This window comes from Gemmatimonadota bacterium, from assembly GCA_026706845.1.
Lineage (GTDB): Bacteria > Latescibacterota > UBA2968 > UBA2968 > UBA2968 > VXRD01.
On the sequence record JAPOXY010000085.1, the window covers coordinates 1 to 44,329 of the forward strand.

The 44,329-nt window shown below is 50.1% G+C and carries 32 protein-coding genes and 2 pseudogenes; 3 read left to right on the plus strand and 31 right to left on the minus strand.

Features of this window, described 5'->3' with window-relative positions:
* The 4 genes from OXG87_08585 to OXG87_08600 all read right to left on the minus strand — a co-directional run.
* The coding region (locus OXG87_08585) for an ABC transporter ATP-binding protein (protein ID MCY3869602.1) at positions 1 to 555 on the minus strand (555 nt) is incomplete at its 3' end.
* A gap of 3 nt (positions 556 to 558) precedes the next feature.
* Positions 559 to 1,701, minus strand: a complete 1,143-nt coding sequence (locus OXG87_08590; protein MCY3869603.1) for an ABC transporter permease — start codon at positions 1,699 to 1,701, stop codon at positions 559 to 561.
* On the minus strand, positions 1,694 to 2,692 hold the full coding sequence (locus OXG87_08595) for an ABC transporter permease (GenBank protein MCY3869604.1): 999 nt from the start codon (positions 2,690 to 2,692) through the stop codon (positions 1,694 to 1,696). Before OXG87_08595 ends, OXG87_08590 begins: the two co-directional genes overlap by 8 nt.
* A gap of 3 nt (positions 2,693 to 2,695) precedes the next feature.
* A complete protein-coding gene (locus OXG87_08600) occupies positions 2,696 to 4,603 on the minus strand; it encodes an ABC transporter substrate-binding protein (GenBank protein MCY3869605.1) in 1,908 nt (635 codons plus the stop codon).
* A gap of 106 nt (positions 4,604 to 4,709) precedes the next feature.
* Here OXG87_08600 and OXG87_08605 point away from each other — a divergent pair, with 106 nt between their 5' ends.
* Complete coding sequence (locus tag OXG87_08605) at positions 4,710 to 5,621, plus strand: ribonuclease H-like domain-containing protein (GenBank protein MCY3869606.1); 912 nt, start codon at positions 4,710 to 4,712, stop codon at positions 5,619 to 5,621.
* 86 nt (positions 5,622 to 5,707) lie between these two features.
* On the opposite strand, the gene OXG87_08610 is transcribed toward OXG87_08605, so the two are convergent.
* Positions 5,708 to 7,924: an NADP-dependent isocitrate dehydrogenase gene (locus OXG87_08610; GenBank protein MCY3869607.1), complete on the minus strand. Its 2,217-nt coding sequence runs from the start codon at positions 7,922 to 7,924 to the stop codon at positions 5,708 to 5,710.
* Between the two features lie 160 nt (positions 7,925 to 8,084).
* Here OXG87_08610 and OXG87_08615 point away from each other — a divergent pair, with 160 nt between their 5' ends.
* Positions 8,085 to 8,786, plus strand: coding sequence for a YceI family protein (locus tag OXG87_08615; GenBank protein ID MCY3869608.1), 702 nt, complete (start codon positions 8,085 to 8,087; stop codon positions 8,784 to 8,786).
* Between the two features lie 158 nt (positions 8,787 to 8,944).
* Here OXG87_08615 and OXG87_08620 read toward each other — a convergent pair whose 3' ends face one another.
* The 19 genes and pseudogenes from OXG87_08620 to OXG87_08710 all read right to left on the minus strand — a co-directional run bounded on the left by OXG87_08620 (position 8,945) and on the right by OXG87_08710 (position 30,360).
* Complete coding sequence (locus tag OXG87_08620; protein MCY3869609.1) at positions 8,945 to 9,421, minus strand: GNAT family N-acetyltransferase; 477 nt, start codon at positions 9,419 to 9,421, stop codon at positions 8,945 to 8,947.
* Between the two features lie 123 nt (positions 9,422 to 9,544).
* A complete protein-coding gene (locus OXG87_08625; protein ID MCY3869610.1) occupies positions 9,545 to 9,847 on the minus strand; it encodes a DUF2442 domain-containing protein in 303 nt (100 codons plus the stop codon).
* An 11-nt stretch (positions 9,848 to 9,858) separates the two neighbouring features.
* Complete coding sequence (locus tag OXG87_08630) at positions 9,859 to 10,128, minus strand: DUF4160 domain-containing protein (GenBank protein ID MCY3869611.1); 270 nt, start codon at positions 10,126 to 10,128, stop codon at positions 9,859 to 9,861.
* Between the two features lie 164 nt (positions 10,129 to 10,292).
* A complete protein-coding gene (locus tag OXG87_08635) occupies positions 10,293 to 11,453 on the minus strand; it encodes an ankyrin repeat domain-containing protein (protein ID MCY3869612.1) in 1,161 nt (386 codons plus the stop codon).
* A gap of 103 nt (positions 11,454 to 11,556) precedes the next feature.
* Positions 11,557 to 11,646 (minus strand): annotated as a pseudogene (locus OXG87_08640) (antibiotic biosynthesis monooxygenase).
* A gap of 76 nt (positions 11,647 to 11,722) precedes the next feature.
* Positions 11,723 to 12,343: a 2-phosphoglycerate kinase gene (locus tag OXG87_08645; protein MCY3869613.1), complete on the minus strand. Its 621-nt coding sequence runs from the start codon at positions 12,341 to 12,343 to the stop codon at positions 11,723 to 11,725.
* A 629-nt stretch (positions 12,344 to 12,972) separates the two neighbouring features.
* A pseudogene (locus OXG87_08650) lies at positions 12,973 to 13,335 on the minus strand (HNH endonuclease signature motif containing protein).
* Positions 13,335 to 13,682: a hypothetical protein gene (locus OXG87_08655; protein MCY3869614.1), complete on the minus strand. Its 348-nt coding sequence runs from the start codon at positions 13,680 to 13,682 to the stop codon at positions 13,335 to 13,337. The pseudogene OXG87_08650 and the gene OXG87_08655 overlap by 1 nt, the downstream one beginning before the upstream one ends.
* A gap of 298 nt (positions 13,683 to 13,980) precedes the next feature.
* Positions 13,981 to 14,730, minus strand: a complete 750-nt coding sequence (locus tag OXG87_08660; protein MCY3869615.1) for a metallophosphoesterase family protein — start codon at positions 14,728 to 14,730, stop codon at positions 13,981 to 13,983.
* Between the two features lie 15 nt (positions 14,731 to 14,745).
* Complete coding sequence (locus tag OXG87_08665) at positions 14,746 to 15,309, minus strand: NUDIX domain-containing protein (protein MCY3869616.1); 564 nt, start codon at positions 15,307 to 15,309, stop codon at positions 14,746 to 14,748.
* A gap of 343 nt (positions 15,310 to 15,652) precedes the next feature.
* Entirely contained in the window at positions 15,653 to 16,744 is a 1,092-nt protein-coding gene (locus OXG87_08670; GenBank protein ID MCY3869617.1) for a hypothetical protein, read from the minus strand.
* 267 nt (positions 16,745 to 17,011) lie between these two features.
* The gene (locus OXG87_08675; GenBank protein MCY3869618.1) at positions 17,012 to 19,399 is read right to left on the minus strand and encodes an ABC transporter permease; all 2,388 of its coding nucleotides are present in this window, start codon (positions 19,397 to 19,399) and stop codon (positions 17,012 to 17,014) included.
* Positions 19,400 to 19,413: 14 nt separating this feature from the next.
* On the minus strand, positions 19,414 to 21,891 hold the full coding sequence (locus OXG87_08680; protein MCY3869619.1) for an ABC transporter permease: 2,478 nt from the start codon (positions 21,889 to 21,891) through the stop codon (positions 19,414 to 19,416).
* A gap of 94 nt (positions 21,892 to 21,985) precedes the next feature.
* The gene (locus OXG87_08685) at positions 21,986 to 24,397 is read right to left on the minus strand and encodes an ABC transporter permease (protein ID MCY3869620.1); all 2,412 of its coding nucleotides are present in this window, start codon (positions 24,395 to 24,397) and stop codon (positions 21,986 to 21,988) included.
* A gap of 58 nt (positions 24,398 to 24,455) precedes the next feature.
* A complete protein-coding gene (locus OXG87_08690) occupies positions 24,456 to 25,079 on the minus strand; it encodes a class I SAM-dependent methyltransferase (protein ID MCY3869621.1) in 624 nt (207 codons plus the stop codon).
* 30 nt (positions 25,080 to 25,109) lie between these two features.
* Entirely contained in the window at positions 25,110 to 25,913 is an 804-nt protein-coding gene (locus OXG87_08695) for a methyltransferase (protein MCY3869622.1), read from the minus strand.
* Positions 25,914 to 26,025: 112 nt separating this feature from the next.
* On the minus strand, positions 26,026 to 26,787 hold the full coding sequence (locus OXG87_08700) for a redoxin domain-containing protein (protein ID MCY3869623.1): 762 nt from the start codon (positions 26,785 to 26,787) through the stop codon (positions 26,026 to 26,028).
* A gap of 63 nt (positions 26,788 to 26,850) precedes the next feature.
* A complete protein-coding gene (locus tag OXG87_08705; GenBank protein MCY3869624.1) occupies positions 26,851 to 27,870 on the minus strand; it encodes a tetratricopeptide repeat protein in 1,020 nt (339 codons plus the stop codon).
* 51 nt (positions 27,871 to 27,921) lie between these two features.
* Positions 27,922 to 30,360 carry an ABC transporter permease gene (locus OXG87_08710; GenBank protein MCY3869625.1) on the minus strand — a complete coding sequence of 813 codons (2,439 nt, stop codon included), beginning with the start codon at positions 30,358 to 30,360 and terminating at the stop codon, positions 27,922 to 27,924.
* Between the two features lie 263 nt (positions 30,361 to 30,623).
* Between OXG87_08710 and OXG87_08715 the strand changes: the two genes are divergently transcribed.
* Positions 30,624 to 31,781 (plus strand): sigma-70 family RNA polymerase sigma factor, encoded by a 1,158-nt coding sequence (locus OXG87_08715; protein ID MCY3869626.1) that lies wholly within the window; start codon positions 30,624 to 30,626, stop codon positions 31,779 to 31,781.
* A 301-nt stretch (positions 31,782 to 32,082) separates the two neighbouring features.
* Here OXG87_08715 and OXG87_08720 read toward each other — a convergent pair whose 3' ends face one another.
* The 7 genes from OXG87_08720 to OXG87_08750 all read right to left on the minus strand — a co-directional run bounded on the left by OXG87_08720 (position 32,083) and on the right by OXG87_08750 (position 44,142).
* On the minus strand, positions 32,083 to 34,074 hold the full coding sequence (locus OXG87_08720; protein MCY3869627.1) for a hypothetical protein: 1,992 nt from the start codon (positions 34,072 to 34,074) through the stop codon (positions 32,083 to 32,085).
* A gap of 14 nt (positions 34,075 to 34,088) precedes the next feature.
* Positions 34,089 to 36,053 (minus strand): hypothetical protein, encoded by a 1,965-nt coding sequence (locus OXG87_08725; GenBank protein MCY3869628.1) that lies wholly within the window; start codon positions 36,051 to 36,053, stop codon positions 34,089 to 34,091.
* A 100-nt stretch (positions 36,054 to 36,153) separates the two neighbouring features.
* Complete coding sequence (locus OXG87_08730) at positions 36,154 to 37,227, minus strand: PorV/PorQ family protein (protein ID MCY3869629.1); 1,074 nt, start codon at positions 37,225 to 37,227, stop codon at positions 36,154 to 36,156.
* A 12-nt stretch (positions 37,228 to 37,239) separates the two neighbouring features.
* Positions 37,240 to 39,309 (minus strand): hypothetical protein, encoded by a 2,070-nt coding sequence (locus tag OXG87_08735; GenBank protein ID MCY3869630.1) that lies wholly within the window; start codon positions 39,307 to 39,309, stop codon positions 37,240 to 37,242.
* Between the two features lie 77 nt (positions 39,310 to 39,386).
* Positions 39,387 to 42,485: a carboxypeptidase-like regulatory domain-containing protein gene (locus OXG87_08740; GenBank protein ID MCY3869631.1), complete on the minus strand. Its 3,099-nt coding sequence runs from the start codon at positions 42,483 to 42,485 to the stop codon at positions 39,387 to 39,389.
* Between the two features lie 104 nt (positions 42,486 to 42,589).
* Complete coding sequence (locus OXG87_08745; GenBank protein ID MCY3869632.1) at positions 42,590 to 43,393, minus strand: phytanoyl-CoA dioxygenase family protein; 804 nt, start codon at positions 43,391 to 43,393, stop codon at positions 42,590 to 42,592.
* 29 nt (positions 43,394 to 43,422) lie between these two features.
* Positions 43,423 to 44,142 (minus strand): SDR family NAD(P)-dependent oxidoreductase, encoded by a 720-nt coding sequence (locus tag OXG87_08750; GenBank protein ID MCY3869633.1) that lies wholly within the window; start codon positions 44,140 to 44,142, stop codon positions 43,423 to 43,425.
* Between the last annotated feature and the right edge of the window lie 187 nt (positions 44,143 to 44,329).

Consider the following 44,329-nt stretch of genomic DNA (forward strand, 5'->3'; position numbering starts at 1 on the left):
CAAGCTGGGATTGCACGAGAGGGCCATTGCGATCATGGCGCGCTGACGCATGCCGCCTGAGAGTTCATGGGGATACGCATCGACCTGACGGTCGGGACGCGGTAGGCGCACTTTGTTGAGGGCATCGATAGCGCGTTCACGAGCTTCTTTTTTGTCTGCGTTCTGATGCAGCATGATCGCCTCGGCAATTTGGTTGCCCACGGTGTGTACAGGGCTGAGAGAGGTCATAGGCTCCTGAAAGATCATGGCGATGTCATTCCCGCGAATGTCGCGCATTTGCGTGCCTTTGGGATTGAGCTGTGTCAGGTCAATGGGATCGCTTTCGGGATCTTTGTGAAAGAGGATCTGTCCGTGTTCGATTTTGCCCGGGGGACTCGGGATGAGGCGCATGGTTGAAAAGGCGGTGATGCTTTTTCCGCAGCCCGATTCGCCGACCAGGCCGAGGGTTTTTTCGGGTGCTATGGATAGGGATACGCCATCGACCGCGCGCACGACGCCATCGTCGGTGTGGAAATAGGTCTTGAGGTCGCGTATGTCTAAGAGCGGTTGGGTCATATCTTATCTGCTCGAATACGGGTCAGCTGCATCGCGCAGGCCATCGCCGAGGAAGTTGAAGGCGAGGACGGCGATGATGATGCAGACACCCGGGATGAGAAGCCAGGGATAGAGACTGAGTGAGTGAATGTTCATGGCGTCGGATAAGAGCAATCCCCAGGAGGTCATGGGGGGCTTGATGCCCAGGCCGAGAAAACTCAACGTGCTTTCGCCGAGGATGAATCCGGGAATTGCGAGGGTTGCAATGACGATGATGTGGCTGAACATGGACGGGAGCAGGTGCCGAAAAATGATGCGCCGATCTTTGGCGCCGGCCACGCGGGCGGCCAGTACAAAGTCCGCTTCGCGGATGGACAGGGTTTTACCGCGTATTTCACGGGCGAGTCCGCCCCAGCCCACGAGCGCGAGTACGGTGACAATACCCATAAAGACCAGGTGCGAGGGCCATTCGGGAGGCAGTATTGCGCTGAGAGCCATGAGGATGGGGATAGATGGAAATGCAAAGATGAGTTCGATGATGCGCTGGATGATGTTGTCGATATTGCCGCCGTAATAGCCAGAGATCACACCGAGTGTAGAGCCGAGGGTGAGGCTGATGAATACGGCGAGGAGACCAATGGTGAGGGAGATGCGTCCCCCTGCGATGATGCGCGAGAGCATGTCGCGCCCAAAGCGATCGGTGCCGAGGAGGAACATCGGATTGCCTTTGCCGGTGCCAAACAGGTGGATGTCGGTGGTAAAGAGGCCGTAGAATGTGTATTGGGCACCTCGCGCAAAGGGGTACACGGGATAGCGCACAGAGGCGTCTTCTGTATAGGCCTTGACGCCGGTTTGGAGGTCAAAAGATTTTTTGATGCCATAGACAAAGGGCCAGTGGATGCCGTCTTGAGAGAATATGTGGATGCGCTGGGCGGGCAGGTGTACGTAGTTATAGTAGCGATGCGCCGGATCGTGTGGGCATAGAAATTCGCCCAGAAAGACGCAGACGTAGAGAAAGATAACCACGCATCCACCGATGACGCCGGCGCGGTGTTTTTTAAAACGCCGCCAAATGAGCTGGTGCTGTGAATAGGTGGCGGTGGTTGTATTTTCTTCGACGAGGGTTTCTTCGCGCTCGTCGGGAGGTGTTTCGACGACACTACTCATAGCGAATCCTCGGGTCGAGCCAGGCCAGGAGAATATCGGCTAATAAATTGCCGATGAGCAAGAAAGTGGCGGCCAGGAGCAGGAATGCACCTGCCAGGTACATGTCTTGAGATGTGAGTGCTGTGAGAAAAATGGGACCGGCGGTTGGCAGGCCGAGTACGATGCCGGTGACAACGGCGCCAGAGAGCAGGTTGGGCAGTTCGAGGCCCAGGCGACTGACGAGGGGGTTGATGGCAATGCGCACGCCGTATTTGACGATGACTTTGCCTTCTTTGAGGCCCTTGGCGCGGCCGGTTTGAATGTGTTGTTGGCCGAGTATGTCGAGCAGGTTGCCGCGCATGATGCGGATGATACCCGCTGTGCTGCCCGTGCCGATGACGATGATGGGTACCCATATATGTTTGAGGAGATCGACAAATTTTGCCCACGTCCAGGCAGCGCCGATGTATTCGGGGGAGAGGAGCCCGCCTACGGATTCGGCTTCGAAGACGGCGACCTGAATGAACATGATGACCAGAGCCAGCAAAAAGTTTGGGGTGGCCAGGCCGATGAATCCGAGAAAGGTAAAGCCGTAATCGCCTATCGAATACTGCCGGGTGGCAGAGTAGATGCCAATGGGTATGGCGACGATCCAGGTGAAGATCAATGTGGAGAGTGTGAGTGTGAGTGTGAGGCCCAGTCGTTCGGCCAGGAGTTCCATCACGTCCATTTCGTAAGTGAAGGATTGCCCGAAGTCGCCTTTGCTGACGATTTTCCAGATCCAGTGGATGTATTGCACATAGATCGGGTCGTTGAGGCCATAGCGTTCGCGCAGGGCGTCGATTTGCGCCATCGCGCTTTCAGATCCGAGTTCGCCCTGTTCGGCCAATTCGGCGAGGCGAGAGGTGAGCATATCGCCCGGCGGCGCTTGTATGACCACAAAGCTGACCATTGAGATCAGGATCAACGTGGGGATCATGTGCAATAGACGACGGATGATGTAGTTGGTCATAGGCTATTGCTTTATAAATATCTGTTCGTGAAACACGGGGCGACCCCAGCCGCGGTGTACGTCGGCAGCGCTGCCCTGCATGGGGACATTGCCCAGTCGTGTGCTGGCGCCCCATATAGAGTAGGCGGATCCGACGACAATAACGGGTACGTTGTCGGTGTGGAGGTCGCGCACTTTTGTCATGTGTTCATGAACGGCTATGGGATCTACGGTTGTCAATACTTTTTTGATGCGCATTGTGGCTTCGTGCAACCACGCGGGACCTTCTTTGGAGGCGTTGCGGTGCCAAAAGGGGACGGTGGGTGCCATGATTGCCCAGTCATTGAGGCGGCCGAGAGGGTCGGCGGGTCCTTCGAGGCCCCAGTGGTGTATGTCGTATTCGCCGTTGAGGCGGCGGGGCCATACAATGTCGCGCAGGGAAATGTTCAGGTTGGCTTTGATGCCTATGTCGCGCCAGTGTTCGGAGACGAGTTCAGAGACATCGACGCCGACGCCGGGGACGACGTCGATGTTGAGTTCAAAACGCGAGCCGTCTTTGAGTTCGCGCCAACCATCGCCGTCTGTGTCGCGGTGTCCGGCTTTGTCGAGGAGGTCGCGGGATTTGTCGGGGTCGAATTTGGCGTATTTGCGATAGGCGGCTTCTGAATAGTGCGGATTAGAGGGCGCAAAGGAGTAGCCCGCGGGGTCGAGGAGGCCGTGATAGACGATCTGGTTGATTTCTTCGCGGTTGATCGCGTATGACAGGGCTATGCGTACGTCGCGGTTGCGAAAGGCTTCTCGCAGGGCGGGTTTTGGGGTGTCCCAGTTGAGGTAATATGCCGGACCGCGGTCTGGGCCGGTGATCCGCAATTTGAATTTGCCCTTTTTTTCTTCGGTGCGCAGGGTGGGAAACATGTTGATGCGAGAGTAGCGTCCAAACAGGTCGAGTTCGCCATTGACAAATTTGAGCAGGATAACCTGGGGGTCCTGGATGACGGTGAATTCGATGCGGTCTGCATAGGGCAGTTGGTTGCCCGCTGTGTCGATTTTCCAATAATAGGGGTTGCGCGCATAGACGATGCGCTGACCGCGAATCCATTCGACGGGGACCCAGGCGGATAAGCGCGGCATGCCGGGTTTCATGATGACCATGGCATTGGTGGCTTGTTCTCGAAATTCTTCATAGGTCGCTTCGGGGTTGTAGCGGGGGTGCAGGTGTGACAGGTGGTGTTTGGGCTGTGCGATGACGTCTGAACACAGGGCGTGTAATACGCGGCCGAGGGGTTTGGACGATGAGACTTCAAGGGTGTGGTCGTCGATTTTTTTCAGGTCAATGGGTTTGCCATCGACGACCCACACAGAGGGGGGTACGGGCTGGTTGTGGGGGCGGGCATTGTCGTCAAAGGTCATGTCGTAGTACCAGAACAATATGTCGTCAACTGTAAATGGTACGCCGTCAGACCATTTGATGCCTTTGCGGATTTTGAAGATTGCGGTCCGGCCTTCGTCGCGAAATTCAAAACTTTCCGCGAGGTTGTGTACGATGCTGTCGGGCATGGGACGCGCAAATCCCATGAGGTTTTCGCTCAGTGTTTTATTGACGCCCGCTGTTTGGATGATGTCGCCCGTGAGTGCGCGCCGCAAGACGCCACCGTATTGTCCGATGGTGTCCATGGGGACGACGATGAGAGGATTTTCGGGCAGGCGTTCAGATACGGGGGGGAGTTCCCCCTTTTTTACTTTTTCGGCGAGGATGGGGGCTTCATTAAAGGTGCGGTTGATGAGGATTTCCGGGTCGATTTGTACGGGTGCGCGCGTTTCGCGAATCGCCGCGTTGGATTGTGCGGCTTTACCTGTTTTTGCAAGATGCCCTGGGTCGGGTGCGAGACAACCACAGAAGATTAGGGGGATGAGAAAATAGGTTCGTTTCATAGGGGTTCTAAATTAAACAAACTGTTTCTTTTATGCGAGTTTTTTTTCTATCACCTTGACGGATTGGCTGTTGTGCGAGTATATTGTTTTTATGATTTCTGATGAGATGAGAAGACGCATCGCCGCGCTCAATCGCCGCGATTTGAAACACGCAGATGAGGTTTCGGAAGCCGAGGGGCAAGTAGAGCCTGAAGTTCGGTCTGCCCGTGGAGAGAGGCGCGCGCCCGATCCCGGCGAGTTGCGCGTGATGGCTGCTGCGTCCGATGCGCGATTGCATCTCTCGCTGGACGAGGTGGCACAGGGCGAGGAGATTCATACGCCCGCAGGCACATTTTTGCTGATTGATCAGACTGTTCAAGAGGTTCTGCGCGGTGGTGGGCGCGCGTTTGGCGCGCGATACGAACGCGCGATTGGTGCGTTACATGAGGGCAATGTGCCGCATGATCCGTATGATACATTTCATTCTTTGATTGATGTATGCGCCGAAGATGTGATTTACGTCGATATTGAGACGACGGGGTTGACGGCTGGTACGCCGCTGTTTTTGATTGGTGTGTTGGGGCATTTTGATGGCGATTTGCGCATCGTGCAGTTGCTGGCGCGGGATTATACGGAGGAGGCCGCGTTGTTGTCGCACTTCGTCACCATGTTGGATGCGTCAACGGTGGTTGTGAGCTTTAATGGCAAGTCGTATGATTTGCCCTATATCCGCGACCGGTGTTTGTTTCTGGGTGTGCCGTTTCAGATGCGACAAGCACATATCGATATGTTGCATGCGGGACGTCGCATTTGGGGCAAGCAGTTGCCCAATTGCAAGTTGCAGACTCTGGAGCAATATATTTGCCGCCGCACCCGGCAAGGCGATATTCCAGGCGCGGAGATTCCCAATGCGTATCACCGGTTTGTCAAGTCGGGAAATGCCGTGCAAATGCGCGATATTTTGTACCACAATGCGCTGGATCTGCTGACGACGACAGAGGTGTTATTGCGTGTGCTGGAGGGGAAGAGGGAAGTGTAGGGGCGACCCCCCCGTATAAAAGCATTACGGGGCAGGCTCTGTGGTCGCCCACAGGTAATCATGAGGGACGGCACAGGGATCGTCCTCTACGCCTTGTCCAATATGGCGTTGAATGTTGCGCTCGGGCGCATGGCTGCTGTTATTTTTTCGGTGTCTGGGAGGTAATAGCCGCCCATGTCAACGGGTGGACCCTGTGCTGCATTGAGTTCGTCGATGATGGTTGTTTCATTTGCTTCGAGTTGTTGTGCCAATTTTGCAAATCGCGTTTGAAGTGCCGCGTCTTCGCTTTGTTGGGCCAGTGCTTGTGCCCAGTATAGCGCGAGGTAAAAATGGCTTCCGCGGTTGTCCAATTCGTGTACTATGCGCGAAGGCGATTTTCTGTTGTTTAAAAATACGCGGGTTGCCTCGTTTAGTGTTTCGGATAGGATGCTGGCTGTTTTGTTGTTGGTTTTATGTCCCAGGTCTTCGAGGGATGCGGCAAGGGCCAATATTTCTCCCATTGAATCCCACCTCAAATGCCCTTCTTCTACAAATTGCTGTACGTGCTTGGGGGCAGAGCCTCCGGCACCGGTTTCGAAGAGGCTTCCGCCTGCGAGAAGGGGTACAATTGAGAGCATTTTTGCACTGGTTCCCAGTTCGAGTATTGGGAACAAATCTGTGAGGTAGTCGCGCAAGACATTGCCGGTGACGGAGATGGTGTCTTTGCCCTCTTTTGCGCGTTGCAGGGTTGCGCGCATGGCTTTTGTTGGGGACAGTATCTGGATGTCTAAACCGCTTGTGTCACAGTCTTTCAAATAGGTATCGACTTTGTCGATCAGATTTCTGTCGTGCGCTCTGTTTTCGTCCAACCAGAATATGGCCGCTGATCCGGTTATTCTCGCGCGGTTGACGGCGAGGTTGACCCAGTCCCGTATTGGAAGGTCCCTGGTCTGACACGCGCGCCAGATGTCCCCTTTTTCCACTTCGTGCTCGAGCAAGACCTGTTCCGAAGTATCGATGACGCGAACGCGGCCGTTTGCAGGTATTTCATAAGTTTTGTCGTGCGATCCGTATTCTTCTGCTTTTTGTGCCATTAATCCCACGTTGGATACATTGCCCATTGTGGTGACATCAAATGTTCCGTGTTCTTTGTGAAAGTCGATGATTTCGCGATAGATGCGCGCATAAGAGCGGTCAGGAATGGTGTATATGGTGTCGCGGAGTTCACCGTCGGGTCCCCACATTTGTCCGGATTCGCGGATTGCTGCGGGCATGGATGCGTCGATGATTACGTCGCTGGGTACGTGTAGATTTGTGATGCCGCGATCTGAGTTGACCATCGCGAGGGCCGGGCGATGGGTATAACAGGCGGCAATGTCGGATTCGATTTCTGCGCGTTGCGTTTCTGGCAGGCGCGCAATTTTTGTATATACTTCTCCAATGCCGTTGTCTGGGTCGATGCCGAGTTCATCAAATACAGCGGCGTGTTTTTCAAATACGTCTTTGTAATAGACAGAGACCGCGTGACCAAAGAGGATCGGGTCTGATACTTTCATCATGGTGGCTTTGAGGTGGAGTGAGAATAATACGCCTTTGTTTTTTGCATTTTCGAGTTGGGTTTCGTAAAATGCGCGCAGTGCGCGACAGTTCATGGCCATTGCATCGACGACTTCACCGGTCTGGACGGATATGTCGTCTTTGAGAACCGTTGTGTTTCCATTGCTGTCGATAAACTCGATTTTAAGCGTTCCGTCTTCTGCTGCTACGATGGATTGTTCACTGCCGTAGAAGTCTCCATCGCGCATGTATGCCACATGTGATTGGGATTCTGAGGTCCATTCGCCCATGGGATGCGGGTTGTTTTTGGCGTATTCTTTTACGGCAGAGGCCACCCTGCGATCCGAGTTTCCCTCTCGTAAGACGGGGTTTACGGCACTTCCCAGAACTTTTGCATATCGGTCTTTAATTTCTCGCTCTGCTTCGGTTTGTGGTTCTTCTGGATAGTCCGGGATATCATATCCCTTTTCTTGCAGTTCGCGGATTGCTGCGGTCAACTGGGGTATGGAGGCGCTGATGTTGGGCAGTTTGATGATGTTGGCTTCGGGTGTTTTTGCCAGTTCACCCAATTCCATCAGCGCATCGGATTGTTTCTGGCTTTCGGTCAAGTTTTCCGGAAAATTCGCAATGATTCTGCCGGCAAGAGAAATATCTTCTATTGTTATTTCAATGCCTGCGGGCTCTGTGAAGGTTTTGATGATTGGGAGCAGAGAGCACGTTGCCAATGCGGGTGCTTCATCGGTTTTTGTATAGACGATTGAGGCCATGATATTCCCTGAGTTTTGTTGTGGCGGATTTTGAAGTGCGTATTATACGAGTATGGGAAGGCGTACGTCAAGTAGATATTTGCAGGATTTCGGGAACGCGGATGTTGTTTGTGAATCTAAAATGGGGATTGGGTGTTACCACAAGAGAAGGAGAAAAAGCATGAATATGCGGTGGATCATTGGTTTATTTTTTTTCGGGTGTGTTGCAGCGCAGCAGGTCTGGGCGGAGACTTCATTGGGGTTGCCGGTTGAAGGTGTTCAGACGATTGTGTTGCGCAATGAGGTGGGTAAGAACCAGATTCAGTTTGTGAGTTCGGCACCGCTGGAGGAGATTCACGGTACAGCGTCGGAGATTTCGGGTGCGTTGAAGCTGGATCCGGCGAATGTGGAGGGTATGACGGGGAAGATTGAGGTGCAGGTTGCGAGTATGGAAACGGGTATTGAGAAGCGCGACGCGCATTTGCATAGCGCGGATTGGTTGGATGAAAAACAGTTTCCGGTGATTGTGTTTGAGATTGCGGGGTTGAAGGATGTGTCTGTGGAGACAGGGGAAGATAGGGCGTTTATTAAGGGTTTGGCTATGGGGACGTTTTCACTGCACGGGATGGATAAGGAGATGGAGATTCCTTTTGAGGCGACGTATTTGCTGGCGTCGGAGCAGACAAAGAAGCGAGCACCGGGGGATTTTTTTGTGGTTAAGGGCGAGTTTGAGATTGCGTTGAAGGATTTTGATATTGCAGGCGCGCGCGGGCTGGTGGGCAACCGGGTTGGGAAGAAGATCGATTTGCAGACAAACTTTTTTGGTTCGACGCACCCAAAAAGGGCATACGAGATGGACGTTGATACCCCGTCTCCTCCTTGACTTCGCGTACTGTAGCTTGCGTTGTCGATTCACCTGAATCAATCTCATTTATATTTGCGCCTCGCCAAAAGCTGCTTCAAATAAAAGTGTTCAGCACCTGCCTTGAACTGTCTATGAAACAAGAAGTCATCCCCTCATCTATTTCGTAGCAATCGCTACTATTTTATCCCCAAATCGATTTCGTAAGCCATTATCACTCTGCGCTTGCCCAGGTACGCGATTTCTTCCATGCGAGACCATCCGAGTTTCTCGTAATAATTCGGTAGTGTTCCGGATGTGTACAGATAGAGTATCGGCCTGTTCAGCTTTCGGGTCTCTGCAATCGCACCCGCAATTAGCAATGCGCCTGCACCCCGGCGTCGAAAATTCGGAAATACGAATAATTGTGCTAACCAGGGTGCAATATCAGGACGGAGTGGCAGATCGTTTTCGATTACGTTTACGGAGCCGAGAACGGTTGCTTTTTCTACGGCTACGAGCGTGGTCGGCAGGCTCTCGGATTCGGCTGCGAAGTGGAGTAACTCGCGATATTCTTTTAGTGTGTTTCGACCTGTAAGAGGTCCCCACAGTTCAAATTGCGCCTCTGATAATGTGTCAATGGCATCGAGGTGATGTTTGATATTCTCGATTTGCATGGCTTATTAAGACAGGCTATTCCACATTCGTTTTTACGGTACCACAATAGAATTTGTAGTACCTGTGCTGTCGCAATCCAAATTCCTCATTTTTTCTCATAAGCACATTGGAGTTCCTCTGCGTTAGCCCTCCGTCTCGACGAGAGACCAGCGCTCGCTCAGGCGCTTAAGTTCAGGAAGATGCTCAGGCCAATCGTGTAAAGTAGCTGGGTCAAAATCAGCCCCATTCGGCCATACCAGAGTATGGACCTCTGGATCAATCCGCACTTGGTTGAATAAGGATAAATCCCGAAGAGGCCCAAATAATTCACCTTCCAATATGGTCTGGAAATCAATCATCTGTTCCGTATCATCGTCAAAACAAACGCGAAGCGTATAGGGTGCGTGTATTTCAAAAAATATTACGCGATATATGGGATGATGCATGTCGATCTCCTTTATTGAAGAGGATCTATTTTGAAAGGTGCTCGACCTGATTGTAATCGTTCCCAATCTGCCAGTAATTCTTCATGGTGTAACTCTATCCAGGCCTCAATTAGACGCTGCTGGCGCCGTGGAAGTTGACCCGCAATCAACTCAATGGTATCAATGGCATATACCCCAACGTCTCCTTGATAATAAGCGTGAAAATGAGGTCGGTGATGAGGTGCATTAGGCTCAGCATACATACGTATTATGATGCCGAAAAATCGGGCAATCTCTGGCATTACACTCCTTTTCCATCCTATCAAAGTGTACTATTACGAATCAAAATCATCAAGAGAAATTCTGAGTCAACAGATTTTTGTGTATGCTCGTTTAACGGGTCACCGATGGAATGAGCTACCTGTTTGATTATTCAACTGAACCAATTGCACATATTTGGACAAGTTCACCTATCTAATCCTTTACCCTCCATAAAAGATTTGAGCAGTTTTATACACTTATCCTGATTCTGCCTGTTAATATTACCAAATGTTACGTATTCTAAAGTACTAAAACCCTGTTTATCGTGTGCGAATATACTTGCTCCTGCATGCAGAAGGAGTTTCAGACCTTCGATATTTCTTCGTTCTGCAGCCACCATTAATGGGGTTTTGCCCTGTTCATCGTTAAGCGCAAAGTCTGCACCGTGACCCAATAGCATTTTAGTAGCTTGCGTGCGGTCATATAATAGAGCAAATAGCAAGGGCGTTCTCCCCAATGGATCTCTCTGATTAACATTTATTTTGTTGTTTAACAATGTCTTTAACAATGTTGTGTCGCCCGCGCCAGCAGCCAGATGCAAGATATATCTCTCATCTACGCCCTGTCTCAAGATTTTTCGCACGAGTTCTACATCATTTGATTCAATAATTTTCTGAAGAACGGTCTTTCCTCTTTCATCTATAGTGTTGATTTCGACAAGCGAAAGGTCTGCGCCATGATCCAATAGCATTTCAGCACATTGCGTGCGATCATATAATAGAGCAAATAGCAGTGGCGTTCTCCCCAATGGATCCTTTTGATTGATATTTATTTTATTTTTTAAGAATGTCTTTAACAATGTTGTGTCGCCTACACTGGCAGCCAGATGTACGATATATCTTTCATCCACACCACGTCTTAAAACTGTTCGCACGAGTTCTACATCATTTGATTCAATAATTCTCTGAAGAACGGTCCTACCTTTTTTGTCTATAGTGTTAATTTTGATTCCGTACTTTAATAATAAATCTACCATTTCGAAGTCTTCCCGTTCAAAGGCTATAAATACAGGAAGCTCGTCTTCACTATTGGGAGCCGATGGATTAGCCCCATTTTTTAGCAAAATTTTAGCACTGTTCACATGTCCTTTATTGACTGCTGCAATCAATGCCGTTTGGTCGAAATGATCTTTGGCATGAATCTCAGCATGAGATTCGAGCAGCATGTTTATGATGTGCTCATGACCATTCAGAGCTGCGTAAATGAGAGGTGTTCTTCCAAATCTATCCCGCTCATTTATATTTACGCCTTTCTTTAGTAAGTTTTTTACTTTGGTGGTATCTCCGATCTCTGCCGCGATATTCAACTCATTCCCCATTATATTTTGTGTATTACAAAAAAAGAGAATTGAAAAACTTCCCAGAGTTCTCAGGATAAATCTTGAATACATGGTCTTTCTCCTTACGACGCGATATAATTTTTTGCGCCTCGCCAAAAGCTGCTTCAAATTCCTTTTCACGCTCTGGCTTAACGTCCCATATTGCAACTTCTAAAATCATTTTCTGTTCCTTTTGTTTGTTGAGATGTCAGCCGACAAATTTCTCAAAAATAAAAGATTCCCGCTAAATAGCCTATTCAGCGGGAACTCCTGAGTATTGATAAGCACCTTTGGGTTAGCTCTGCTAAATTAGATTGTTGAACATCTACGAGAATGAAACCATGTTGGTTGACGATTTCAATCATCTGTGCGTTATAGACGAGCGTGCGTTCCAGAAACTTATCAATCATTCTTCGTTCCCGAAGCGACTTCGAATGATACAGGCTTTCATCGCGAATCCTCTGCCGAAAAACCTCCTCACTCCCTGTAAGCCATAATGCAGAAATATTTGCGAAGTTCAGGGTTGCTACAAGTTCGGGCCATAGCGCTGATCCTTCTATGATTAATCCCCCTCGGGAAGGATCATTGATGTGAGACGCGACAATTTCCTCAACTTTTGGCCATACATTGACCCTGTAGTGGTGGAGTACATCTTTGATTAGTTCGTCAACTGATAGGGAGAGATAGTGTTCCGCCACATGGTCGGGTACCTTTTCTGGTGCGGGTCGCCATGGTCGGCCAGGATGACGGGCAAGTGTGTCTGTGGAGATTCGGTTCCACCCCAGATTTTCGGCTATCGACTCGGATAGGGCCGACTTTCCTGAGTGGGATGAGCCGCCGATGAGAATTACTCTTAAGTGGGTAGGTACATCACGCATAATTTTTATTGTTCGAGCATGTGAAAAAAGTGTCCTTGAAGTCTTTATCGCTCTGTTCACTCGTAACGCAGCGCGTCAACCGGATTTCTGCGCGCATTCTTTAAGATGAGAAATCCTACGGTGGTCCCGGTAATGAACAGGGTTAATAATCCCGTGCCCGCAAATAGGGTGATTTCCGCCTGTGTTCGATAGGCAAATGATTCTAACCATTGGCGAATGCTCCAGTAGGCGATGGGGAGAGCAATCGCATTTGATATAACGACCAGGAACAAAAATTCTTTTAAGAATAATCGCAAGATATTGTACTCTGAGGCACCTAATACCTTTCGGATTCCAATTTCTTTTGTGCGTCGCTCAACCATGAATGAGACCAGGCCAAGTAGTCCCAAACAAGAGATGAGAATGGCCAATGCAGAGAATGCGCTGAAAACATGACTCAACTGAATTTCTTTCGCATAGTTTGTGTGGTCCAGTTTTTCGTCTAAAAATGCATAGGTAAAAGGTCGTTCGGGTAGTAGTTCCTTCCACATTTGTCCAATAAATTGAAGGGTTTCACGCATATTTTGAGGGGCAATTTTGAGATACAGAAATTTCATCGAACCCTGTCGGAAGACCAGGGTGCGAAAGGATTGATTAAATTGGAGCAGGCGAGCTGTTGCGCGACCTTTTGGCGATAGTGGATGAATATTTCCAGATACCTGCAATGCGAAATGATCATCCCAAATATCCTGGCGAGGATTGAACAGCGAGGTGATACTCCCTGTTTGTGGATCAATAGATGCTATGTCGCTTCCCTTATGCTTATTGCATAATGAACATGAAAGCGCGAGATTTTCAGAGATTGTTTGCCCACCGTGTTTTTGGGCAATGATGTGATCAATTTGGTGTGTAGAAAATGAAAATGATTGTGGAATAAGACAGTATTCGCATAGTTCATTAGCACGTTCAATAACCTGACTACGCAGATTGGTGGGAATATATGATGAACTCATTAGGTCTTGAGCTTTAAGGCAGCGTTTGCTTTGGCTAACCGAATCAGATGTTCAAGATATTCATAGTGTGCCCATTCTTTTTCTTCTTCGGGCTGCAATCCCTCAGTGCGATTCTTTTTTAGCAAAGCGTCAATTCGTTTTTGTAATCTATCTGATGGTCGAAGTTCTATAATTTCTTCGGCAGAAGGAAGGGCGATCAGCTTTTCTAATATCTCCGAAGCATCTTCAAAGGTCGAATGCGCATTTGCATCAATTTTGCGAAGTCCAAGTTCTATAATTTCGGCGTGATCTTCTCTATCGCGCAACCGCGCGGCCAGATCGTCGGGAATATCCATCGTGATTTTCATGATAGACCTCTTGATGTTTGCGGCGCAATACGGCTATTTCCCTATAAAATAATCAATAATAACCGTTTTTCAAGGCTGAACTTTTTTCAGAGTGAACAAAGTCAGGCGCATTGCCTGTTATTTTGTAAAAATGCTTGTACGCTCACATCAGTAAAGAAAAAGTATTTTAATGTGCCACAGAGCTTTCAGCCTGCGGTAGAGGGACTCGATCTTCAAAGAAGTCTTAGCCTTTCCGTTCACTTATAACGTAACGTAGCGTGTCAACTTAAAAATTGCTGATTCTCACACTTAGAGTTAGCTACTCCCGAAAGTGTTTGATTATCCATTCGCTCGCCGGATGTCTGATCTGGATCAGTTGATCAATAACCGCTGCCTGGTCGTAGTCCACACGCCGAAAATGGATCTGGTAACCTGATTCATCTGATTCCAAAATCACATAGCTTGCACGAAGGTCTGGGGGATGTGGATTACTCACAGAGCCGATGTTAATTGCTCGACGGCCATTGACCATTACATCTAAGGTGCGGTGGTGATGGCCTCCTATGATCAAGTCTGCATCGCAGTCGCCCAGCACAAGCGCGAGTTCCTCTTCGTTTAGACCTGCCTTGATACCCAGGCCGTCATCTCGCCCGGGTGCAGAGTGAACAGCAAGGACTCGCGTTCCGTCTGGCAGATTGGCTTCTATCTCAAGAGGCAACTCAGACAACCAGTTCAACCAACCTGCATTTGTTATGGCACCTTGAGTCCACGAAAAAGTTGCTGCACACTCTACAAGCGCCGTCAATTTGCTTGGGTCTTTCGCGGCTTCCTGCATCGACGGTGGGGGACGGTCAACAGCGAAGACATAACGATCTGTGTTGCCACGGATGATCCTGGTGTTTGGCAATGCGGAAACGCGTTCGAGAACTTCGACTGGACAGGGTCCCAATGCTACAAGATCTCCGAGGATCCAATACTCATCGAATGGCTCCGAATTTGCTATGTCCTTGAGAACGGCATCAAGAGCAATGATATTTCCGTGAATGTCAGAAAAAATGGCGATTCTCATACACAGTTCCTTGGGCTATTCTTTTATTACCGAAACGCCGTCAACTTCGATTTTCTCTCCGACCTGTCCTATTTCAGTGAAATACTGTTCATAAAAGTCACTGGGCGATAAACCTGAACGGCTCAACATGTCGTATATCTCTCGGCGGCTCAGGTTCGGGGCCAGTGTCCAGACTCTGTCCTGTACGCAAGAAACGCCTGTGACCCCACGCAGAGCATCATCAATTCTTCGACGATGCCACCACGTAAACGGTTCGGGCAACTGATCTGGACTGAAATAGCCAACATCTAAAACCTCGTTCGCTTGAGGTACCGGTTTGTCATTCTTCGGAATGGCCGCGTAAACGATCGCATGGTCACCGCCTGAGCGCCAGTTTGGACTTGAGTATATACCAACCAGGCGTACGAGATGGATGTCGATCCCCGTCTCCTCTTTGACTTCGCGTATCGCCGCTTGTGCAGTCGATTCGCCTGAATCAATTGCACCACCGGGTAATGCCCAGACCTCGACATCCTTCCGCTTAATGAGTAGAACTTGTCCGTCTGAGACAACTACTGCACTGGCTCCAAAATTTGGCACTGGTTTTTTCTCCTTTAATATTTTTGAGTCTTCTATCTATTGCATACACCTGAAATTGTCCAATAATTCAAATTTTTTGGCCTCTTCCCCGAACCTTTTGCGTTTTGAGAATATGCCAGCAATTTTAACCTGCGACAGTGGTTGAACAGAGTCCGATTTCATTCGAAGTAGTTCTTGAACATCACACCCTCCCGATAGGTCTTGCACTTAAACACCTTTCTGTGGGTTGTCCTTCTAATTCACTCATAATGCAGCCCGGATGGCCTGAAAGCTGATAGTGCAGACTGCTGTTGTGAAAATCTTTAAAATGGTTGGGTGGGCTTACAGGACGCAGGCTAACTGGTTAATCTTCTGATCTCTGTCCCAAAACCTCAAGAAAATCCGCATCATCTTTTACGTCTTCAAATTCAGGAAGATTAAGGAAGAATTTATAATATCCTCCTCGATTTAAAACATTGCGCTTTGTTGTTTGTTGAGCATATCTCAGGTGATACAAAGTCTGACTTCGATCTTTTTCGGAAGCCCAGATACAGGTGGCAAGAAAAAAATGTGACCCACCGCTATCATCTTGCTCTATAGCTATTTCCAGAAGCCGTTTGGCTTGTTTATATCTTTTTGCCCACATGAGACATGCACCCAAATCATGGGCTATCCAGGCAAGGTCAGATACGGATATTTTCTTTTTTGGGTTTATGACATTTCTCTCAACGAGAGAAATTGTCTCCTCAGAAAGCTGGTCATATTGATCCCAAAAGCTCTGCTTGCGATAAACCTCAAGTTTTGTCGTAATTGCTCCAAGCCAGAATTGTATGTAATGCTTCCATTCGGGATCCTGGTTTATCTCGCCAAGTCGATTGGCTTCCGTCATAGCTTCAGGAAATTTCTCTGCCATTGCCGCGACCTCAGATCCTGTACGTATAAATATGCAAAGATCCTGCCGGTCAATTTGGGCAGATTCCGTTTTTCCCAAAACATTGTAGTAGAGCTTAAACCAATCTTCGCCCTGGTTTTCTACTACCCAGCATCTTGCTTGAGTACTATCAAATAGGGTTTTTACCATGTGACCAATGGTCAGTTCCGCACGCGCCCATTTGTAAAATGCTTTCTGTTCCTCAATTGCTTCGCTGTTCCGTCTCATAACTGCGAGCGTATCAACCAAATGCCAGTTTGACCAGAATCTCTCCTCTACATTGGGCGCAGCATCGATATATGTTCGATGAAGAGAAATGCGTTTCTCCAATCCGTCCTGTCCCAAATATCTGTAGATGTCGTCGGCTAAGTGAACTAACTCTGGAGTCAAGTGGGAATCAATTTCAGTCTCAACTTCCAGACACATTTGGCGTAATGGAGAATCGTCAGACGATAAGGGATTGGACTGCGAGTGTTCAAGAAATTCGCTGAGTCTGATACGCATTTCTTCAATATTAAGTGGCATTGTTGTTCCCTTTCTGCATCGCACGATGCCAGGTCTTCGGCTATGCCAGTGGTTTTCCCCAGACTACTCTCGTCTGCGATTGGAAACTGAGAACGCCTTCATCATCAGCAAAGTCCGATAGAATGCTCGATAGCTACGATGCCGCCGATACACGATACCTGTCTCCTGGTCAGTTGTGTCGCAGTGCTATGACTGGATTTGCCAGGGACGCCCTAACAGCCTGGTACCCCACTGTTAAAAGTGCGATCAACGCCGATAGAATACCGTTCAACACGAATAGATCCCATCCCATTGCTGTCCGATAGGCGAAGTTTTGCAACCATCCATCACCCAGTAGGCCATCGGCCAGGCGATCAAGTTGGCCACAACCACAAGCTTCAAGAACTCTTTGGACAGCATTGTCACGATGTTCAACGACGAAGCACCCAACACCTTGCGTACACCGATCTCTTTGGTTCGCCGTTCCGCTGTGAATGCGGCAAGACCAAAAAGCCCCAGGCAAGCTACCAGAATAGCCAGTCCAGAGAAGATGTGGAACATTTGTCCCAAGCGCGTCTCGGCTTCGTAAGCCAGGGCGAGTCGATCATCCAGAAACTCGAACTCAAATGGCGCGTCCGGCACAAAGCGATGCCACGTCTGTTCGAGAAATTTTATGGTTGATGGCAAATCTTTGGTATCGATTCGGAGTGCTAAATGTCGAAACCAGCCTCGGCGAAAGTAGATGCCGGTTGGCCCTATCTTTTCGTGTAAAGAACCCAACTGAAAATCCTCTATCACGCCGACGACTGTCAATTCGCCTCTCCAGAATTTCGCGGTCATCTGGCGACCGATAGGACCTGTTCTTGACGCTAAGCCATCACCTTTCCATCCCAACATCTGGATCGCTGATTCCGTAAGCAACATATCCATATTCCGCTGATCGATTGTAGGCCCGTGAGGAATCGCATTCTCTGTGATACGTCCTGCGACCAGGTCAATCTCAAAGGTATCCAGAAAATCTTCATCCACCTCCTGCATCGGTATGAACAGAACATCCATATTGGCATCTCCTTTCGGATGAAGATCCCGCAAGGGTGGGCCTCCTTCCACCGTCATTCCACCTTCTCCAGTCATTCCGCGTGTCCCCATGGTAAACCGATATGCCGTAGCTTTTAGTACGCTCGGATGCGCCAGGAATGCCTGCTTTACTGTCTCGTATCTGACAGCGAGATGTTTCAGGTAGTCAGATTCTGTTCTTGCGTGGCGAGCAAAAATTGGCATCACGATGATCTGATCGCTGCGATAGCCGAGGTTTTTAGTTCGAAGATATGAGAGTTGCTGGGAAACAGCGTCCGTACTAATCATCAGTAGAATCGACAGCGCGAACTGAAACACCACAAGCCCTCGCCGCAACCAGACGCCACTCGCGCCTGATTGTAAGTCGGCTTTAAGTACATTACCTGGATGAAAGGCCGAGAGAAGGAATGCCGGATAGCTCCCGGCCAGTAGGGTAGTCAGAAGCCATATACCCACCAATGCAAACCACAACGAGGCGTCCATTTCCAGAGCCAAATCGCGGCCCATAAATCCGCTGAACCAGGGCAAGGTCAATTCGGCCAACGCCAGGCCCAGTACCATAGCCAGAAGCGTCAGCAGCATTGATTCTCCGAGGAATTGCAGGAACAACTGTCTCTTGAAGGCGCCAACGACTTTGCGCAAGCCCACTTCTCGTGCCCGTCTGGCAGAACGGGCGGTGGATAGATTCGTATAATTGATACACGCAATCGCCATCATAAAGATGCCCACTGCGGTAAGCATCATGACATGGTGAATATTCCCGTTACTCTCTATGCCATAGTCCACGATCGAATACAGATGCGATTCTGTCATAGGCTGAAGGTGATATGCGGCCATTGACTTCATATCTTCGCCGAGATACCGCGCGATAGAATTCGACATCTTGCGTTCGAGTGCCTCGACATCTGTTCCGGATTTGAGCCGAATAAATGTTGGGAAACCAGTAAACGCTGATCTGCGCAGCCAGTCGTCCCACAGGTTAAATGATCCTGGCGTGCAATGCACCATCTCCAGATGAAGCGTGGAAGTTTTGGGTAGGTCTCTCAGTACGCCCAGGATTTGATACTCTCCTCTGACTGAGGTTTTATCAAACCGGATCACCTTGCCTACCGGATTCTCTCGACCAAAGATTCGTCTGGCCGCCGATTCCGTTAACATTGCGGTGTATGGGGTTTTGGAAAGTGCCTGAATATCGCCTGACACGGATGACAGGCCGAACATCTCGAAGAATCCAGCATTCACCAGGTTGACAGACAGATCAAATATTTTGTCCTCAGACCGAGCCACAACGTCTCTGGTAGATATCTTGGCCGATAATTCTACTTCCGGGAAATCCCGCACGAGAGCCGGTCCCAGTCTGCCCGATGTCGCCCAGCTAAAAGTCGATCCCGATCCCCCCGCCTTCGGTGTCTCTCGAATCACGCGATAAATGCGATCCGCTTCAGGGTAGTCTTGATCGTAGCTTAATTCATACTGAACGAATAAGTAGATTACGATAAAACAAGCTAGCCCGACGGCCAGTCCGCAGAGGCTGATGAACGAATAGAGCTTATGCCGAAGCAGATTCCGAAAAGCGACCGTCAAGTAATTCTTGAACATCACATCCCCCTGATCTATTCTGTCCGCAATGCGTTTATTGGATTGGTTGTCGCCGCTCTGAAAGCATGGAAACTGATTGTCGTGAGAGAAGCGACGATCGTAATAATTCCGCTTAAAAGAAATGGCTCTATGCCCAATTGAATCCGGTAAGGAAAGCTCTCAAGCCAGCGGCTCAGGAGATAGAATGCGATCGGCAAAGCAATGAGATTTGAAGCGACGATCAACTTCGAAAACTCGCTGAAGAGCAATAGTACGATGTTTGATACAGAGGCGCCCAGGACCTTTCGTACGCCGATCTCTCGGGTTCGAAGTTGAATCATGAAGGATGAGAGACCGACGAGTCCTAAACAAGCAACGAAGATGGCGATTAAAGAAAATGTGCCGAAGATCTGGCCCAGTCGTATTTCTTCTCTATAGTAAAAATCCAAACGCGCATCAAGGAATTCATAGTCGAACGGACGCTGAGGGAGAAAACGGTGCCAGGTTTCTTTGAGGAATTCCAGGGTTTCGGGCACACCCTCTGATGCGATCTTCAGATGCAGGATTTTCATATTCCAGTGTTCTGTTGTGAATACGGCTGGCTCGATTTCCTCATGAAGCGTGCGTAAATGAAAGTTTTTCACAACGCCGATGATCGTTCCTCTCGTTCGTCCTGCCCATTCAAATGACTGTCCGACGGGATGAGTCAATCCCAGACGCTTTACGGCGGCTTCGTTGAGAATGAAGTACTCCTCTTGTCCCGTCCTGATTCGTTCTCGATGTGCGATGGCCGTGTACTCCCTTGGGAACGTCTTCCCATCCACGAACGGAATTTCATACAGATCGAAAAAATCCTCATCCACTGGAAATGTCCGCATCTCCAAAAATTCAGCCATCTCTGGCGTTCTGAATTTATAGTGTGCTGACCAGTCCTGTAGATAAAATCGCGACGTTGAAGCCTTCAGAACATTGGGGTGCTCGAGGAAGCCCTGCTTTATCGTCTGAAACCGTTTTTTTAACTGGGTCCCGAGTGGTCCAAGCTCTTCGACGCTACCGGCTACCTGGAAAATTGGCAACAGGACAATATGGTCTCTATTGAACCCAAATTGCGTGCGGATAAAAGATAGCTGGCTGGATATCACCAGGGTGCCCACAATCAGAATGCTGGATATTGAGAACTGAAGGATGACCAGCACTTTTCGAAGTCGGCCTCTTTTGCTCGATCCAAGCTGAGGGACGCCCTTGAGGGTACTCGCCGGTTGGAAACCAGAGAGGAAAATGGCCGGATAGAGTCCCGCCGTAAGGCCGACAATCAAAGCCAGTCCGAGTGACGAAACTGCAATCGAGGGGAAGTCTCCTGAACTGATGAACAGAGGTCGGTCGATAAAGGATCGGAATACAGGTAGCGTGAGCACAGTTAGAACAAAGGCGACCAGTAGCGCAAGTAGGGACAGCAGCAGGGACTCCCCTAAGAATTGCCTGATCAGTTGGCCCCGGGTTGCTCCTACAACCTTTCGCAGTGCGACCTCTCTGTTTCGGCTGATCGACAGGGCCGTGGACAGATTCACGAAATTCATTGCGGCAATGACGAGAATAAGGACTCCGATGAGCGAGGCTTGCTCCACGGTTCCCAGGCTCCCATACGGCCGCTTGATGATATAGCTGAATGTCTGTTTGAGAATGCCGAATCGGTCTCCCGAGAGCAGATAAATGTCGGTTACACGCTGAAGATGATAGGCATTGGTCCTCGCAATCTCCTCGCCCATATGTCTCAGCATTGCGTCATTCAGCTTTGCTTCAAGGCTCTTCAAAGAGGCGGTTTCGGAAAGGCGCAAATAGATCTCAACGCGAGCGGCTCCCCGTGGAAGCCATGTGTCCCAGTATCTGAATTCATTCCTCAGACTCTCCGGAGAGACGAGAAAATCAAAAAAGATCGTAGATGTATTCGGGATATCCTTCAGAACACCTGCCACACAGTATTCCCCTCCGAATAAGTAGTTTTCTACTGAAAGGACCTGACCGATGGGGTTCTCGCTTCCAAAGAATCTTTGAGCTGCGGATTGCGTTACCAGGATTGATCCCGGTTCCCTGAGCACCCGCTGGGCTGGTCCTCCGGTATGGATGGGAAAGTGAAACGTCTCCAGAAGCCCTTCATCGGCCAGACATAAGATCTGTTCAAACACCCTGTCTTGATATTTTATCCAGGCGTCACGGCGATGCAGACGGACGACTTGATTTACTTCTGGCATTTCTTCCCGAATAACCAGGCCAAGCGCGCCAGACAGTCGCTCTGAGTATGTGGATTGACCCTGTTCGGATCGCGTCTCTCGTAAGACGCGGTAGAGCAGATGAGAATCTTTGTGAGAGCGGTCATAACTAAACTCATGCTGGACAAAGAGCGCGATAAGCATCACAGTGGTCATTCCTATGGCAAGTCCCGCGATATTCAATACAACATATTGCTTGTTTTTCAGCATATACCGAATCAAGACTGCGATATAGTTCTTCAGCATGAAGCGATCTCCGGAAGTCTTATGCCAGTGGCTTTCCCCAGACTACTTTCGTCTGTAATTGGAAACTGAGAATGCCTTCGTCTTGCCTCTCCGGTCACTCATAACGCAGCGCATCAACTGGATTGGCGCGTGCAGCGCGGATGGCTTGAAAGCTGATGGTGCAGAATGCGATCACAAGCACCAGCAGGCTTCCGGCGAGAAAAACGCCTGGATCCAGATCAATTCGGTAGGCAAAACGGTCCAGCCAGGACCGGGTGAAGAGATATGCGGCAGGCCATGCCAGCAGACTTGCGATGATGATGAGCACTGCAAATTCCTTCAGGAGGAGAGTTAGAATATCGCCAGACGATGCTCCAAGGACTTTGCGAACGCCGATTTCTTTGGTGCGAACTTCTGTGGTGTAGGCAATCAGGCCCAAAAGCCCCAGACAGGCGACAAAAATGGCCAGGCCCGAAAGATAAGTGAAGGCCGTCTGAGTACGCATTTCGCCGCGGTAGAAGTTGTTTAAAAAATCATCGACAAAGAGGAATTTGAAGGCGTGAGCCGGTACAAAGTCCTTCCAGACTGATGCGAGAAAGTCCAGTGTTTTGGGCAGGTTGTCCATACGCACTTTCACGGTGACATAATCGTACTCGGGTCGATATACAAGCATCAGGGGTCGCACGGGATTGTGCAGACTGCTGTTGTGAAAGTCTTTGAAAATACCGATGACAATGAAATCCCTACCCCAAACGCGCAGGACGGTACCCGGTTTTGCGCCGCCCAGTGCCTGAGCGGCTGTTTCGTTCAGGAGTAAGTTTAATTGATCCTTGTCAGTTAGGGTCAATGGTCTGCCTTCGAGGATGGGGATGCCATAGACCTCGGTAAATTTGTGATCCACCGACAGGTAGTGGACATTCACAGAATCTGCGTGGTCCAGCCGTCTGACCAACCAGCGGTCAGTATTATTTTCATAACCGGGCGGAGCCAGAGAAACGGTCGCGCCCAGAACGTCGGGACTTGCTTCAAAACGGTCTCGAATGCTTTCAAAGTGCTTGCGTAAGCGTCGGTCTTCTTTAATCAGGGGCATTGTAATTAAGCCCTCTTTTGCAAACCCGAGGTCGCGTGTGCGAATATAGTTTGTTTGCTGCCAGGCAATGAGGGTACCGATGACGAGGGCTACCGAAATGGCAAATTGGAAAATGACCAGACTCCGTCGGAGTTGGGACCGTCCGCCGATCTTCTGTCCTGATCCCTTTAGAACTTGTACAGCAGCAAAAGATGATAAGAACACCGCTGGGTAGATACCGGCAGTTAGACCGACAAAAAGTGCGAGCAATGCAGCACCGACGACAGACCAGATGTTTATTTGTAAAGAAGAAATTAGCAGGTTGTTGACTGTGGGAAGGGTAAGCTCGACAATGGCAAGTGCCAAAATAGCCGATATCCCGGCGAGGAGAATTGTCTCTCCGAGAAACTGGACGACAAGCTGGGCGCGTGTGGATCCCACGGCCTTGCGCACACCAACTTCCAGGGCGCGGTTCGCTCCCCGTGCTGTGGAAAGGTTTACGAAATTGACACATGCCAGTGCCAAAATGATTGCTCCTATAAGGCCAAAAGTATAGCAGCGGTTGATGTCCCCCTGCACAAGACCGTCCTGTTGGTCCAACACATCCATCTGTAATTGGAAATCGCGTCGGGCATACAAATGCTGATGACGCAAGGGCATAAGGTCGTAGGTGTCACGCGGGTCTGCGCCATTGCCCAGATGACGGCGTGCAAAATCATGGAGTTTGGAACGAAGAGATGATAGAGAGGCATCGGGCGCGAGCCGAACAAAGGTTTTCAGAACAAGGAATTTTGTTGCGGGATACCACTGCCTTCTCCATGGTGGACTTCCGGGTCCTGAGGTTCCTTCATAAGTGATTAACAGGTCAAACACAAACTCACCCGATGTAGCAGCCGGCTGGTCTCGGAGAATACCACCGATGTAGAAGTCGCCTTCCACCCACTTGTAGTAAATCTTGAGCGTTCGCCCGATAACTTCAGTGGTGCCAAAGAGCTTTTGTGCAAAACTTTCTGTGATATAGACGGATCCAGGTGTTAATTCGGGTGGCTGGCTTCCGTCAATTAATGGGAAGGTGAAAAAGCGCAGGAAATTGGAGTCGGCCACAGTACCGCGCACATCAAAGCCGCGATCTTCAAGACCAGCCCACATGGGCCGCGTGATGAAGTGGGTCATATCCTCAATTTCGGGCAATTCATCGACAAGTGTGGAGCCAGCCCGATATTGAGTGCCGAATGGATAGTATGGCAGGCCGCCACCTGATGGGTGTACAAATCGCATTACGCGATGAATACGGTCTATGTCCCGATGATAGGCGTCATAGCTGAACTCGTGCTGCAAGAACAGACCGACGAGGATACAAGCTGCCATCCCCACGGCAAGACCAAGGATGTTGACGAGCGTGTAAAGGCGGTGTCGAAAAAGATTGCGGAAAGATGTGCGGAGATAACTCAAAATCATTTTGGCCTCATTCTGAATTGTGAGAACATTGCTTTTTTAACGCTCTAATAGCCAATAATTATTTTCCACCCGAAGCTATGAATATACCGATGCTGGCAAACTCGCTGCCACAACTCGACTGCGCTTCGCAACACGTACCGATGCTGTCAATATATATGTCTCTCAGTCCCGCGCTCTGAAACCATTCTGCGATATCTGCTCTTTTGAAACCCATCCAGCGGTCGTGGTGTTCTTCTCGCAAGAAGTCGAATTCGTGTTCGTCCAGGTCCGTGATTACCAGTTTACCGGCAGGCTTCAGGATTCGGACCATTTCTGCGATTGCTTCTGACGGGGATTCAACATGGTGGAGATACATGTTGGCAAAAGCATAATCAACTGTTGCATTGGGTATGGGCAAGTTTTGGGCTTGTCCAACGCGATAGTCAATCGTCTCAATGTCCGCAAATTTTCTCTTCATTTCTTTTAAAATTGCTTCAGACTGGTCAACTGCAATGACCTGAAGTCCCTTCTGTATCAGACCTTCGGAGATAAAGCCTGTGCCCGCGCCGATGTCAGCGGCAGTTTTGCCTTTTTGGACAGCAGCGGTAGAAAGTGCTTCTTCCCTGACTTCATCGGAGAAGAAACTTTCGCGCATTTCGTCCCAGTCCTGAGCAACGCGATCAAAGTAGTCCTTACTGTTCATTAGTGTTTATTCCTTGTGATAAAAGGTGAATCAGGAATACCTGAATAGATGGGTTTGCCATCTCGATAAGGGGCTTTGTTGCGTTTGATTGAACAGCTTCAAAGAGGCTCGAGCGTCCAGGCTTTCAGATGGTTGCAATGGGTTGCAAAAGGTGTATTCGAGTCCACCTCTGTCTTCTTCAAGCGCGTATGATTCCAAACAGTGCATCAGGTCTGGTCGCGCAAGATCAAATGGAACACAATCCGTGGTCGCCAGAACGCCTTCGTGATGGAATCCCGGGACGTCTTTCTCCAGGTTGGTAATCCGCGGCATGCCGTACTGATAGGAGATGCTGAGGAATACACAACCCCCGCTTACCAGGAATTCTCTGGCACCGCGCAGAACGATTCTTCTGTATTCGAATCCGTCATCGTTCTCGCTGGATGGTGGGTTGGCCAGGATAAAATTCACTTTTCCTTTCAGGCTTTCCAGTTCACGTCGGTCCGTGTCGGAAAATGGCTCGAAGGAGTCAGAGCGCATGAATTTGGTTTTGGCTTCGACCCTGTTCAATCGCGCGTTCTCGCTGGCTGTCGCCACGTCTTCTTCAGAGATGTCGAATCCAACTATGCGGTTCACTTCGGGAATTCGACTGGCAGCGATGGAGAGACATCCGCCGCCACATCCCCAATCGATTCCAATACCGTGAAGCAGGTGTTTGTGTACACCGATTGCCTCAATTGAGATACGAGTGGCTGGGGTAATAGGAGACGTTTCGGGTGGATGCTGAAGCGTGATTTCTCCAAGTCCATACGTCGCGTCATCTCTTAGAGTGGTCTGGTGTGACGAGTGTTTCATCGGGGCTTCTTTCTGTAAGGGAAAGTAATCAAGGTCTCTTGATCACTGCCATAATGTGAAGAAAGAGAAGGCTCTGTCTCAAGTCTCTGTATTGCATCAATAAGCGACCGGATTATTTCATCAGGACGATCTGTATCTCTTTCTTCATCAGTTGGACGAAGTCAACATTGTTGGGGTCAAATCCAAAATGCTTGTATCGTATGTTTCCTTCTTTATCAATAACTATTAAGAGGGGAATGCCTTCAACTTCGAAAAGTTGGCCGATACCCGTATCAAAAATAACGGGAAATGTGTAACCCTTTTGCTCAATGAATTTTCGGGCGACATCTTTGGATCGATCCTGACTAATTGTGAGAAAAGCAACGGATGGGTCGTTCTTGTAGAGATTCACTAACTCTTGAAAATATGGCAATTCTGCTAAACAGGGTCCACACCACGTAGCCCAAAAGTCAAGTATTAGAACTTTGCCTTGATAGTCTGACAAAGAGACCTTTTCCCCCTCAAGGGTCTCCGCCTGGAAATCCGGTGCAGGAATACTTTTTTTGATCTGTGCTTCCGAGATTAGTTCATCAATAGTGACGACTTTTTTTTCAGGAACAGATGTTTTTAGCCCGGTAATTTGGCTTCCCAGACGCTCGGCAAACTTACGCACATTCTTATCTTCTCTTTCTGCCAAACTATTTGCGTATGCGACCATTGCATCATCCCATTTTTCTATCTTTTCGTATGTTCTGCCCAACCAGAAATAGCCTTCAGCATCTAAAGCGGAATCACCCATTTTGCCTATTGCTGATGACAAATGCTGAATCGCTTCCGTGTAGTCTTTTTTGACAAATTTGGCACGCCCAAGCAAACTTTCATAATACGCGTCCAACTCTTCAGAGGTCTTTGAATATTCGCTTTGGCTGCGCGGGGAAATACCTCCGTGAGTACGTCCTCACAACTGGCTTGGACCATTGAATTTTTTAGCCCTGTTAAGCAACTGGATTGCTAATGGAATCTCTCTTTTTATTTCAATGAGTTGATAGCCCAGATATGCATAGATTTCATAGTGTCTTGAACCTGAGTTCAAAGCTTGGACTGTTACATCTATTGCTTTGGTTGTATCCGATTTGATCCAGTAGCGATAGAGAAATTGGTATGCTTCGAATGGTGCTCGGCGATCATAAAAAGGAGGGCGAATTTGTGTTACTTTTTGGGCCAGGGCTACAGCTTTTTGAGGATTTGTTTTTTCATAATCGCGATACAAATACACATACACATCAGAAATGGCGTAATCCGTTTGTTCCATTAAAGTCATCGTCTTTTCCAGCAATTCTATTCTTTTTTCGTCGTTTTCTTCTGACTCCGCAAGTGCGCGATAAGCCCAGCAGGCGTCGATTGAATCTGGATATGAAGTGATGATTTCGCGATACAGGTCTTGTGCGCGTTCAGATTTTCCCATAGATGCAAACAACCCTGCTTGTGCATCAAGCAATTCGATTGAATGGGGCTGGATTTTTAATCCCTTTGAAAGGATATCTTGAGCTTTTTCATAATTTTGGTGGTATGCAAAGCGCAACTGAGTATAAGCGGGCGTAAAGGTCGAATCTACAGCTATTGCTTGCTCCAGCAGTTCAATTCTTTCTTCAGAATTCCGATCAAGAATACGAGCTAAGAGAACATATAGAACAGCATTTTGGGGGTCTTTTTTGATCCGTTCTCTGTATTCGGTGCGTATTTCTTCCTTTCTCTCAAAGAAAAAGAACTCGACATTCTGGTAATATTCATGGGGTTTTTGAAAATTAGGATCTAATTCGATGGCCTTTTTGAATGATTTGCCAGCTTTTTCCCATTCGCCTTCGTAAAGATAATCGATCCCTTGATTAAAAACCATTTCCGCTGACTCAGTAGCAAATGCGGTATTCAATGATGCAAAGACCAGAAGAAAAACAAATATGTTGATCGCTTTATACATTTTATCATCTCCTTTTTTGAGTCGAGCATGTGGATGAAAAGAATGCGTTCGCTACTCATCTCGCAGTGCGTCAACTGGATTGGCGCAGGCCGCACGCCAGGCTTGTCCGCCCACGGTGATGAGCACAATTCCCAGTGTCAATAGCCCTGTTGCAATGAACATGAATGGCTCCAGGTTGATACGGTAGGCGAAATCATTGAGCCAGGTGGACATGAGATAGTACGCCACTGGCCATCCGATTACGTTGGCTATGATAGTTAGCCACAGGAAATTGCGGGTTAGCAATAGGATGATATTTCCTTCCGTAGCGCCGAGTACTTTGCGAATGCCGATCTCTTTGGTGCGCTGTTGTGTGGCAAATGCGATCAATCCGAGCATTCCCAAACAGCTTATAAAGATGGACAGCGCGGCAAAAACCCCGCACACCTTTTGCAGGGTTATCTCCGACTGGTAATACGCATCGAGCACTTCGTTGAAAAATTGATACTCAAAAGGCCGGTCCGGCAAAAACTGCTTCCACACGCTTTCCAGCGCGGCGAGTTGCGCTTTCAGGTCGCCGGGTGCCAGGCGCACGGCGATTCGGTTCAAACTGGTGGAGTTTTGCAATATCATGGGTGCAATGCCGTGGTGCAGCGACTGGTTGTGGTAATCCTTAACCACGCCGATTACATGTATCTGAAACGGGCCATCTGTATAAAAAAAGGACTTGCCCACAGGATCGTCCCATCCGAGTTCCCGTGCGACTGTTTCATTGATCAATGCGGAACTTTCCCATTTGTTTTCGTCGATTTTGCGGAAGCCAGGCGGCATACCAACAAGGCTCCTGCCCGATGCAATGGATAATCCAAACAGATCGAGATAATTGTCATCAATGCCGTTCCAATAAAGCTTGAATGTCGTATCACCATGCCCTTCGGCGCGCAAAATGAGTCTGTCCGGACCGATCTGTCCAGGCGTCATGTGAAATGCCGACGCCTTCAACACTCCCGGTTGTGTGTGCAATTCACTGAGGATTGTTTGCGCCTGTGGTCGCAGTCCGCGATCTCGCAAAAAGACCGGCAGAATGACGGTGTGTTCTTTTTTGAATCCCAGTTCTTTGGTGCGCACGAATGAGAGCTGACTATACACCACCAGCGTCGTGATGATTAAGACTACGGATACACCGAACTGTAGCACAACCATTATCTGATTCATACTCCTGCGCTGAGACCGCAGCGAGCCTCTTAACGCGCGAATCGGCTCGAATGCAGACAAGACAAATGACGGATAGCTCCCGGCGAGCAGGCCCGTGCCCAACAGTACGCATAACGAGAGCGCCAAGACGAATACTGAACCCGCGTCGGTCAAATGCAGATCAACGTCCATGAATTCATTAAAGAAGGGCAGTGCGTCGGAGGCAAATAATACCGCCAGCACGCCTGCTAATAAGACGATGAGCAGGGACTCGCCCAAAAATTGACCCATCAATTGCAGCCGTGTCGCACCCACGACCTTGCGCAGGCCAACTTCGCGCAGCCGATTGGCTGACCGCGCCGTTACCAGGTTGATGTAATTGATGCAGGCGATCAATAGCACGAGCAGTCCAATGAATAGCAGCGTATAGCAGCGCGTGATATCCCCGGCATTGATCTCCGCTGTGCCGTAATCCTGAATCGAGTACAGGTGGATGCGGTCGAGTGGTTGTAAATAGAAATCATAGCGTTCAGGACCGGCAAGCTGGTGATCGGCTGCAAAAGCGTGTAGTTTTTTTTGTAGTTCAGCAACATCGGCTCCCTGACGCACCAGTACATAAGTCCGCAACGGTCCGATGAACCAGGTCGAGGGCCACCCATCCCATACCTGCTGTCGCCATCGGTTTTCCGGATATTGTTCCGATGGTTGTGGATATGTGGTGGTCAGAAAGTCGAACTGTAGCTTGTCATTTGATGTCTTTGGTTGGTCTTTCAGGATACCGGTAATTGTGAAATCGCCCTTAAACCACTTGTAGTTAATATTGACAGTTTTGCCTATCGGGTCCTCATTGCCGAATAGCTTGTGCGCCAATGTCTGGGAGAGAAACGCGGTATGGGGATCGTTGAGTCCGGTTTTGGGATCGCCGACTACCATTGGTAGGGTAAAAACATCGAATATCTCCGCATCGGTTATGCACACGCGCGTATTGAAACCGTGCTCCTCGTTAGATGCCCACATGCCTCTGACGAGCATCCGTGTCACTGCCTCAACTTCGGGGAATTTGTCGCGCAGATGCGGAGCGACGGGCTTTGTCCCCAGGTCGTAGCGCTCGCCGCTGACATCCTTGATTTTTCGGATGACTCTGTAAATGCGGTCGCTCTTTTCGTGGTGCTGGTCAAAACGAAACTGATAACCCACATACAATACCGCCAGCAACATACACGCAATACCCACAGCCAATCCGAGGATATTCAGAATTGAATAGAAGGCGTGCCGGCGCAGATTTCTGATTCCAACGGTGAGGTAATTCCAGAGCATATCGGGCCTCCGTCTCTATTGCGAGGTAAAAGTACAACGGGTTATACGATTATGAAGCAAAAATTGTGCCGGAAAAGTCAAATGCTGATATAACAACAGGTTACAAAAATCACCTGAATTTGACGTCTTATAAAGTGTCCGATTTTGATACAGTGGTGTCCGAAAATGAACACCTGGTCACCGCACTTAAGCTGTGAAAAATTCGTGAACCGTATGCCAAAAACTGAATCTATTATATGAACGCGCGAATTGGGGTACCTCTGATGAATGATTCATTACCGGGCGACAAGACTCTGGTCGATAAAGCCTGTGGTGGCGATGAGAGAGCATTTGCCGATCTGATTAACCAGCACCGATCTCTGGTGTTTGGGGTTATACGGGCTGTGCTGCAAGATGCTGATGATACCGAAGATGCCACGCAAGAGACATTTATTCTTGCCTATCGGAATCTCAACCAGCTCGATGATGTTGGCAAGTTCTCATCCTGGCTTTATACAATTGCGCGCAACGTGGCTCTCAAATGGGTGAGAAAGCGAACCCTTGAGGCACGGGGATTATCAAGGGTGCAGGAATATCAACAGCTCGATTTTTTGCATCCTGAGAAAGTGGTGGAGTTACAGTACTTATCTGCTCTGAAGCGGGCTTTCAAATTGCTCTCTCCGGCGGATCGGATGGTCACTACGCTGTTTTATCTGGTCGGATTACATCAGAGTCAGATTGCCAGTATCCTCGGTATTCCGGTGGGTACTGTCAAGAGTCGGTTACACAGATCGCGAAAACAACTGAAAAGGAGGCTTTTAGTCATGGGAAATGGAACACTTGTAGATCATGAAAATCAGGAAGATTACGGACGCAGAGTTATTGGTGGAATGAGAGGGGTTATCCACTGGCAAAAATTGATCCAGAGCGATGGATTGGCAGATTGGCGACCCGCAAAGGGACATACCGAAGCGTCTTTGCATCGCGTTTGGACGCGCACGGACGATGGTATCGTCGGTGAAGCAGGACCCTCAAGTGACAACGACTCTCCGCTTATTATAGGTGATTCTTCCTGGGGAAGTTATGAACTGTCGCTTCTCATTACGCCCATTTCTGGCGGCAATGCTCAGGTTTTCTTTCGAATGTCCGAAGACGAACGGTGCTGGTATTTGCTGGATTTCTTATTGGGCTGGCGGGCTGTCGCCATTAGCAAGGTTACTCCCGAGGGGCTAACAAAGCTCAGTGTGGTCAATTATCCCATTGAGCGCGGACAGGAATACGATGTGCAAATCGCCGCCCGGGGCGCGTCTCTTACTTCATATATTGATGGCAAGTTGGTCAATCAGGTGACCGATTTTAGCTATCAATCTGGACCGATTGCGCTGAATGTGTGGGAATGCAAAACGGCTTTTCGAGATCTCCGATTCCGTCTTTTGCATTGAATCCTTCAATAAAAAAAGGAGACCGGATGATCGGTCTCCTTAGCCCTGAGTGCGCTTGTCTCTAAATGTGGCGATTCCAAATATGATTGCCGCTGCTACGAGTATTCCCAGGGTCCAATTTGAAGGTAAGGATAATGCAGGTACAAGTATCACTATAAAAACTCCAAGAGGACCTATAAAACGACGTAAAGATATTTGACCTTTTCGCCATTTTATGTATCCGATTACTTGCAATGCAACCAGAATGCCTATGGCGAGGATCAGCAAGATTATATACATGGTTTTCCTCTCCTGAAATAAATTACCACCCGTGAATCCCGTGCCCTTGATCTGGAAACCAGATTACATCTACGAGGAATGCAATGCCTATTGCAAATACAAATCCCACGATTAATCCATAACAACACGGGCGCACCCGCCGGTAGAGCAAGATCCCTCCGAATTTCAAGACCAGTAATTTGGCTAACCAGACAAGAAAAATATTAAAAATATAAATCCGCATCTGCCAGCTATACATCACCATCAATCCCATGGGATGTACGGGCCACCAGGGAATGCGCGACTGAAGGGCGGCGAATAGTAGCGCACCTGCGGTGCCCAATAAGTATGTGCCGATTTTTTCAGTGTCTGGAACAGTCCGATCTGTATTGGCAACCTCTCCGGCAATAATGTTGTAGCGCTCCCGAGCAGAACCCTCCAGTGCCCAGGAATGAAAGCTGGCACCGCCCCAGGTATAACACAACCAGATCGTATAAGAGCCGCCGATGATCACCCCGAGGAGTACACCCGCCCAGATCAAGCGATTGGTTTTTGTCGATCCCGCCATTACCCGATCGATATTGGGCAGTGCCGTTGGCACGCGCCAGCCCGCCAGCAAGCGGTGGTTCACCATATGCGTGCTTACCAGCGTAGCGGTTGACATATTGCGCGTGCCTACAAACATATCGCCCAGTATGGTTGTTCCACCTGCCCAAAAGGGAAATAAATACGCAAAGCCAACAGCCGCCAGCAATTTCATAGATACAAAAATGCCGATCCAAAATGCCGTCATCCACAGCACCAGTGTCACTGGGCCATTTCCCGACTGATATAGCCAGAATGCCATGTACAATAATCCGCATCCCAGCGCCAATACCGTCCCTCGCGGCGATAGAATCACCGTCTCAGATGGCGTTCTCTGAACGGGTTTTCGCACCTGATGCCAGACCTGTCTCAAATGTCCTCGCGCCACCCACAGGCCCCAAATAGCCAGACCGGCCATTGCGCCGTTTGAGAACAAACTGAGAATGGCACTGCCATCCGCTGTCTGGCCTTCTAACCCGATTGTAAATCCCACGCGGTTCATTCCGTACTGCGCGCCCATTCCCAGCACAAACATCGACCAGATGCTGAATAGAATGTTCAGATCGCACAGAAAGGTAAATCCCATTAGCGTGGGTAGAATGCGGTAGGAAAAGGCGAAGGGTGAGAGGTGTCGCGATAGCTGGACGCCGCGCCGTCCACCGCGTCCAAACATGGGGTCAAAAATTGAGATGCGGGGAAAATCGGGGATGAAGTATTCTCCGATGTTCCATAAAAGGGGTATTGCTGCGATAAAAAATCCCGCCCAAAATGCCTTGCTTCGCATAAAGGCAGGCCAACCCGGTTTTCGATCAAATCCTTCGGTGAGTTCCAGGGAGACTTCGGCGAGGGGATAGACCAGGCGTTCGTGTTGCGCCCATTGTTTTTGAAATAATGCGGTCAATCCCAGGCCAATGGCCGTGATTGCAAGGGCGATGGATCCCGCCCAGAATATTGGTCCCAACCACGCGCCCCAGGGTACGTCTGACCACAGCCCCTGATAGAAGCCATCGACCACACCCGGACTGTTCAATGGCAGCATCCAGTTGGGCAAGTCGTCAAAGTACAGTTCTTCCCAGCGATTCTCCGGCGAGGCAAAATAACGCGGTGCGGCCATCATGCCGGCCCATTGCGTTGCCCAGTTAAAACCAGCGAACAAACCGCCGACCCACAAGAGGCAAAATAGCACCCGCATCTCTGTTGCCGATAGTGATAACCGGGGCCAAAAGCGCTTTAATATGGAGTTGCCCAAAAGCCAGAATACGAAGGGCAATAATACGGTCATTGGCAGATTGGACATTGCCAGGAGACCGGATCGGGTGCTCAATTCTACATAGGTTGACATCACGCACGTAAATACCAGCGTGCCTACCATCGCCAATACAGCGGTTTTGCGCACCCGGCTCTCTGTTTCTGTATCTGGAATTTCAACGCGATTTGGCGTTTGTGACAATTGGGCCTCCTACATTACCATCCGTGTACGAAATGTCGGTTCAATGGAAACCAGATCGCATCTACTATTGTTGAAGCTCCCACTCCCACCAGATATCCCACCACAATACCGTACCAGAATGGCAGCGATCGCCGGTAGAGGCTTACCCCGCCAAAGCGCAATGTCAATGACTTGGCCAGCCATACGATGAATATCCCAAATCCGTAGCGAAATCGGCTGTCTGGAAAAGCCAGACCGAACGGGTGAATCGGCCAGGCCGCGTACCGCATGCCCAAGAGCGTCAATAATCCCGCCTCGGCAATACCCAAAAGCCACACTATGGTTTTGTCCAGATCGAAATACGCTGGCTGTGTTCCTTCAATCAGCGACACTTGTCTGACCATGTGTCGCCAGTCGGGCATATAGGCATGATTCAAGCCGCCTTCCATGTAGCACAGATAAAGCTGTGCGGCACAGGCCACTGCAAATGCCCCCAGGAGGGCGACGGGCAACACACCTGCGATGGTCCATGAGCGCTGCAGCCCATTGCCCAGGAGCTTAAAAAAATGAGGGATTGCCGGCACAGATAGCATGCGGGCTGGCGCTCCGGCAAGGGCGTTTCGGCTCACCACTATCAAACCCGTCAAATCCCGGCTCGAAATATTTAATGTCCCGTAGAGCGCCTTCATAATCTGCCACCCTTTTTCTCCCTGGGGCGCGAGGAATACGTAGCCCGTGGCTGCCGCAAATTTGGTTACGCCGAGGTAGATGACGAATAGAAGGCCCATCTGCACCATTGCCGAGGGCAGGCTGATGCCCATTGAGAGCAAAAAACCCGTAAAAAAAATCGTGGTACTTAAAAATCCCAGCCAGGCCGTGCGATAGGACACGGGTACCCCATCGTCTTGGGAGCGCAGGTCTCCAAAAGCCTTGTGTAGTGTCTCCTTCAAGTGATCTCGGGCCACCCATACCGACCAGATAACCAGAAAAACCAGTGCGCCGTGTGCCTCCAGCATCAAAATTTCTTCGGGCGTAGCTGTCTGGCCCTGCAACCCGATCGTAAAGCCCGTGCGGTTCATCACTGTCATCTTAAATGCATTGACGAGGAAAAAAAACCAGAAACTCATCAAGATATTCAGCGGGCACAAATAGGCCAGTCCCATCATCAGCGGGTGAATGCGCAAATAGATCGTGGGAATATACTGTCCCGTATCTACCGCTGTGGTCAGCCAGTGGTCGTAGATCGTGATGCGGGGCAATGTCAGGACAAAATAGCCGGTGATATTCCAGAAAATCACGCCGGCTATACACGCAAACCCGGCCCAGAAAACCCAGTCTTTGAATACGTCGGGAACCCGGCTTCCCTCGGATTCTTCCAGGAGTGCCAGGGGTACTGTAGCAAGGGGAAATGACAGGCGCTCGTGCAGGAGCCACTGTTTGTAGAATAGCACGCTGGCAAAAAATCCGGCGAGTACCAGAGATAGACTCCCCACAAACCACCAGAACAGCGGAACGACCCAGTGTGCCCAGGGAATCTCGTCTCTGTGTTCCAATCCCACGTATAGTCGCTCTACTACTTCGCTGCCCCGATCCATAAATAACCACCGGGGCAAGTACTGACCCGCTACTTCCCAGAATCGGTTTTCGGGTGAAGAAAACGCCGCGGGTGCCGAAATATCCGTGATTAAATACCCTACCCACCCGATTGCGGGCACAGTGGCGACCATCCACACAATCCCAAAAATCGTCACTACTTCGCTGCGCGATAGGGCAAATCGTGGCGCTGCCAGTTTCAACGCGGTATTTATCCCGATCCACACCACCAGGGGCAGCAAGGCGGTTACGGGCAAAAAACTCTTCATCAAATTTCGCCCGTAATAAGTCGCAAAAAGACATACCCCTGCAATTGTGATCATCGCCAAAATAAAGGCTCTGAGCGTCATGCCCTGGGGTTCTGCAACTGTCTCTGGTGCCTCAGTTGTGCGTTCGGAAATCGCCACGACAAATCCATTGAGCGTGTGATTTTTTCATAAAAAAATAGGCGCCGACGGATGAGGGTACTCCGCCAGGCGCCTGTGTACGACGGATGCAAACGCGAATTTAGTTCCCAAAGTCAAATCCGACCGTCACGACATGTACTGAACCCAGACGGCCAAATTCGATATAGGCGTAGTCCACGCTGATCCCGTATTGATCGCGCTTCAGATTGAGGCCCCCGCCAGCGGTGAGGCCCTCTTCGTCGTAGTTGAAGCGGTACCCGCCGCGGATATAGGCCAGGTTTCGCAATCCGTATTCGGCGGCTATGTGCATTTTTTCGTCGCCGTCATTGGGATGCGTAAACTCGGTTGCTACCGTGAGGAGATGGGGCTGATCTTCTGACTGTTCGACCAGATCAAAAGCCGCACCGAGTTTGAATACCATGGGCATTCGCACTTGCGATGGCGGTATTTGAATCTGTTCGTCGTATTTGGTGAATTCGGTATCGGGACCGAAATTCTGCCCGAGCATGGCAATCCGCAAGCTTTTGATGCCGGTGTGATAGTACGTGCCGATATCAATGGCCCAGTTGCCGGTGGTGGCATCGTCTAAGGTTTCCTGGAAGTATTTCGCCGTGCCGCCCACCTGCAAGCGGTCTGTGATGCGCCGGGCGTAATTGATGCCCACGGCGAGGTCGCCGCCCGAAAACGTGCCCAGGCCTTCTATAACGGGCTGGGTGCGGCCCAGTGTTTCGCCATCGGGACCAAATAGTTCCTGGTTTTCTGTGCGCACCATATCCCCGTAATCAAGGGTACTGATACTGAGGCCGAAAACACCCCACTGGTCAAAATTTTTGACCACAGCACCGGAATAATAGGTGATGTCGGCAATCCAGTTCATGCTGCTGCCCGAAAGGCTGATATTTGTTACGTCTGAGATAGTAGATGGATTGGTCAATGCGGCGTTGGCGTCTGCCTTGCTCAATACCGTTGCAATACCTCCCAGACTCGCCATGCGCGCCGAGGAGGGCAATTTGGCAAATTGCCAGCCCGACCGTCCCACGCGGCTATAGGGCAGAGCCTCGACGCCTGGGCCTACCTCTGCCTCGAACCGCCGCTGCGCGAACCCCTCGCTTGCAAATCCCACCACGAGCAAAAGGATCGGAATTATTGTCCATTTAAATGTACAACGTTTCATTATAGCCTCCGCTTATCGAATGATCATGAATTTCCCAACGTGGGACTGGCCTTCTTGTCCCGCGACGTGAGAGGTTACGTGATAGATGTAAAGTCCCGCGGCCGGGCTTTCGGAAAAGTCCGTTTGGAGATAATTGCCATCTGCTTGACTGCCCCAGGTGGTTTCTCCAAAACCGTCGTGTTCAATAATTTTTATTAAATCGCCCGCAAGCGTGTAAATCCGGATGGTGCATTTGGCCGGGATATTTACAAAAGCCAGGCGGTTGTTCTGAGATGCATCCAGCAACCCGCTTCGCTGGCGGAAGGGATTGGGCACGACGCGGATCTGGGTCATATCATCTGATGGTGCTTTGGGGGCTTCCGTAGCAAAAAACGTATAGGCCGTTATGCCGCTTTCCAGTCCGTGCCTATCGTAGGAGGTCACCGCAAAGCGAAAGGGGATACCGGGGTCTGTCTCGGCTTGATAAACGATCTTATCGCCCTGCTTATAAGCTGCGGCTTCTGAAGCGGAAATATCCTCAAGCAGTTCCCAAGGACCGGTGATGTGAATTTCTGATCGGTAAACCCGATATCCGGCAAAGTCATTTTCACCTGTGCCCGGGTCCTGGTAATTGTCCGGAACGGCTTGCCATGCCAGGGTGAAACCCTGTGTCCCGGTACTGGCGTCGGCAAATGGCTCAGCCTCCAGCTTGGGGTATCCGTCTTCGACAAATGGCTGGGTTCCCACAAGGGGAGGTGGATACTGATCGGCGGGTAGCTTGTAATCATTTGCTATCAATTCCAGAGCCGAATCCCAGTTTTGCTTCAACGCAGCAATACCTTCTGCCTGGTATCGTTGTGCGGCTTCTAATCCGCCGCGTTGCGACACATTGCGGTCCATCTCGCCAAAACAATAGAGGATGATCAGTTCAATTTCATCGCCGGGCTGAAAATTGTAGGGACCAATATAGGAATACAGCATGGGGGATCGCTCGAAGAGATTGCCATCCACCGATCCGTCTTTGGGACGGGATGGGTCGTTCCAGAGGTCAATCCAACTCGCCCGTTCCTGATCATGTGAAAATGCCAGCAAATCCTGTTCCCAGCTTTGTCCGGCCCACAGACGTCCGGATTCGCGCGCTGGTACGCGCGCATCGCTCATCCTGCCCGCGAAGTTGCCCGTCCGTGTTGCGGATTCAGCCGCAGCGAGGATATTGTAATGGGGTTCTTCGGGCTGACCGTTGTAAGTCAGATTTAGAATGCCCCACGCCCGGGCTTCTGGTTCGTAGAGTCTGCGGTCCAGAGACCCGGCTTCGGTGATATTGCCGGGGTCACCCCCATCGCCGGTCACGTCTCCCGGCGGCTCGAATATGTTAAACGAAATGGGCGCGCTTTCAGTGGTCGGCCACTGCACATCGTCGTAGAATATGAAAATTTTCCGTTCCGGATCCCAGTCGAATTGCATGTCGTTCTTGAACTTGAAGGCGTTGTTCACGAGCTGACCGTTGTTGTACTGAACCTGAGCGGGAAAACACATGTAGAAATCTTCAAAGGGTACGTCATCGACATGTTTGATCTTGATCTTGTGGATGACAAAATCGTCGTATTTAGGCACACTCCACACCATTGTCTTGGTGGTGATCTGCATTGCTCCCATTGGATCGGCCGGGCTGGCTGGATTCATTTTGAACGTCTGGAAAACCCCTTCGCCCCATTGCTCGGCCTCGTTGGTACCGCCTGGTCCCACAAAATTGTAATTGTAATTGTTGACCATGGGCGTTACGGCACCGCCAAAAGACACAATGCTCCGTTCTGTTAAGTTGATCTTGACCCGCCGCCCCTGATTGTTGACCCAGATCCAGGGCGCAATCATGTCCATGTGATCCGGTGCTTGATAATAGCCGGGATACGACAGAACATTGGGAATCGCCGTTTCTGCGTAATTCGCCGCGGTACTCGTGCCCCACCACAATCTTCCGGCGGTAAACTCGATTGGGTTGTTGCCCACGAGTTGGCTTTCGGGCACCTGAGCATTTACAACCTCCGGCAACATCAGCACGAGGCACATCACCCAGAGTGGGAGAAGCCTGCGTATTGCATTCATTTAATACTCCTTTGTTATTTGAGAGTGTTGAGAACTCTTGGGCCGGGTATCGCCCATCCGACACCCGGCTATTTTTGCTAATAATCAATCGATAGCGAGAAGAACAACTCTCTCGGGTTCAGGTCTGGACGGTAAATCGTCCACTGATTCGGCTCCACCCATTCGGCTGAAGCACCATCTGGCGTCAGATAGGAGGCTTTTATCACGGGCATTTCGCCCTTTTCAATGTAGTTGAACAAATCTTGTCCGCCGAACAGTTTCAGGATTTTGTTGTTGAAGACATTGTGTATGTCTATTGCGAATTCGCCCTTCATTCCACCCACCAGTTCGAAACGCTTGGAGAGACGCGCATTGGTGCGGTGATAGGGTTTCCACGATCGGTTCAGCGGTTCGGTGCTCGTATCGCCGGGCGGATGATAGGTGTATCGCTGCGCCGAAGCATAGGTATAGTGCATATTCAAGAACCAGTTCCCCATCACCGGGCCGTAGTTGTTGGGCGTGCTGAGCAATGCATTGAGCTTAAACGTGTTGTGCGGGTTCCACAACTCCAGATTGTTCTCGCCGGATCCGTGATAGCGATCCCTTCCAAGTTGCTTGATCGAACCGTCTGGTTGTTGGATGGGAATATAGAGGGCCGTCGGACCATAGGCACCCGTGCTGGAATAGGACAGATCGTATTTGAGCTGGAGGCGCACATTTTGCCAGCGCTTGGTACTCAATTCCAGTTCCAGACCGCGTGCATCCAGGCGTGCTCCCGCCATCGAGAAAGCGCCCCGGTTGGTAAACCCACTCTGAGGCGTTTGCTTCTGCGGATTGTTGGGATCCATAAACAAAGTGAATTGAAGCGTTGAACTGTTGCCGGTTTCTTCCTCACGTCCCTGTCGGAAACCTCGCCTTGTCAGATCCTTGGCGTCTTTGTAATACATGGTTACATCCAGACCGAGCGCCCCGGCAATATCCTGATCAAAGCCCACTTCGTACTGGATCATCTTTTCGAACCCGATCTCCGGGTTGCCACCTGTACCCCACCAGTGGATATAGTTGTAATCCTCGTTGGGATTTGCATCGTAGTTGGGTGGCAGTTGAACGCTCGGATCAGAGGGTGCCCCGCGGTTCCAGATGGCCTTATTCCCGGCAATTTTTACCCAGGGAGGTCGCTGGTTAAAATGTCCGTACATAAAGTGCAATACGGTGCTCGCGGTAATGGGATGTGCGATGCCCACGCGGGGTGAAAGCGCGACCTGTAGCGGTGTCTTGGCGGCATGGGGACCGTCCGGATCAAAGGACAGAATTCCGCCCGCAATATTGCCATCGGTAATACTCGACAGCGCGTAGGGATCCCAAAGGATGTAATTCACGTTCCGGTTGGCGTTGAACATGTCCAGGCGCAAGCCGAGGTTTACGATCATGCCTTCGGCTTCGATTTGATCCTGCACATAAGCGGTGAAATCCCAGGGGCTATAATCCCTGTTTGGCACCTTGTTAAAGGGTTGTGAAGCCGATCCAAATTGCCCACCGTACCAGGTATCGATATACTGCGGATCGAATGATAGGCCCGCCTTGACCAGATTGTGTTCGTTGACCTGGCTGGTCAGATCAAAATTGATTGATGTTCGCCAGGTATTGGCGAACAGTTTGGCGTTATCTCTCGGCCATTGCCACCGCCGTCCGCCAGTGCTGACCGGACTGGTGGGGAACCAGGTGGGTTCCAAAAACACCGGGGTTCGATCAAGTTGATCCTGGAATAAGACGGGATTCGTATCCAGGTTTTCGTAATGCGCGTCGTAATCCATTCGGTAGTGCTGAATGCGGAAATCCATAAATGTGCGCGGACTGAAGACGTGCGTCAGTTTTAACATTGCCGCATTCGTCCGAATATACTGTGGAGGCGGCACGCGCGAGTTATTGCCGGTAATTACGCTGTTGCCGTTCGAATTCCATTTCTCTCTCTGAAAAGGCGTTCGGATTCCACCCGATGGAAGATTCCCCATTGAACCACCCATATCGTCGGACGACATGTAAGACAATCTGGGCTGACCGCTGTTATCGGTGCCCTGGTGGTTGAACGATGCCGTGATTTTGGTGTTCTGGGTCAGGTTGTAATTCAATTTGGCGAGCGCACTCCATTCGGGGCTGTATTTGAAAACGCTCGGCCACCTGGTTACACCTCGCAAATACTTGCCGCTTAGCAACAGATCCATATTGGAGGAGATGGGACCGAAAGCAGCGCCTTCCCACTCCCACTGGTCCAGATCTGCGTAATTGCCCATGTCTTCCGGTGGTGTTGTGAATTCCTGATATTTCTGCCAGTTGAACTCAGGTGTAGGATTTTGGCCCTGCTCTGTCCAGTAGTTATTCCAGGAGGCTCCCATGTCGTTTTTATCGAAGAACTCTTTGGTGATTACCTGGTTCTCGACATTTTCTTCGCTGTAAATATTGCGGCCCCAGTGGTACTTCCCGCGCGGGCGCAGGCGCGCTTTGGCAGTCGTGTGCCAGCGGTCTCGCGCTGATCGCGTTACGATGTTGATGATCCCATCGTTGGCCCGGCCGTATTCCGCGTTGTATCCACCAGTGAGTATTTCCATTTCCTGGATGGCCGCGGTATTGGTCACGACAAAGCTGGATTGGGTATTGCCGTCCCGCACATCCACGCCATCTATAATATAGGCGGCGGTGAAGCCATATCCTCCGCGGATACTTCCCCGAACCCCCACTCCAGATTGGGTTTCCACGGCCTCTTCCACGGAATTAGCCCAACTCAATTCCAGGTCCATCGTCGTCATCGCCTGCTTGCTCCCCGTGAGGTCGAGTTCTACGGGGGGGCGTTCGGCCATGACCAGTATCTCGGCTGCTTCAAGGGTTTCTTCACTCAATGTAAAATTGAGTTTTGTGGTCTGGTCAATTTTTACGCGGACATCGGTCTGTGTGACTTTCGCATAACCCACCATTGATGCCTGTACTTCCCGCACACCAGGGGGGACGTTGAGGATAAAATAATTGCCATCGGCGTCTGTTGTCGCACCCAGACGGGTGCCAAGCACGACGACGTTTGCGCCGGGCAATACTTCTCCCGATTTGGCGTCTTTTATTACGCCAGCAACCTTTCCCGTGGTACCTGCAAAGGCTTGAGATACCAGGCAAAGGGAAATGATACACAGCAAACACATTCGCTTCATGTGTCAACTCCTTTGTTTGTGGTTTTGACGAGGATGACTTCCCCGCCTGACGATTTGGTTTTCATCAAAATCTATAAACTCTCATTCCCTGAAGACCTCCTTTCTCAGGGTAAATTGTCCGATCTCAATATCCAGTCCAACGGGGTCCAGTCCTTTTGGGGTGGTCCCGTTTTCGGGACGTATTGGTATTCGGGGTCTGCCCTCAGCCATCCGTGAAACCCAACGCGGACGTGGTCGCCCCGGTTGGCGGAAGATGCGTGTACCATTAGATAATGGCATATCGCCACATCGCCTGCCTGTGCGACGACGGGGATTGGATCGTTGAGGGGGATGTCCGGCGCGCCTGTGCTGCCGGTTGTGCGCCATTTTTCCCCGAGGTCGATGTTGTTGGTATAAGCCCACGAAAATACCTGTCGCGGGCTGCCCGGCCATACGGTGAATGCGCCGTCGTGTGCATTTGTGTCTGTGAGGTAGGCCATGACGAGGAGGAGAAAGTGGGTGGGATAGACCGTGAGGCCATTGCCCTGGCGCGTGCCGTCGATATGCGCGCCGCCCGGTTCAAATTTTTTGGGTCCTGGCTGCGGAAATCGCAATATAGGGCTTAATCCCGGCTCATTGGTGACAGCCGGTCCGGCGAGTTCACGCACGATAGCTTTCAATTTGGGCGAGACACACATGGTCCGATCAATTGCAATGCCTTCCTGAGTTACATGCATGCCATTTTTGTCTTTGGGCCATGTTTTTGACTCATCGGGCACGATGCCGGTTTTGTGTTTTAATTCTTTTAGTCCCGCACGCACGCGGCCCGGATCAACCAGTCCCGGGACGATGACAAATCCGTCATTCACAAATTGCGCGACCTGCGCTTGTGTGAGGTGCGCTGTGCCTTGTGGCTTGGAAATAGACATGGGAATATCCCGAGGTTTTGAGGTTGGTATTACAATCCCGCGGGTAAGAGAATGAGTTCGGGTATTCGCGCACGCGAGGGCGTGGTCGCCACATACAGGCATGCATCGGCTACGTCTTCTGGTTTTAAGGCTTTGGCCATGACTTCTGGGGGCGTGGGTACGGGGCGCTTTAAGACGATGGGCGTGTCGCACAATCCGGGGAAGATTACTGTGGTGCGAATGCCGTTTTCCTGTTCTTCCTGGAATGTCCCGTGCGCCAGGCCAGACATGCCGTGTTTGGATGCCTGATAAGATACGCCGGAGACATCGGGCGATTGTACGCATCCAGAAGATAGATAGATGATCAGGCCCGATTGCTGTTTTCGCATGGTGGGCAATACTGCTTTTGTGCAGTTGAATGCGCCGGTCAGATTTGTGCCGATCATCATTTCCCACGTTTCGTGGGTCAATACTTCAAGGCTGCGGTCCGGGATGTTCGTTCCCGTGGCGTACACGAGAATATCGATTTGCCCGAATTTATCCAGTGTCGTCTGGATTAAGTGGTTTACCTGTTCTACATCCCGCGCGTCTGTGGGACAGGCGATTGCGCGGTTTCCTATTTCTGCTGATAGGTTGTCTAATTTGTCTTTGCTTCGCGCTGCCAGTACCACGCTGGCACCTGCCTGGGCATAAGATCGCGCGGTCGCTTTTCCCATTCCCGAACTGCTTCCCACAATTATAGCGACTTTGTTCTCCAGCGCGTGATGCATGGGCTTCTCCTTCAGGTTGGACTCATTCGAATATATAATATTATATATATAAAGCAACGAGCAAATATAAAGTAATAAGGTCTGTGACTACTCCCAACGATAGAGCAGTTGGGCTTCTTGGCGGTCAAGCCACCTGACGTTGTAGCCCCAACGTCAATATGTTTATCGCAGCATTGTGGTCTCTGTC

Bases quoted from the DNA above. Each gene is read 5' to 3' on its own strand.
- OXG87_08590 (MCY3869603.1), bottom strand. From the start codon at position 1,701: ATGAGTAGTGTCGTCGAAACACCTCCCGACGAGCGCGAAGAAACCCTC.
- OXG87_08595 (MCY3869604.1), bottom strand. From the start codon at position 2,692: ATGACCAACTACATCATCCGTCGTCTATTGCACATGATCCCCACGTTG.
- OXG87_08600 (MCY3869605.1), bottom strand. From the start codon at position 4,603: ATGAAACGAACCTATTTTCTCATCCCCCTAATCTTCTGTGGTTGTCTC.
- OXG87_08605 (MCY3869606.1), top strand. From the start codon at position 4,710: ATGAGAAGACGCATCGCCGCGCTCAATCGCCGCGATTTGAAACACGCA.
- OXG87_08610 (MCY3869607.1), bottom strand. From the start codon at position 7,924: ATGGCCTCAATCGTCTATACAAAAACCGATGAAGCACCCGCATTGGCA.
- OXG87_08615 (MCY3869608.1), top strand. From the start codon at position 8,085: ATGAATATGCGGTGGATCATTGGTTTATTTTTTTTCGGGTGTGTTGCA.
- OXG87_08620 (MCY3869609.1), bottom strand. From the start codon at position 9,421: ATGCAAATCGAGAATATCAAACATCACCTCGATGCCATTGACACATTA.
- OXG87_08625 (MCY3869610.1), bottom strand. From the start codon at position 9,847: ATGCATCATCCCATATATCGCGTAATATTTTTTGAAATACACGCACCC.
- OXG87_08630 (MCY3869611.1), bottom strand. From the start codon at position 10,128: ATGCCAGAGATTGCCCGATTTTTCGGCATCATAATACGTATGTATGCT.
- OXG87_08645 (MCY3869613.1), bottom strand. From the start codon at position 12,343: ATGCGTGATGTACCTACCCACTTAAGAGTAATTCTCATCGGCGGCTCA.
- OXG87_08655 (MCY3869614.1), bottom strand. From the start codon at position 13,682: ATGAAAATCACGATGGATATTCCCGACGATCTGGCCGCGCGGTTGCGC.
- OXG87_08660 (MCY3869615.1), bottom strand. From the start codon at position 14,730: ATGAGAATCGCCATTTTTTCTGACATTCACGGAAATATCATTGCTCTT.
- OXG87_08670 (MCY3869617.1), bottom strand. From the start codon at position 16,744: ATGCCACTTAATATTGAAGAAATGCGTATCAGACTCAGCGAATTTCTT.
- OXG87_08675 (MCY3869618.1), bottom strand. From the start codon at position 19,399: ATGTTCAAGAATTACTTGACGGTCGCTTTTCGGAATCTGCTTCGGCAT.
- OXG87_08680 (MCY3869619.1), bottom strand. From the start codon at position 21,891: ATGCTGAAGAACTATATCGCAGTCTTGATTCGGTATATGCTGAAAAAC.
- OXG87_08685 (MCY3869620.1), bottom strand. From the start codon at position 24,397: ATGATTTTGAGTTATCTCCGCACATCTTTCCGCAATCTTTTTCGACAC.
- OXG87_08690 (MCY3869621.1), bottom strand. From the start codon at position 25,079: ATGAACAGTAAGGACTACTTTGATCGCGTTGCTCAGGACTGGGACGAA.
- OXG87_08695 (MCY3869622.1), bottom strand. From the start codon at position 25,913: ATGAAACACTCGTCACACCAGACCACTCTAAGAGATGACGCGACGTAT.
- OXG87_08705 (MCY3869624.1), bottom strand. From the start codon at position 27,870: ATGTATAAAGCGATCAACATATTTGTTTTTCTTCTGGTCTTTGCATCA.
- OXG87_08710 (MCY3869625.1), bottom strand. From the start codon at position 30,360: ATGCTCTGGAATTACCTCACCGTTGGAATCAGAAATCTGCGCCGGCAC.
- OXG87_08715 (MCY3869626.1), top strand. From the start codon at position 30,624: ATGAATGATTCATTACCGGGCGACAAGACTCTGGTCGATAAAGCCTGT.
- OXG87_08730 (MCY3869629.1), bottom strand. From the start codon at position 37,227: ATGAAACGTTGTACATTTAAATGGACAATAATTCCGATCCTTTTGCTC.
- OXG87_08735 (MCY3869630.1), bottom strand. From the start codon at position 39,309: ATGAATGCAATACGCAGGCTTCTCCCACTCTGGGTGATGTGCCTCGTG.
- OXG87_08740 (MCY3869631.1), bottom strand. From the start codon at position 42,485: ATGAAGCGAATGTGTTTGCTGTGTATCATTTCCCTTTGCCTGGTATCT.
- OXG87_08745 (MCY3869632.1), bottom strand. From the start codon at position 43,393: ATGTCTATTTCCAAGCCACAAGGCACAGCGCACCTCACACAAGCGCAG.
- OXG87_08750 (MCY3869633.1), bottom strand. From the start codon at position 44,142: ATGCATCACGCGCTGGAGAACAAAGTCGCTATAATTGTGGGAAGCAGT.